Annotated in this window: 52 protein-coding genes, 1 tRNA gene and 1 pseudogene (1 of these 54 cut by a window edge); 28 read left to right on the forward strand and 26 right to left on the reverse strand. The window is 70.8% G+C overall.

Going from position 1 to position 56680, the window contains the following annotated elements; all coding sequences use genetic code 11:
- The first annotated feature begins 114 nt into the window (after positions 1 to 114).
- A complete protein-coding gene (locus ACWDA7_RS06540; protein WP_450603063.1) occupies positions 115 to 1071 on the forward strand; it encodes a RecB family exonuclease in 957 nt (318 codons plus the stop codon).
- 14 nt (positions 1072 to 1085) lie between these two features.
- Positions 1086 to 1757 carry a response regulator gene (locus tag ACWDA7_RS06545; RefSeq protein ID WP_220294710.1) on the forward strand — a complete coding sequence of 224 codons (672 nt, stop codon included), beginning with the start codon at positions 1086 to 1088 and terminating at the stop codon, positions 1755 to 1757.
- Between the two features lie 222 nt (positions 1758 to 1979).
- Here ACWDA7_RS06545 and ACWDA7_RS06550 read toward each other — a convergent pair whose 3' ends face one another.
- The 3 genes from ACWDA7_RS06550 to metH form a co-directional block, all read right to left on the reverse strand.
- The gene (locus tag ACWDA7_RS06550) at positions 1980 to 3584 is read right to left on the reverse strand and encodes an ABC transporter substrate-binding protein (RefSeq protein ID WP_450603064.1); all 1605 of its coding nucleotides are present in this window, start codon (positions 3582 to 3584) and stop codon (positions 1980 to 1982) included.
- A 421-nt stretch (positions 3585 to 4005) separates the two neighbouring features.
- Positions 4006 to 4707 (reverse strand): HAD-IA family hydrolase, encoded by a 702-nt coding sequence (locus ACWDA7_RS06555; protein ID WP_432925906.1) that lies wholly within the window; start codon positions 4705 to 4707, stop codon positions 4006 to 4008.
- A gap of 314 nt (positions 4708 to 5021) precedes the next feature.
- The gene (metH, locus tag ACWDA7_RS06560) at positions 5022 to 8546 is read right to left on the reverse strand and encodes a methionine synthase (RefSeq protein ID WP_450603065.1); all 3525 of its coding nucleotides are present in this window, start codon (positions 8544 to 8546) and stop codon (positions 5022 to 5024) included.
- A gap of 270 nt (positions 8547 to 8816) precedes the next feature.
- Here metH and ACWDA7_RS06565 point away from each other — a divergent pair, with 270 nt between their 5' ends.
- The 8 genes from ACWDA7_RS06565 (at position 8817) to ACWDA7_RS06600 (ending at position 18319) form a co-directional block, all read left to right on the forward strand.
- Positions 8817 to 9581, forward strand: a complete 765-nt coding sequence (locus ACWDA7_RS06565) for an IclR family transcriptional regulator (protein WP_450603066.1) — start codon at positions 8817 to 8819, stop codon at positions 9579 to 9581.
- A gap of 382 nt (positions 9582 to 9963) precedes the next feature.
- Entirely contained in the window at positions 9964 to 10752 is a 789-nt protein-coding gene (locus ACWDA7_RS06570; protein WP_432925910.1) for an MIP family channel protein, read from the forward strand.
- 96 nt (positions 10753 to 10848) lie between these two features.
- Complete coding sequence (glpK, locus tag ACWDA7_RS06575; RefSeq protein WP_450603067.1) at positions 10849 to 12387, forward strand: glycerol kinase GlpK; 1539 nt, start codon at positions 10849 to 10851, stop codon at positions 12385 to 12387.
- 6 nt (positions 12388 to 12393) lie between these two features.
- Positions 12394 to 14001 (forward strand): FAD-dependent oxidoreductase, encoded by a 1608-nt coding sequence (locus ACWDA7_RS06580; RefSeq protein ID WP_450603068.1) that lies wholly within the window; start codon positions 12394 to 12396, stop codon positions 13999 to 14001.
- 273 nt (positions 14002 to 14274) lie between these two features.
- Positions 14275 to 15036, forward strand: a complete 762-nt coding sequence (locus ACWDA7_RS06585; protein WP_450603069.1) for a nucleoside phosphorylase — start codon at positions 14275 to 14277, stop codon at positions 15034 to 15036.
- Positions 15033 to 16376, forward strand: coding sequence for an amidohydrolase (locus ACWDA7_RS06590; protein ID WP_450603070.1), 1344 nt, complete (start codon positions 15033 to 15035; stop codon positions 16374 to 16376). Before ACWDA7_RS06585 ends, ACWDA7_RS06590 begins: the two co-directional genes overlap by 4 nt.
- Before the next feature lie 121 nt (positions 16377 to 16497).
- Positions 16498 to 17169, forward strand: coding sequence for a FadR/GntR family transcriptional regulator (locus tag ACWDA7_RS06595; protein WP_359389596.1), 672 nt, complete (start codon positions 16498 to 16500; stop codon positions 17167 to 17169).
- A 178-nt stretch (positions 17170 to 17347) separates the two neighbouring features.
- Complete coding sequence (locus ACWDA7_RS06600) at positions 17348 to 18319, forward strand: PAC2 family protein (protein WP_450603071.1); 972 nt, start codon at positions 17348 to 17350, stop codon at positions 18317 to 18319.
- Between the two features lie 168 nt (positions 18320 to 18487).
- Here ACWDA7_RS06600 and mshC read toward each other — a convergent pair whose 3' ends face one another.
- From mshC to ACWDA7_RS06620, 4 genes are all read right to left on the reverse strand, one after another.
- Positions 18488 to 19717 carry a cysteine--1-D-myo-inosityl 2-amino-2-deoxy-alpha-D-glucopyranoside ligase gene (gene mshC / locus ACWDA7_RS06605; protein WP_450603072.1) on the reverse strand — a complete coding sequence of 410 codons (1230 nt, stop codon included), beginning with the start codon at positions 19715 to 19717 and terminating at the stop codon, positions 18488 to 18490.
- Between the two features lie 119 nt (positions 19718 to 19836).
- Positions 19837 to 20655: an SCO1664 family protein gene (locus ACWDA7_RS06610; RefSeq protein WP_450603073.1), complete on the reverse strand. Its 819-nt coding sequence runs from the start codon at positions 20653 to 20655 to the stop codon at positions 19837 to 19839.
- A complete protein-coding gene (locus ACWDA7_RS06615) occupies positions 20619 to 21209 on the reverse strand; it encodes a DUF3090 domain-containing protein (RefSeq protein ID WP_450603074.1) in 591 nt (196 codons plus the stop codon). Before ACWDA7_RS06615 ends, ACWDA7_RS06610 begins: the two co-directional genes overlap by 37 nt.
- A 109-nt stretch (positions 21210 to 21318) precedes the next feature.
- The gene (locus tag ACWDA7_RS06620; RefSeq protein WP_450603075.1) at positions 21319 to 22005 is read right to left on the reverse strand and encodes a histidine phosphatase family protein; all 687 of its coding nucleotides are present in this window, start codon (positions 22003 to 22005) and stop codon (positions 21319 to 21321) included.
- 167 nt (positions 22006 to 22172) lie between these two features.
- Between ACWDA7_RS06620 and corA the strand changes: the two genes are divergently transcribed.
- Positions 22173 to 23171, forward strand: a complete 999-nt coding sequence (corA, locus tag ACWDA7_RS06625) for a magnesium/cobalt transporter CorA (RefSeq protein ID WP_450603076.1) — start codon at positions 22173 to 22175, stop codon at positions 23169 to 23171.
- 34 nt (positions 23172 to 23205) lie between these two features.
- Here the strand turns inward: corA and ACWDA7_RS06630 are convergent, their stop codons facing one another.
- Both ACWDA7_RS06630 and ACWDA7_RS06635 read right to left on the reverse strand, forming a co-directional pair.
- A complete protein-coding gene (locus tag ACWDA7_RS06630; RefSeq protein ID WP_450603077.1) occupies positions 23206 to 23994 on the reverse strand; it encodes a ferritin-like domain-containing protein in 789 nt (262 codons plus the stop codon).
- Positions 23995 to 24207: 213 nt separating this feature from the next.
- The gene (locus ACWDA7_RS06635) at positions 24208 to 25263 is read right to left on the reverse strand and encodes an LLM class F420-dependent oxidoreductase (RefSeq protein WP_450603078.1); all 1056 of its coding nucleotides are present in this window, start codon (positions 25261 to 25263) and stop codon (positions 24208 to 24210) included.
- 160 nt (positions 25264 to 25423) lie between these two features.
- Between ACWDA7_RS06635 and ACWDA7_RS06640 the strand changes: the two genes are divergently transcribed.
- Both ACWDA7_RS06640 and ACWDA7_RS06645 read left to right on the forward strand, forming a co-directional pair.
- Positions 25424 to 26407: an aldo/keto reductase gene (locus tag ACWDA7_RS06640; protein WP_450603080.1), complete on the forward strand. Its 984-nt coding sequence runs from the start codon at positions 25424 to 25426 to the stop codon at positions 26405 to 26407.
- On the forward strand, positions 26404 to 28611 hold the full coding sequence (locus ACWDA7_RS06645) for a helix-hairpin-helix domain-containing protein (protein ID WP_450603081.1): 2208 nt from the start codon (positions 26404 to 26406) through the stop codon (positions 28609 to 28611). Before ACWDA7_RS06640 ends, ACWDA7_RS06645 begins: the two co-directional genes overlap by 4 nt.
- Positions 28612 to 29082: 471 nt before the next feature.
- Here the strand turns inward: ACWDA7_RS06645 and ACWDA7_RS06650 are convergent, their stop codons facing one another.
- Positions 29083 to 29772 (reverse strand): hypothetical protein, encoded by a 690-nt coding sequence (locus ACWDA7_RS06650; protein ID WP_450603083.1) that lies wholly within the window; start codon positions 29770 to 29772, stop codon positions 29083 to 29085.
- A gap of 47 nt (positions 29773 to 29819) precedes the next feature.
- Between ACWDA7_RS06650 and ACWDA7_RS06655 the strand changes: the two genes are divergently transcribed.
- Entirely contained in the window at positions 29820 to 30008 is a 189-nt protein-coding gene (locus ACWDA7_RS06655) for a DUF5703 family protein (protein WP_005485166.1), read from the forward strand.
- Positions 30009 to 30229: 221 nt separating this feature from the next.
- Here ACWDA7_RS06655 and ACWDA7_RS06660 read toward each other — a convergent pair whose 3' ends face one another.
- The 3 genes from ACWDA7_RS06660 to ACWDA7_RS06670 form a co-directional block, all read right to left on the reverse strand.
- Positions 30230 to 30973 carry a chaplin gene (locus ACWDA7_RS06660; RefSeq protein WP_450603084.1) on the reverse strand — a complete coding sequence of 248 codons (744 nt, stop codon included), beginning with the start codon at positions 30971 to 30973 and terminating at the stop codon, positions 30230 to 30232.
- 171 nt (positions 30974 to 31144) lie between these two features.
- Positions 31145 to 31378 carry a chaplin ChpH gene (chpH, locus tag ACWDA7_RS06665; RefSeq protein WP_450603085.1) on the reverse strand — a complete coding sequence of 78 codons (234 nt, stop codon included), beginning with the start codon at positions 31376 to 31378 and terminating at the stop codon, positions 31145 to 31147.
- 191 nt (positions 31379 to 31569) lie between these two features.
- Positions 31570 to 32937: a M20/M25/M40 family metallo-hydrolase gene (locus tag ACWDA7_RS06670; protein WP_450603086.1), complete on the reverse strand. Its 1368-nt coding sequence runs from the start codon at positions 32935 to 32937 to the stop codon at positions 31570 to 31572.
- 146 nt (positions 32938 to 33083) lie between these two features.
- Here ACWDA7_RS06670 and ACWDA7_RS06675 point away from each other — a divergent pair.
- From ACWDA7_RS06675 to ACWDA7_RS06685, 3 genes are all read left to right on the forward strand, one after another.
- Positions 33084 to 33168: transfer RNA gene (locus tag ACWDA7_RS06675), tRNA-Leu, on the forward strand.
- A gap of 92 nt (positions 33169 to 33260) precedes the next feature.
- A complete protein-coding gene (gene polX / locus ACWDA7_RS06680) occupies positions 33261 to 34988 on the forward strand; it encodes a DNA polymerase/3'-5' exonuclease PolX (protein WP_450603088.1) in 1728 nt (575 codons plus the stop codon).
- A 137-nt stretch (positions 34989 to 35125) separates the two neighbouring features.
- The gene (locus tag ACWDA7_RS06685; RefSeq protein WP_450603089.1) at positions 35126 to 35590 is read left to right on the forward strand and encodes a DUF5709 domain-containing protein; all 465 of its coding nucleotides are present in this window, start codon (positions 35126 to 35128) and stop codon (positions 35588 to 35590) included.
- A 12-nt stretch (positions 35591 to 35602) separates the two neighbouring features.
- Here the strand turns inward: ACWDA7_RS06685 and ACWDA7_RS06690 are convergent, their stop codons facing one another.
- The 3 genes from ACWDA7_RS06690 to ACWDA7_RS06700 form a co-directional block, all read right to left on the reverse strand.
- On the reverse strand, positions 35603 to 36733 hold the full coding sequence (locus ACWDA7_RS06690; protein ID WP_450603090.1) for a CapA family protein: 1131 nt from the start codon (positions 36731 to 36733) through the stop codon (positions 35603 to 35605).
- Positions 36734 to 36871: 138 nt separating this feature from the next.
- Positions 36872 to 38173 carry a phosphoribosyltransferase family protein gene (locus tag ACWDA7_RS06695; RefSeq protein ID WP_450603092.1) on the reverse strand — a complete coding sequence of 434 codons (1302 nt, stop codon included), beginning with the start codon at positions 38171 to 38173 and terminating at the stop codon, positions 36872 to 36874.
- 12 nt (positions 38174 to 38185) lie between these two features.
- Complete coding sequence (locus ACWDA7_RS06700; protein WP_450603093.1) at positions 38186 to 38497, reverse strand: dsRBD fold-containing protein; 312 nt, start codon at positions 38495 to 38497, stop codon at positions 38186 to 38188.
- 135 nt (positions 38498 to 38632) lie between these two features.
- On the opposite strand from ACWDA7_RS06700, the gene ACWDA7_RS06705 reads away from it, so the two are divergent.
- Positions 38633 to 39004, forward strand: coding sequence for a YchJ family protein (locus ACWDA7_RS06705; protein ID WP_450603094.1), 372 nt, complete (start codon positions 38633 to 38635; stop codon positions 39002 to 39004).
- Between the two features lie 19 nt (positions 39005 to 39023).
- On the opposite strand, the gene ACWDA7_RS06710 is transcribed toward ACWDA7_RS06705, so the two are convergent.
- On the reverse strand, positions 39024 to 39725 hold the full coding sequence (locus tag ACWDA7_RS06710; protein ID WP_450603095.1) for a FadR/GntR family transcriptional regulator: 702 nt from the start codon (positions 39723 to 39725) through the stop codon (positions 39024 to 39026).
- A 127-nt stretch (positions 39726 to 39852) separates the two neighbouring features.
- Here ACWDA7_RS06710 and ACWDA7_RS06715 point away from each other — a divergent pair, with 127 nt between their 5' ends.
- From ACWDA7_RS06715 to ACWDA7_RS06725, 3 genes and pseudogenes are all read left to right on the forward strand, one after another.
- Positions 39853 to 40377: a gluconokinase gene (locus ACWDA7_RS06715; protein WP_450603096.1), complete on the forward strand. Its 525-nt coding sequence runs from the start codon at positions 39853 to 39855 to the stop codon at positions 40375 to 40377.
- A 117-nt stretch (positions 40378 to 40494) separates the two neighbouring features.
- Positions 40495 to 41892, forward strand: coding sequence for a GntP family permease (locus ACWDA7_RS06720; RefSeq protein ID WP_359391743.1), 1398 nt, complete (start codon positions 40495 to 40497; stop codon positions 41890 to 41892).
- Positions 41893 to 41914: 22 nt separating this feature from the next.
- Positions 41915 to 42157: pseudogene (locus tag ACWDA7_RS06725) on the forward strand (SDR family NAD(P)-dependent oxidoreductase); the annotation flags it as partial.
- Between the two features lie 56 nt (positions 42158 to 42213).
- On the opposite strand, the gene ACWDA7_RS06730 reads toward ACWDA7_RS06725, so the two are convergent.
- From ACWDA7_RS06730 to ACWDA7_RS06760, 7 genes are all read right to left on the reverse strand, one after another.
- Positions 42214 to 42402, reverse strand: coding sequence for a hypothetical protein (locus tag ACWDA7_RS06730; protein WP_450603097.1), 189 nt, complete (start codon positions 42400 to 42402; stop codon positions 42214 to 42216).
- A 287-nt stretch (positions 42403 to 42689) separates the two neighbouring features.
- Entirely contained in the window at positions 42690 to 43484 is a 795-nt protein-coding gene (locus ACWDA7_RS06735; protein WP_450603098.1) for a COG4705 family protein, read from the reverse strand.
- Positions 43485 to 44085: 601 nt separating this feature from the next.
- Complete coding sequence (locus tag ACWDA7_RS06740; RefSeq protein WP_450603099.1) at positions 44086 to 44709, reverse strand: cytochrome b/b6 domain-containing protein; 624 nt, start codon at positions 44707 to 44709, stop codon at positions 44086 to 44088.
- Entirely contained in the window at positions 44693 to 45460 is a 768-nt protein-coding gene (locus ACWDA7_RS06745) for a molybdopterin-dependent oxidoreductase (RefSeq protein ID WP_450603100.1), read from the reverse strand. Before ACWDA7_RS06745 ends, ACWDA7_RS06740 begins: the two co-directional genes overlap by 17 nt.
- 106 nt (positions 45461 to 45566) lie before the next feature.
- A complete protein-coding gene (locus ACWDA7_RS06750; protein ID WP_450603101.1) occupies positions 45567 to 47114 on the reverse strand; it encodes an APC family permease in 1548 nt (515 codons plus the stop codon).
- A gap of 103 nt (positions 47115 to 47217) precedes the next feature.
- A complete protein-coding gene (locus ACWDA7_RS06755) occupies positions 47218 to 48177 on the reverse strand; it encodes a hypothetical protein (RefSeq protein WP_450603102.1) in 960 nt (319 codons plus the stop codon).
- Between the two features lie 250 nt (positions 48178 to 48427).
- Complete coding sequence (locus ACWDA7_RS06760; RefSeq protein WP_450603103.1) at positions 48428 to 50083, reverse strand: FAD-binding dehydrogenase; 1656 nt, start codon at positions 50081 to 50083, stop codon at positions 48428 to 48430.
- A gap of 241 nt (positions 50084 to 50324) precedes the next feature.
- Between ACWDA7_RS06760 and ACWDA7_RS06765 the strand changes: the two genes are divergently transcribed.
- From ACWDA7_RS06765 to ACWDA7_RS06795, 7 genes are all read left to right on the forward strand, one after another.
- Positions 50325 to 51218, forward strand: coding sequence for a DMT family transporter (locus tag ACWDA7_RS06765; RefSeq protein WP_359391736.1), 894 nt, complete (start codon positions 50325 to 50327; stop codon positions 51216 to 51218).
- Positions 51219 to 51290: 72 nt separating this feature from the next.
- Positions 51291 to 51809 (forward strand): NUDIX hydrolase, encoded by a 519-nt coding sequence (locus ACWDA7_RS06770; protein WP_450603104.1) that lies wholly within the window; start codon positions 51291 to 51293, stop codon positions 51807 to 51809.
- 70 nt (positions 51810 to 51879) lie between these two features.
- Positions 51880 to 52272, forward strand: coding sequence for a YidH family protein (locus tag ACWDA7_RS06775; protein ID WP_359391734.1), 393 nt, complete (start codon positions 51880 to 51882; stop codon positions 52270 to 52272).
- Entirely contained in the window at positions 52269 to 52592 is a 324-nt protein-coding gene (locus tag ACWDA7_RS06780) for a DUF202 domain-containing protein (RefSeq protein ID WP_450603106.1), read from the forward strand. The genes ACWDA7_RS06775 and ACWDA7_RS06780 overlap by 4 nt, the downstream gene beginning before the upstream one ends.
- Before the next feature lie 106 nt (positions 52593 to 52698).
- Positions 52699 to 52998: a hypothetical protein gene (locus tag ACWDA7_RS06785; protein WP_359391732.1), complete on the forward strand. Its 300-nt coding sequence runs from the start codon at positions 52699 to 52701 to the stop codon at positions 52996 to 52998.
- A gap of 269 nt (positions 52999 to 53267) precedes the next feature.
- Positions 53268 to 54290: a phosphotransferase family protein gene (locus tag ACWDA7_RS06790; protein ID WP_450603108.1), complete on the forward strand. Its 1023-nt coding sequence runs from the start codon at positions 53268 to 53270 to the stop codon at positions 54288 to 54290.
- A 6-nt stretch (positions 54291 to 54296) separates the two neighbouring features.
- On the forward strand, positions 54297 to 55511 hold the full coding sequence (locus ACWDA7_RS06795; protein WP_450603109.1) for an acyl-CoA dehydrogenase family protein: 1215 nt from the start codon (positions 54297 to 54299) through the stop codon (positions 55509 to 55511).
- A gap of 58 nt (positions 55512 to 55569) precedes the next feature.
- Here the strand turns inward: ACWDA7_RS06795 and ACWDA7_RS06800 are convergent, their stop codons facing one another.
- Entirely contained in the window at positions 55570 to 56163 is a 594-nt protein-coding gene (locus ACWDA7_RS06800) for a TetR/AcrR family transcriptional regulator (RefSeq protein ID WP_359391729.1), read from the reverse strand.
- Between the two features lie 26 nt (positions 56164 to 56189).
- Positions 56190 to 56680 carry the end of a class I adenylate-forming enzyme family protein gene (locus ACWDA7_RS06805; RefSeq protein ID WP_450603110.1) on the reverse strand. The gene runs 1168 nt beyond the window's last position, so the window shows 491 of its 1659 coding nt (coding positions 1169-1659); the start codon falls outside the window, past its right edge; it ends in the stop codon at positions 56190 to 56192.

Raw genomic sequence — 56680 nt, forward strand, 5'->3', positions numbered from 1 at the left:
GGTGGCGAAGTGGGTCCACCTGGACGCCCAGGGGAGCGCCACCGCACTGCGCTCCTCCACATCGGCCGGCACGGGCTGGGTCACTGTCGGTGGCGGGCCGTATGGTCTGGAGTCATGGAAACCAGCACCGACGGCGCCGCCGGGCCGTCCGCCGTGGCCGCCGTGCCCCCGGAGTCGCTGTCGCCGTCCCGTGCCAGTGATTTCATGCAGTGCCCACTGCTCTACCGGTTCCGGGTGATCGACAAGCTGCCCGAGAAACCGAGTGAGGCGGCCACCCGGGGAACGTTGGTGCACGCGGTGCTTGAGCGGCTGTTCGATGTGCCGGCCGCCGAGCGGACCGCCCCGCGCGCCAAGGCGCTGGTCCCCGGTCAGTGGGACCGGTTGCGGGAGAGCAGGCCGCAGCTCAAGGAGCTGTTCGTGGACGATCCGGACGGCGAGCGGCTGGCGCGCTGGCTCACGGAGGCCGAGCAGCTCGTGGACCGCTGGTTCGCGCTGGAGGACCCCACGCGGCTCGAGCCCGCCGAGCGCGAGCTGTTCGTGGAGGCGGAGCTGGAGTCGGGGCTGAAGCTGCGCGGGATCATCGACCGCGTCGATGTGGCGCCCACCGGTGAGGTGCGGATCGTCGACTACAAGACGGGCAAGGCGCCCCGGCCCGAGTATGCCGAGGGTGCGCTGTTCCAGATGAAGTTCTACGCCCTGGTGGTGTGGCGCCTGAAGCGGGTCGTCCCGCGCCGGCTTCAGCTCGTGTATCTGGGCAGCGGTGACGTGCTGACGTACGACCCGGTGCTCGCCGACCTCGAACGTGTGGAGCGCAAGCTGCTCGCGCTGTGGGAGGCGATCCGGCTCGCGACGGAGACGGGCGACTGGCGCCCGCGGCCGACCAAGTTGTGCGGCTGGTGCGACCACCAGGCCTTCTGCCCGGAGTTCGGTGGTACTCCCCCGCCCTATCCGCTGCCGGTTTCAGGGGCCGGCGAGCAGCCGGCCGGGGAGCCTGCCCTCGACGGGTCGCAGCCGCCGGTCAGGGTGGCCGAATCGGGCGAGACCGAGCAGGGCAGAATGGGGCCGGACTAGCGAAGGAGACTCACGTGGCCATCCGCGTCCTATTGGTCGACGACCAGCCGCTGCTGCGTACGGGCTTCCGGATGATCCTGGAGGCGGAGCAGGACATCGCGGTCGTCGGCGAGGCCGGAGACGGCCTCCAAGCGCTCGACCAGGTGCGTGCCCTGCAGCCCGATGTGGTTCTGATGGACATCCGGATGCCCCGGATGGACGGGGTGGAGGCGACCCGGCAGATCACCGGGCCGGGGCGGGACGGCCCGGCGAAGGTGCTGGTGCTGACCACTTTCGATCTGGACGAGTACGTGGTGGAGGCGCTGCGCGCCGGTGCCAGTGGATTCCTCCTCAAGGACGCTCCGGCCCATGAGCTGGTGCAGGCGATCCGGGTGGTGGCGGCGGGCGAGGCGATGCTGGCTCCGAGCATCACGCGCCGGCTGCTCGACAAGTACGCGGGGCATCTCCCGTCCGGCGACGAGCCGGTCCCGGACACGCTGCACACCCTCACCGAACGCGAGGTGGAGGTGCTGAAGCTGGTGGCGCGCGGGCTGTCCAATGCCGAGATCGCGGCCGATCTGTTCGTCAGCGAGACCACGGTCAAGACACACGTGGGTCATGTGCTGACCAAGCTGGGTCTGCGGGACCGGGTGCAGGCGGCGGTGTACGCGTACGAGAGCGGACTGGTGCGCCCCGGCGCGCAGTAGCCGCCCGGACTTCCCTGAGCGGCTGCGGACGTCCGGCGACAACTGCCGGACGTCGTGCGTCGGTTGCCGGGACTTCAGCTGCACACTGAGGGCGCCCCTTGCCGCGCAAGGGGCGCCCTCAGTGCTTCCCGTCCTCCTGTGGCGGCCTCCGGACACGGCGAGGGCCTCCGGACACAGCGAAGGCCCCCGGGCAGATGCCCGGGGGCCTTTCACATGAGCAGGTCAGCTGCCGGAGCCGCGGGAGAGCTCCCACAGCTGCAGGGTGGAGGAGGAGTTCATCGCGTACTCACTGCCCGAGATGTCGTCACGGGTGGCGACGTACTGCTTGCCCTGCCACAGCGGGAGGATCGGCACGTCGCCGGCGACGATGTCCTGGATCTCGGTGAAGCTCTTCGACGCGCTCAGCCGGTCGGCCTGGCGGCGGGACGCCGGGATCAGGTTGTTGCGGATCAAGCCGTTGTCGTAGGGCAGGTTGAGGAAGTTGTCCTTGTCGAGGAACGGCGCGAGGTAGTTGTCGGCGTCCGCGAAGTCGGGGAACCAGCCCATGCCCCAGACGTCGTAGGCGAGCTTGCGCTGGGCCGGCACGAAGTGCTCCCAGTCCGCGCCCTGGACGCTGACGTCGAACAGCCCGCTGGCGTTGAGCTGCTCCTTGAGCACCTCGAACTCCTTGGCGGTGGCCGGGCCGTAGTGGTCGGTCGTGTAATGCAGCGTCAGCTTCACCGGCGTGGTGATGTTCGCCTTGGTCAGCAGGGCGCGGGCCTTGGCCACGCTCGGGTCGCCGTACTTGTTGAAGAAGGCGTTGGAGTGGCCGGTGATGGTGGCCGGGACGAGCGAGTACAGGGGCTGCGCCTCGGTGCCGTACACCTTGGACACCAGCGCGCCGCGGTCGATGACCTGCGCCATGGCCTGGCGGACGGCCGTGCTCTTGACCGAGGGGGCGTTGGTGTTGAAGGCCAGGTAGCGGATTTCCAGGCCCGGCATCTCGACCAGGTTGACGTTGCCCGCCGTGTCGTTCTGCAGCTTGCGGATCTGGTCCGGCGCCATGGTGCGGGTCATGACGTCGATGTCGCCCTTGGCGAGGGCGTTGCCCATGCTGTCGGCGTCCTTGAACGTCTGCAGCACGACCTTGTCGTTCTTCGGGGTGAGAAGGCCCTTGTAGTTGGGGTTCTTGGTGAAGGTGGCCTTCACCATCTCGTTGTTCTGGACCTCGGACTGCAGCGTGTACGGGCCGGAGCCGTCGACGGAGAAGCCGTTGCGCAGCTTGTTCTTCTCGTAGTCCTTGGGGTTGACGATGCCCGCGACCGGCGTCGACAGCTTGAACGGGAAGGTGGCATCCGCGACCTTGAGGTGGAAGATGACGTCCCTGTCGCCCTGCGTCTCGACGGTGTCGATGGTGGACAGCAGCGCGAAGACGCCACTGTCGGCCTTGATGGCGCGGGCACGGTCGATGGAGAACTTCACATCGGCCGCGGTCACCGGGTCGCCGTTGGAGAACTTCAGGTCCTTGCGCAGCTTGCAGGCGTAGCGCTCGTTCCCGGTGTCGGTGAAGCCGCAGCTCTCGGCGGCCTCGGGCTCGGGCTCACCGTCGCCGCGGGGCTGCGCCATCAGCGTCTGCACGGTCTGCCGGAGAACGTTCCAGGTGCCCACGTCGTACGCGTACGCCGGGTCGATGGGCGCAGGGGCGTCGCTGGCGGCGGTGAACCGGTCGGTGGTACCGACGACGATGGCGTCACCGCTGTTGCCCCCGCTGCTGGACCCGCCGCAGGCGGCGAGGACAGGGGTGAGCAGACCAGCGACCGCCGGCAGCACCAAAGTCTTACGGTTCATGCTCGTGTTTCTCCAGAGCTGTCGAGTCCGTGTACCCGGCAAGCAAGGGTGGCGCTACGGATCACGGGGGTTGTGGCATGTTCTCGCGATGAGATTAGTCCGCACACGCACGAGCGCTGACAGCTACCGGAGTTGAGGTCCCATCACGCTGCGGAACCGGCTGTGGACGCACCGGAAAACCGGTCACGGAAGGATTAGTGCAGCGTCTCATCAATCGGGACACAAGGGTGCGCCGCAGGGGCGCGAATGGGATGGAACAGCATACGCCGGGCCCCCTGTCGACCCCCGCGCACGTGGTGAACGTCACACCTCCCGACTCGGGCGGTGTGCGGCGGAATTCGGGCGCGCGACCGGGTATTAATTCATTCTGCTGGACAGTCCCCGGTATTCCGTCCATTCGTAGTGCACGCTGGGTGAACGGTCAGCGCATTTCCGTCATCAAACCGCGCAGGAATGTCAGGTCGACCTCTTCGAGCGAGGTCACGACGGTGCGGCCTGCGGCGGGGGCGATGGGGGCGACCGACGGGACGGCGACGACCCGGCAGCCGGCGGCTTCGGCGGCCGCCACCCCGGTCGCCGTGTCCTCGATGACCGCGCAGCGCGCGGGCTCCGCCCCGAGGCCCTTGGCGGCCAGCAGATACGGGTCCGGGAACGGCTTGGTCCGCTCCACCTCGTCGCCCGCCACGGTCAGCGCGAAGTACTGGGGGCCGAGGGAGGCCAGGATGCGGTCGATGATGCGCCGGTGGGACGCGGAGACCAGGGCGGTGGGGATCTCGTGGGCCGCCAGTTCGGCCAGCAGCCGGGCGGCCCCGGGCATCAGCGGCAGCCTGTGGTCGATGCGGTTCTCGAACCCGTCGTTGAGCAGCACAGTGAGCTCGTCGAGGGTGATGTTCGCGCCCGTGGCCTCGATCAGGAAGCCCGCGCTGCGCGTCATGGGGCCGCCCACGACGACATGGCGCCATGCCTCGTCGAGCGTGTGTCCGAGGGTGGCGAAGACGTCGACCTCGACCTCCCACCAGAAACCCTCGGTGTCCACCAAGGTTCCGTCCATGTCGAGGAGCACGGCCTGCAGTGCGGAGCCTTCGGCCGTACGGGTTCCGAGGGCGGGGACCGTGGTGGTCATCCGGCGTACCTCCTTCAAGGGACGACCAGGCCGGTTCCCACGGAGGGAACCGGCCTGCGGTGGACCTGCCAGTGTACGACGGCCGTGAGAAAAGTGCCGATCGACGCGGAGCGCCCCGGTGTGTGGTCACACACACGGGCGAGGGGCGCGGCCCGCGCGTCCGTCGGAGCCGGGGGCCGCGGTCCCGTGCACGGGTGTACGGGACCGCGGGGCCTCGCGGTAGTCCCGGGGCGAGGGCGCAGGCCGCGTCGGTGTCGGCCCGGATGCCGCGGGGTACGAGGGCACGCCTTTCGGGCGCGGTTCCGGGCGGGTCGTCACCGCGCGTTGAAGTACTTCGCCTCCGGGTGGTGGATCACGATCGCGTCCGTGGACTGCTCCGGGTGGAGCTGGAACTCCTCGGAGAGCTGGACGCCGATCCGCTCCGGCTCGAGCAGCTCGGCGATCTTGGCGCGGTCCTCCAGGTCGGGACAGGCTCCGTAGCCCAGCGAGAAACGGGCACCGCGGTACTTGAGGGCGAACATGTCCTCCATCTCGTCCGGGTCCTCACCGGCGAAGCCCAGCTCGGAGCGGACCCGGGCGTGCCAGTACTCGGCGAGCGCCTCCGCCAACTGCACCGACAGGCCGTGCAGTTCGAGATAGTCGCGATAGGAGTTCGCCTCGAAGAGCCGCGCGGTCTCCTCGCCGATCCGGGAGCCGACGGTGACGACCTGGAGCCCGACGACGTCGGTCTCGCCCGACTCCTCCGGACGGAAGAAGTCGGCCAGGCACAGCCGCCGGCCGCGACGCTGGCGCGGGAAGGTGAACCGGGTGCGCTCATTGCCCTGTTCGTCGAGGATGATCAGGTCGTCGTCCTTGGACACGCAGGGGAAGTAGCCGTAGACGACGGCCGCTTCGAGGAGGTTGTCCGTCTGCAGCCGGTCGAGCAGGCCGCGCAGCCGGGGCCGGCCCTCGGTATCGACGAGTTCCTCGTAGGTCGGTCCCTCGCCGGTGCGGGCCTGCTTCAGGCCCCACTGGCCCTTGAACAGCGCGCCCTCGTCCAGCCAGGAGGAGTACTCCTTGAGCGGGATGCCCTTGATGACGCGGGTCCCCCAGAAGGGCGGCGCGGGGACGCGGTTGTCGGTCGCGACGTCGGAGCGCACGTGGCCTTCCTCGGGCCGCTCCTCGATCTCCACCGTGGCGGCCCGCACCCGGCGCTGCCTCAGCTCGGGCAGCTTCGCCCCCGGCACGCCCCGCTTGACCCCGATCAGCGCGTCCATCAGGCGCAGGCCCTCGAACGCGTCGCGGGCGTAGCGGACCTCGCCCTCGTACAGCTCGTACAGGTCCTGCTCGACGTACGCGCGGGTGAGCGCCGCGCCGCCGAGGATGACCGGGTAGGCGGCGGCGAGCCCGCGCTGGTTGAGCTCCTCCAGGTTCTCCTTCATGATCACCGTGGACTTGACCAGGAGCCCGGACATGCCGATGACGTCGGCCCGGTGTTCCTCGGCGGCCTCCAGGATCGCGGAGACCGGCTGCTTGATGCCGAGGTTGACGACGTTGTAGCCGTTGTTGGACAGGATGATGTCGACGAGGTTCTTGCCGATGTCGTGGACGTCGCCGCGCACGGTGGCCAGCACGATGGTGCCCTTGCCGGCCTCGTCGGTCTTCTCCATGTGGGGTTCGAGGTAGGCGACCGCGGACTTCATGACCTCCGCGGACTGGAGCACGAACGGCAGCTGCATCTGGCCGGAACCGAACAGCTCGCCCACGACCTTCATGCCGTCCAGGAGTGTCTCGTTGACGATGTCGAGGGCGGACCGGCCGGTCAGGGCCTCGTCCAGGTCGGCCTCCAGACCGTTCTTGTCGCCGTCGATGATCCGCCGCTTGAGGCGCTCCTCCAGCGGCAGCGCGGCCAGTTCCTCGGCCTTGCCGGCCTTGAGCGACTTGGCGGTGGCGCCCTCGAACAGCGCCATCAGCTTCTGCAGCGGGTCGTAGCCGTCGGCGCGGCGGTCGTAGATCAGGTCGAGGGCGGTGGTGACCTGCTCCTCGTCGAAGCGCGCGATGGGCAGGATCTTCGAGGCGTGCACGATGGCCGAGTCGAGCCCCGCCTTGACGCATTCGTCGAGGAAGACGGAGTTGAGCAGGATGCGCGCGGCCGGGTTGAGGCCGAAGGAGATGTTCGACAGACCGAGCGTGGTCTGCACGTCCGGGTGGCGCTTCTTCAGCTCGCGGATTGCCTCGATGGTGGCGATGCCGTCCTTGCGGGACTCCTCCTGGCCGGTGCAGATGGTGAAGGTCAGGGTGTCGACGAGGATGTCCTCCTCACGGATGCCCCAGTTCCCGGTGAGGTCGGCGATCAGCCGTTGGGCGATCTCGACCTTCTTCTCGGGGGTACGGGCCTGGCCCTCCTCGTCGATGGTCAGGGCGATGAGCGCGGCGCCGTGTTCCCGGGCGAGCCTGGTGACCTTCGCGAAGCGCGACTCAGGCCCGTCGCCGTCCTCGTAGTTGACCGAGTTGATGACGGCGCGGCCGCCGAGCTTCTCCAGACCCGCCTCGAGGACGTCCACTTCGGTGGAGTCGAGGACGATCGGCAGGGTGGAGGCGGTGGCGAAGCGGCCGGCCAGCTCCTCCATGTCGGCGACGCCGTCGCGGCCCACGTAGTCGACGCAGAGGTCGAGCATGTGGGCGCCCTCGCGGATCTGCTCGCGGGCCATCTCGACGCAGTCGTCCCAGCGGCCGTCCAGCATGGCCTCGCGGAACTTCTTGGAGCCGTTGGCGTTCGTCCGCTCGCCGATGGCCAGGTACGAGGTGTCCTGACGGAACGGCACGCTCTGGTAGAGGGAGGCGGCACCCGGCTCGGGCTGCGGAGCGCGCTCGACCGGGGCGAGGTCGCGTACGCGTTCGACGACCTGGCGCAGATGCTCGGGGGTGGTGCCGCAGCAGCCGCCGATCAGGGAGAGGCCGTAGTCGCGGACGAAGTTCTCCTGGGCGTCGGCCAGACCCTCGGGACCGAGCGGGAAGTGCGCGCCGTCCTTGGTGAGCACCGGCAGGCCGGCGTTCGGCATGCACAGCAGCGGAATGCGGGAGTGGCGCGTCAGATAGCGCAGGTGCTCGCTCATCTCGGCGGGACCGGTCGAGCAGTTCAGGCCGATCATGTCGATGCCGAGCGGCTCGAGCGCGGTCAGCGCGGCGCCGATCTCCGAACCCAGCAGCATGGTGCCAGTGGTCTCGAACGCCATGGAGCACAGCAGGGGCACCTCGATGCCAGTCGCCTCCATCGCGCGTCGGGCGCCCAGGACCGATGCCTTGGTCTGCAGCAGGTCCTGGGTGGTCTCGACGATGAGGGCGTCCGCGCCGCCGGCGAGCAGCCCCTCCGCGTTGGCCTGGAAGCCGTCGCGGAGGGTGGTGTAGGCGACGTGGCCGAGGGTGGGCAGCTTGGTGCCGGGACCGATCGAGCCGAGGACCCAGCGGGGGCGGCCGTCGTCGGCGGCGAAGCCGTCCGCGACCTCCCGGGCGATCCGGGCGCCCGCCTCGGACAGCTCGTACACGCGGTCGGCGATCTCGTACTCGGCCATGGCGGCGTGGTTGGCCCCGAAGGTGTTCGTCTCGACGCAGTCGACGCCCACCGCGAAGTACGCCTCGTGGACGGAGCGGACGATGTCGGGGCGGGTCAGGTTGAGGATCTCGTTGCAGCCCTCGAGACCCTGGAAGTCCTCCAGGGTGGGGTCCTGGGCCTGGAGCATCGTGCCCATCGCTCCGTCGGCCACCACCACACGGGTGGCGAGGGCTTCCCGGAGGGCTTCGGTTCGGGTCCGGCTGTCGGTGGAGGCGGACGAAAGGGACGGGTTCGGCAACGAGGCCATGGACGATGCTCCCTGGAATGCGACGGCTGTCGGCTTTGCGCTTCCCATGGGACGCGCACGCCGCCAGGGTAGCCCGCGGCACGCCATACGGTCAGGGGCGTCCAGCGGGCGGACGGGCGTGCTGGACGTGACCTGTGGGGGGATTGCGCCCGAACGGATGACGGCCGCCTATTAGCGAGAGGAAGACCTCGACCGGTAATGTTCGGCATTGCCGAACGGCGGTAAACGAATGACGGTCGGCGGTTGAAGGTGACGGAGGGCAGAACGGCGATGGCACGGAACATCCAGTCGCTCGAACGGGCGGCCGCGATGCTGCGGCTGCTCGCGGGCGGTGAACGGCGGCTCGGCCTGTCCGACATCGCCTCCTCGCTCGGCCTGGCCAAGGGCACGGCCCACGGCATACTCCGCACGCTCCAGCAGGAGGGTTTCGTCGAACAGGAAGCGGCCTCGGGCCGCTACCAGCTGGGGGCCGAGCTGCTGCGCCTCGGCACCACCTACCTCGACGTCCATGAACTGCGGGCGCGCGCCCTGGTGTGGACCGACGACCTGGCCCGCTCCAGCGGGGAGAGCGTCTATCTGGGGGTGCTGCACCAGCAGGGCGTGCTGATCGTGCACCACGTGTTCCGGCCCGACGACAGCCGGCAGGTCCTGGAGATCGGGGCCATGCAGCCGCTGCACTCCACGGCCCTCGGCAAGGTGCTGTCGGCGTACGACCCGGTCGCGCACACCGAGGCGGTGGAGGCGGACCGGAAGGCGTTCACCGACCGCACCGTGTGCGAGCTCGACGCATTCGAGCATGTCCTCGACCTCACACGGGCGCGCGGCTACGCGGCCGACGTGGAGGAGACATGGACCGGCGTCGCCTCGATCGCCGCACCCATCCACGACCGCAGGCGCATGCCCGTGGGCGCGGTCGGCATCACGGGCGCGGTCGAGCGTGTGTGCCCGGACGGGGAGGTGCGCCCCGAGCTGATCGCGGCGGTCCGTGACTGCAGCCGCGCGGTGTCGCGGGATCTGGGTGCCGGGAGGTTCTGAACCTCGTGTTCCCGGGCCGTCACGGCGACGCCGTGACGGCCCTTCGGCGTGCCCGCACACCGTGGGGCACCTCCCTGGCAAGGCCCCGCGGGGGTCGTGCGCGACCACTCCACGTGCCCGCGTGTCTGCGGTGCGCAGCCACGCCGGGACTGATCACTGCAGGCGATCAATAACGATCCTGTTTTCGATTACCGAACTCTTGACGCTCGGCGAACCGGAGACAAGACTCCCGTCCACCGGTCGGCATTGTCGAACACTAAACGGCAATACGCGCTAGAGTGTGACAACGCCAAGGGCCGGCATCGCTCTCACCCCGAGGGCGCGGACCACCGGAGGGACCCGGGGTTCGCCTTCCCCTGGACGAAGGACAAAGGAGTCGCGGGTGTCCAGCTCCGACATCTTCATCGGCGAGACCATCGGTACCGCCATACTCATCCTGCTCGGCGGTGGCGTCTGCGCCGCAGTGACGCTGAAGGCCTCCAAGGCCCGTAACGCCGGCTGGCTCGCCATCGCATTCGGGTGGGGCTTCGCCGTTCTGACGGCGGTCTACACCTCGGCACCGCTCTCGGGTGCCCACCTCAACCCGGCGGTGACGCTCGCGCTCGCCATCAAGGACGGCGACTGGAGCAACGTCCCGGTCTACTGGGCCGGCCAGCTGCTCGGCGCCATGATCGGTGCGACCCTGGTCTGGGTCGCCTACTACGGCCAGTTCCAGGTCCACCTGACCGACAGAGAGGTCGTCGGCGGCCCGGGGGCGCAGGACACCAAGGCGGTCGAGGCCCAGGAGGCCCAGGCGGGTCCGGTCCTCGGCGTCTTCTCCACCGGTCCCGAGATCCGTAACGCGGTGATGAACCTCGCCACGGAGATCATCGGCACGGTCGTGCTGGTCCTCGCCGTCCTCACGCAGGGCCTCAACGACAAGGGCAACGGCCTCGGCACCCTGGGCGCCCTGATCACCGCGCTGGTGGTCGTCTCCATCGGTCTCTCGCTCGGCGGCCCGACCGGCTACGCCATCAACCCGGCCCGCGACCTCGGTCCCCGCATCGTGCACGCTCTCCTCCCCCTGCCCAACAAGGGCGGCTCCGACTGGGGCTACGCCTGGATCCCGGTCGTCGGCCCGCTGGTCGGCGGCGCGATCGCCGCAGGCATATACAACGTCGCCTTTGCTTGAGAAAACTGAGCTTCTCCGCACGTGCCCCTCAGTACCGCTCTCAGCACCGCGCCGTAAAGACCGCCCCACCTATCCACGGAATTCCAGGAGCACACCGTGACCGACGCACACACCGCCGGCCCCTTCATCGCCGCCATCGACCAGGGCACCACGTCCTCGCGCTGCATCGTCTTCGACCGGGACGGCCGCATCGTCTCCGTCGACCAGAAGGAGCACGACCAGATCTTCCCGAAGCCGGGCTGGGTGGAGCACGACGCGACCGAGATCTGGACCAACGTCCAGGACGTCGTCGCCGGAGCCATCGAGAAGGCCGGGATCACCCGCGACGACATCAAGGCCATCGGCATCACCAACCAGCGCGAGACCACCGTGCTGTGGGACAAGAACACCGGTGAGCCCGTCCACAACGCCATCGTCTGGCAGGACACCCGTACCGACGCGCTCTGCAAGGAGCTCGGCCGCAACGTCGGCCAGGACCGCTTCCGCCGCGAGACCGGTCTGCCGCTGGCCTCCTACTTCGCCGGCCCGAAGGCCCGCTGGCTGCTCGACAACGTCGAGGGCCTGCGCGAGCGCGCCGAGGCGGGCGACATCCTCTTCGGCACCATGGACACCTGGGTCATCTGGAACCTGACCGGCGGTGTCGACGGCGGCTACCACGTCACCGACGTGACCAACGCCTCCCGCACCCTGCTGATGAACCTGCACACCATGCAGTGGGACGAGAAGATCGCCGAGTCCATCGGCGTCCCGCTGGCGATGCTGCCCGAGATCCGCTCCTCCGCCGAGGTGTACGGCGAGATCACCGGCGGGCGCCTCGGCGACCTGCTCGGCGGCATCCCCGTCGCCTCCGCGCTCGGCGACCAGCAGGCGGCCCTGTTCGGCCAGACCTGCTTCTCCGAGGGCGAGACCAAGTCCACCTATGGCACCGGCACCTTCATGGTGATGAACACCGGTGACAAGATCATCAACTCCTACTCGGGCCTGCTGACCACGGTCGGCTACCAGATCGGCGACCAGAAGCCGGTCTACGCCCTGGAGGGCTCCATCGCCGTCACCGGCTCCCTGGTGCAGTGGATGCGCGACCAGATGGGCCTGATCAAGACCGCCGCCGAGATCGAGACCCTCGCGCTGTCGGTCAAGGACAACGGCGGCGCCTACTTCGTGCCGGCCTTCTCCGGCCTGTTCGCGCCGTACTGGCGCTCCGACGCCCGCGGTGTGATCGCCGGCCTGACCCGCTACGTCACCAAGGCGCACCTCGCCCGCGCCGTCCTCGAGGCCACCGCCTGGCAGACCCGTGAGATCGCGGACGCCATGACCAAGGACTCGGGCGTGGAGCTGGCGACGCTGAAGGTCGACGGCGGCATGACCTCCAACAACCTGCTGATGCAGACGCTCTCGGACGTCCTGGACGCGCCGGTGGTACGCCCGATGGTCGCCGAGACCACCTGCCTCGGCGCCGCCTACGCCGCCGGTCTCGCCGTCGGCTTCTGGACCAACACCGACGACCTGCGCGCCAACTGGCGCCGGGCCGCCGAGTGGACGCCCCACATGGACGCGGAGACCCGCGACCGTGAGTACAAGAACTGGCTCAAGGCCGTCGAGCGGACCATGGGCTGGATCGAACACGAGGAGTAACAAGCGATGACCACCCTGCAGAGTGTCCCGGCTCTGGGGACTCACCCGGCCTACGGCTCGGGGCCGAGCCGCGCCGAAACTCGGGAGCAGTTGTCCAGGGCGACATTCGACCTCCTGGTGATCGGCGGCGGGATCCTGGGCATCTCCACGGCCTGGCATGCCGCGCAGTCGGGCCTGCGGGTGGCGCTGGTGGACGCCGGCGACTTCGCCGGCGCCACCTCCTCCGCCTCCTCCAAGCTGCTCCACGGCGGTCTGCGCTATCTGCAGACCGGCGCGGTGAAGCTGGTGGCGGAGAACCACTTCGAGCGCCGTGCGGTCTCCCGTCAGGTGGCCCCCCACCTGGCGAACCCGCTCACGTTCTACCTCCCCGTGTACAAGGGCGGGCCGCACGGCGCGGCGAAGCTCGGGGCGGGCGTCTTCGCCTACTCCGCGCTGTCGGCGTTCGGTGACGGCGTCGGTCACCTGCTCTCGCCGGCCAGGGCGCAGCAGGACGTGCCGGAGCTGCGCACCGAGAACCTCAAGGCCGTGGCCGTCTACGGCGACGACCAGATGAACGACGCCCGCATGGCGCTGATGACGGTCCGCGGCGCCGTCGACGCGGGCGCGGTCGTCCTCAACCACGCCGAGGTCACCGGACTGCGCTTCACCAGGGGCTGGGTCACCGGTGCCGAACTGAAGGACCGGCTCTCGGGCGACGAGTTCGGGGTGGACGCGCGGCTGGTGCTGAACGCCACCGGGCCGTGGGTCGACCACCTGCGCCGGCTGGAGGACCCGAAGGCGGCGCCCTCCATACGTCTGTCCAAGGGCGTGCACCTGGTGCTCAAGCGCACCTCACCCTGGCGGGCGGCGCTGGCGACGCCGATCGACAAGTACCGCATCACCTTCGCCCTCCCCTGGGAGGACATGCTGCTGCTCGGCACCACGGACGAGGAGTTCGAGGGCGACCCGGCCGAGGTCGGGGTCGCCGAGAAGGACATCGCCCAGATCCTCGACGAGGCGGCGTTCTCCGTCCGCGACCAGCAGCTGCGGCGTGAGCTGATCACCTACTCCTTCGCCGGTCTGCGGGTGCTGCCGGGCGGCCCCGGCGACACCGCCAAGGCCAAGCGCGAGACCGTCGTCACCGAGGGCAGGGGCGGCATGCTGTCCGTGGCGGGCGGCAAGTGGACCACGTTCCGGCACATCGGCCGTACGGTCATGAAGAAGCTGGAGTCGCTTCCGGGCCGCCCGCTCGGCGACGACTTCGAGCCGATCTCCACACTGCCGAAGCGGCTGCCGCTGCCCGGCATCGCCAACCCGCGCGCGGTGGCCCACCGGCTGGTGGTCGACGGCCCGGCGCCCGGGCCGCGCATGGCGCCCGACACCGCCAAGCACCTGGCGACCCACTACGGCTCGCTGGCTTTCGACATCGCGCGGCTGGCGAACGAGAACCCGGAACTGGCCGAGCGAGTCCACCCGGACGCCCCGGAGATCTGGGCGCAGGTCGTCTACGCCCGGGACCACGAGTGGGCCCAGACCGCTGACGACGTGCTGCGCCGCCGTACGACGCTGACGATCCGCGGTCTTGCCACCGACGAGGTGCGCAGCAAGGTGCAGGACCTGCTCAACAAGGAGTAGGACGTCGAACCGGTCCTGGGCACCGTGCGGGGCTCGATGACGCGGGGGCGGCTTCCGGCAGGGAGCCGCCCTTTCCGTCTGTGCTGCCGCACCGCCTGCCTACGTGCGCGACGTCGATCGCGCGCCGGGAAGCGCCGGGCACGTCGTGGGCCGCCCGGCGCTCGACCACGGGCGGTGATCCGGAGCGGGCTGCGGCTGCGTACGGTAGCCGGTGTGCCCTGCGCGTCCGCCGCGCGCCGCACTCCGGATTCGCCGGCCCACTGGAGTCGCCTCATGACGCAGGACCTGTCGCCCGTCACCCGCATCCCCCGCAGCGGGCTGCCTCCCCACGCCGTCGTGGTCGGCGACCCGGCCCGCGCCGCGACCGTCGCCGCGCTGCTCGACGGGGCTGAAGAGATCTCGTACCACCGCGAGTACCGGGTGTTCCGGGGGACCTGGAAGGGCCTGCCGGTGACGGTCGCCTCGCACGGGGTGGGCGCGCCGGGCGCGATCCTGCTGTTCCAGGAGCTCGCGGACGCGGGGGTCCGCACATTCCTGCGGTTCGGTACGGCGGGCGCGATGAAGCCGGAGATCGGCGACGGCGATCTGGTGATCGCCGAGGCCGCCGTGCGCGACGACGGGGTGACCCAGCAACTGCTGCCGCCCGAGTACCCCGCTGTCTGCGCGCCCGAGGCGGTGTTCGCGCTGCAACGGGCGGCCAGGGAGGCGGATGTGCCGCACCATCGGGGGATCGTGTGGACCCGGGCCGCCTTCCAGCCGGGGCTGATCCCTTTGAACGCGTACGACGGTGCGGGGCTCGCGGCGATCGAGATGGAGCTGTCCGCTCTGCTGGTGACCGCCTCACTGCGCGGACTGGTCGCGGGCGGTGTGCTCGTGGTGGACGGCGCCAACGCGGACGAACTGGTCGACAAGGACGCGGCTTTCTCGACGGGCGCCTACGACCCGCACCGAGAGGTCGTCGCCCGGGGAGTCGAACGCGGCGCGCTGGTCGCACTGGAGGCACTGCGCATGCTGGCCGAGGAGAACGCGGAATGAGTGAGCGCATCGATCTACTGGTGCACGGCGGCGAGGTGCTGACCGTCGACGACGCCGGGACCGTCGTACCCGGTGGGGCCGTCGCCGTGCGCGACGGTGCGATCGTCGCGGTGGGCGCGGCCGAGCAGTTGCGGAACCGGTTCACGGCAGACACCGCCATCGACGCCACGGGCTGTCTCGTACTGCCGGGTTTCGTCAACACCCATACGCACCTGGCGATGACGCTGCTGCGCGGCCGCGCCGACGATGTCACCCTCCAGGGATTCCTGGAGCGCGTCCTGCGCTGGGAGGCGGAGTTGCTGTCGCCGCGGAACGTGGCGTCGGCGGTCCGGGTCGCGATCGCCGAGAGCGTACGGGCCGGGGTGACCTCGGCGCTGGACATGTACTGGTACCACGAGGAGGCGGAGCGGGTCGCGCGGGAGACGGGCTGGCGGCTGTTCGCGGGGCCCACCTTCATGGACGTCCCGGACTCCCCCGACGGCCGGGCGTACGAGGACCGGATGGAGTGGGCGCGCCGGGACCTCGCGGCGCGGACCGCGCACCTGCCCGGGACACGGCCCGTGGTGTTCGCGCACTCGGCCTACACACTGGCCCCCGAACAGCTCGTCGAGATCGCCGCGCTGGCGCTGGAGTTCGGGGCGCTGCTGCACATCCACGCCGCGGAGAACGCGGCGGAGGTCGCCACCGTCGAGGAGCGCTACGGCAAGCGCCCGGTGGAGCTGCTCGACTCACTCGGGCTGCTCAGCCCCGATCTGCTGCTCGCCCACGCCGTCGAGCTGACCGGCCCGGAGGTGGCCGCACTGGCCCGTACCGGCACCTCGGTGGCGCACTGTCCGGTGTCCAACCTCAAGCTGGGCTGCGGGATCGCGCCGGTGCCGCAGCTGCTGGACGCGGGGGTGACGGTCGGGCTCGGCACGGACGGGGCGGTCAGTTCGAACACGCTCGATGTGCTGGGCGCGGTGCGGCAGGCGGCGCTGGTGCACAAGGCGGCCGGCGACCCCACCGCGGTCGGCGCCGAGCAGGCGGTGCGGATGGCGACCATCGAAGGTGCCCGTGCGCTCGGCCTCGGTGACCGGCTCGGCTCGCTGGAGGCGGGCAAGCGGGCCGACTTGATCGTGCTCGACCTGGACCGGCCGCATCTGCACCCCCGGCACGACGCGTGGGCGACGCTCGCCTACGCGGCGCAGTCCGCGGACGTACGGGACACCGTCGTCGACGGCCGGGTCCTGATGCGAGACCGGGTGCTGACGACGCTCGACGAGGCGGCGGCGCTGGCGGAGCTGGAAGCGCCGGCGCCTGGTGCCGCGGCGAGCCGGCCCCCGGGTGGTCCGGCGCAGTGAGCGGGCCGGGGTCCGGCGGCGGTTTCCCGAGGTGACATGGGGATTATCGTCCCCGTTCAGCCGACTGGGGCCCCATAATGAGCTGAGACATCGGATGTCTGAGCGAACAGGGAGGCCCGCCATGGCGGTCACCGACGAGGCGATCGAGAAGATCAAGGGAATGATCGTCTCCGGCGCGCTGCGGCCCGGCGACCGCCTGCCCAAGGAGAGCGAACTCGCCGCCGATCTCGGGCTGTCCCGCAACTCCCTGCGCGAGGCGGTGCGTGCCCTGTCGCTGATCCGGATCCTGGACGTGCGGCAGGGCGACGGCACCTATGTGACGAGTCTGGACCCCCAGTTGCTGCTGGAGGCGCTGAGCTTCGTCGTCGACTTCCACCGCGACGACACCGTGCTGGAGTTCCTCGCGGTGCGCCGCATACTGGAGCCGGCGGCGACGGCGATGGCGTCCGTACGCATCAGCGAGCAGCAACTGGACACTCTGACGGCTCAGTTGGACAAGCTGGGCTCGGACCCTTCGGTGGAGGAACTGGTCGCCTGCGACCTGGAGTTCCACCGGGGCATCGTGCAGAGCTCCGGCAACTCGGTGCTGTGCTCCCTGCTCGACGGGCTGTCCGGGCCCACCACCCGGGCCCGGATCTGGCGTGGTCTGACCCAGGAGGACGCGGTCAGCCGCACCTTGCACGAGCACCGCGCGATCCTCGGCGCCCTGCGCGACCGCGACGCGGAAGCGGCCCGCTCCTGGGCGACCGTGCACATCGCGTCCGTGGAGCAATGGCTGCGTTCGACGCTCTGATCCATCGGAGGTGTGAAACACCTCCCTTCACCTGGCCCGGAATCGGCGATCATGGTGTTCGACGGCCCCCGACGGGGCAGTCATCCGTTCACTCCCCCGTGCAAGGGGGCTGCGGGCGCCCCCGCCGAACGCCGTAAGGTTGGGACGTACGTGAGGAGACGTCGGAAGGAGGCACTGGGTGATCGAGCTCGAGGGGGTTCCCGAGCTGATCGACCCGGTCATGGTGGCCGCGTTCGAGGGCTGGAACGATGCCGGCGACGCCGCCTCCACCGCGGTCGCGCATCTGGACAGGGAATGGAAGGGCGATGTGTTCGCGGCGCTGGACGCCGAGGACTACTACGACTTCCAGGTGAACCGCCCCACAGTGTTCATGGAGGCCGGTGTTCGCAAGATCACCTGGCCCACGACCCGGCTCTCGGTGGTCCGTGTGGCCGGCGAGAAGCCCCGGGACCTGGTACTGGTCCGTGGCATCGAACCGTCGATGCGCTGGCGCTCGTTCTGCAGCGAGCTGCTGGGCTTCGCCCATGAGCTGGGCGTGGAGCTGGTGGTGATCCTGGGCGCGCTGCTGGGCGACACCCCGCACACGCGTCCGGTCCCGATCAGCGGGACCACCTCCGATTCGGACCTGGCCCGCCGGATGGATCTGGAGGAGACCAAGTACGAGGGGCCGACGGGCATCGTGGGCGTGCTGCAGGAAGCGTGCACGCACGCGGGCGTCCCGGCCGTCTCGCTGTGGGCGGCGGTCCCGCACTATGTGTCGCAGCCACCGAACCCGAAGGCCACGCTGGCCCTGCTCAACCGTCTGGAAGACCTGCTCGACCTGCGTATTCCGCTCGGCGAACTGCCGGAGGACGCCCGCGCCTGGCAGCTCGGCGTGGATCAGCTGGCCGCCGAGGACAGCGAGGTCGCCGAGTATGTGCAGACGCTCGAGGAGGCCCGGGACACGGCCGAGCTGCCGGAGGCGTCGGGTGAGGCGATCGCCCGCGAGTTCGAGCGGTATCTGCGCCGACGGGACGTCAGCCCGCCGGGCGGCCACGCCACGGACAGCGGCGAAACCGGTCCGTTCCGGCTGGACAACCCGGGCGGCCGGACGCGGCCGCCGAAGCCCCCGCGGCCGGATGGCGAGGACGAGGACACTCAGGAGGACTGACAGGGCGGTGCGCACCGGCGCACCGCCCTGGTCCGTTCCGCGTGACGGGCGGCTCGTCGCCGCCGGTCCTTGTGACGGGCATCCGCCAGTGAACCGACCGGACGGACGCCGAGCGGCGCCGGGCGGGTACGTCCCGTCCCGGCGCCGGTCTGCTGTTGCCTCAGGAGCTCAGAGGGCCACGCCGAGCAGCGCGTCCACGGCACGTGAGACGACACCGGGCGCACCCGTGTCCGTACCTCCGCTCTGCTCCTGGAGCGCCGCCCAGCGGTCGACCGCGGCGAGCGCGGCCGGTGCGTCCAGGTCGTTCGCGAGGGCCTCGCGGATCTCGTCCACGAGCGCGTCGGCGGGCGGGCCGTCGGGCCGGGAGACGGCGGCGCGCCAGCGCTCCAGCCGCGCCTCGGCGTCCCGCAGCACCTGGTCGGTCCACTCCCAGTCGGACCGGTAGTGGTGCGCGAGCAGCGCGAGCCGGATCGCGGCCGGGTCGACGCCGTCGCGTCGCAGCCGGGACACGAAGACCAGGTTGCCCTTGGACTTCGACATCTTCTCGCCGTCCAGCGCCACCATGCCGGCGTGGACGTACGCCTTGGCCATCGGGTATTCGCCGGTCAGCACCTGCGCGTGCGAGGCACCCATCTCGTGGTGCGGGAAGGCGAGGTCGGAGCCGCCGCCCTGCACATCGAAGCCCATGCCCAGGTGGTCGAGGGCGATGGCCACGCACTCGATGTGCCAGCCGGGCCTGCCGGGGCCCAGCGAGGCGCCGTCCCAGCTGGGCTCGCCCTCGCGCGCGGCCATCCAGAGCATCGGGTCGAGCGGGTTCTTCTTGCCCGGGCGGTCCGGGTCGCCGCCACGTTCCGCGGACAGCAGGCGCATCGCGGCGGCGTCCAGGTTGGACACCTTGCCGAAGTTGGGGTCGGACTCCACGGAGAAGTAGACGTCGCCTTCGAGTTCGTAGGCCGCTCCGGCGTCCCTGAGACGCTCGACGAGCGGCACGATCCCCGGTATCGCCTCCACGGCGCCTATGTAGTGCTTCGGGGAGAGCATGCGCAGGGCGGTCATGTCCTCGCGGAAGAGCGCCGTCTCCTGCTCGGCGAGGCCGACCCAGTCGACGCCGTCGCGCTGCGCCCGCTCGAGGAGGGGATCGTCGACATCGGTCACGTTCTGGACGTAATGGACCTGGCGCTTGGTGTCCAGCCACACGCGCTGCACGAGGTCGAACGCGTTGTAGGTCGCCGCGTGACCCATATGGGTCGCGTCGTACGGGGTGATGCCGCAGACGTAGATACGGGCGACGGGACCGGGGTCGAGGGTGACGAGGCCGCCGGTCGCGGTGTCGTGGATCCTCAGGTCGCGGCCCTGACCAGGCAGGGCGGGGACCTCGGGAGCGGGCCAGGCATGCATGTCATGAGCCTAACCGGCCCGAAGTTACGTATACGAACCGGACCGGGCCGGATGGCCGGGAAGGCGTCCTTGCGCGACACCCGAGGATGTGCAAGGCGGTGGTCCGCACCGCCCTCGGCTCACACCGGCGGCCACGGGATCGCCGGCCACTCCCCGTTCGGCTCGGGATGCCTGCCCGACTCCAGCAGCGCCGTCACCCGTGCGCGCGTCGCCTGCACCTCTGCCCCGGTGAGCAGTTCGGACAGCCTCACGGCCAGTGCCGCGCCCTCGTCGAGCGCGTCCTTCAGGCCCTTGAGCACCTCGACGGCCTCCCCCGTCAGCGGCTCCCCGGCCCAGCCCCACAACAGGGTGCGCAACTTGTTCTCGGTGTTGAATGTCACCCCGTGGTCGATGCCGTACAGACGCCCCTCGGCGGCCGGCAGCAGATGGCCGCCCTTGCGGTCGGCGTTGTTGATGACCGCGTCGAGCACGGCAAGGCGCCGCAATCGCTCGTCGTCGGCGTGCACCAGCAGGGCCGTCCTGCCGTCACCGGCGTCCGCCAGGCCGATGGCCTTCCAGCCGTCCTCCGGCTCCTCGCCGTCCATCAGGGCGAGCAACTCGGCACCCGGCTGCCCGTCGATCCACAGCTGGCACATGCCCTGGCCGTACGGCCCGTCACGGAGCACGGTGGGCGGCACGAGCCCCCAGCCGGTCGCCTCGGACACCACGTACGCGGCGACCTCGCGCTCTGCCAGCGTGCCGTCCGGGAAGTCCCACAGGGGCTGCTCGCCGGCGATCGGCTTGTAGATGCAGGCGGCTTCGCGGCCGTCGTAGGAGACCGTGCAGTACAGGGCCGCGTTGGACGCGTCGCGGATCTGGCCGACCACGGTCAGCTCGCCCTCGGCGAGAAGTTCGGGCGTGGTCACGCTCCGCGGCGGTATCCGTTCTGGCGCGGACATACGTGTCCTTCCGGGTCGAGCGGGAGGCTGCACAGCGGGCAGGGTGGCCGCCCCGCGTTGACGACATCGAGGGCGCGCTTGGCGAAGGCCCTGGCCTGCGCGCCGGTGAGCCGGACCCGGAGCATCGGCGGGCCGTTCTCCTCGTCCTGGAGCAGTCGCTCCTCGGCCTCGGCGAGGTCCTCCTCGGATTCGGCGTCCAGCTCGACCAGGGCCTGGGCCTCGACGATCATGCGCTGTTCCTCGCCGTCCCAGGCCAGGGCCATGGTGCCGACGCGGAACTCCTCCTCGATGGGGGTCTCCAGCGGTGCCGTGTCCGAGACCTCCGTGGGAGCCATGGCGGGTACGGCGGCGCTGCCGCCGCTGCGGCGCACGACCTCGTCGAGAAGCTCGTCCATGCGCTCGGCGAGCGCCGCGACCTGGGTCTTCTCCAGGGCCACGCTGGTCACCCGGGGTCCGGCCGAGGCCTGCAGGAAGAAGGTACGGCGCCCGGGCAGCCCGACCGTACCGGCCACGAAACGCTCCGGGGGGTCGTAGAGGAACACCTGACGGGACACGTCCTGTCTCCATTGGATCGGGATCGGGACCGGCTGACCGCGCCGGCCCGCTTCGTTTACTGACAACTACTGCGCTGGTGCGATCGCTTCACCCTACTGCGGCGGACGATCACGGTGCGCCCGCACCGCCTCCGACCGTGGCGTCCGACCCGGAGGCTTCCTCACGGGGCACGAGGGAGGTGAAATCGCCGGTGTCACCGAGGCGAACGAGAAATGGCCTCAGACGGGTGTAACGGATCGCGGTGATGGAACACGGTTCCACGGAGATCCGCTGGAAGAGGTCGAGATGAAGCCCGAGTGCGTCCGCGACAAGCGATTTGATGATGTCCCCGTGCGAGCACATGAGGTACACGGCGTCGGGGCCGTGATCGCGCTCCACGCGCGCGTTCCACTCCCGGACCGCCTCCGCGGCCCGGGCCTGCATGGCCCGCATCGACTCGCCGCCGGGGAACGCGGCCGCCGAGGGATGCGCCTGCACGACCTCCATCAGCGGCTCGTCCTTCAACTCGGCGAGCTTGCGGCCGGACCAGTCGCCGTAGTGGCACTCCCCGATCCGGTCGTCGGTGTGCGCGCGCAGTCCGGGGCGGGCGTCGAGCAGTGGCCGGACGGTCTCCTGGCAGCGCTGCAGGGGGCTCGTGACGACCTCCGCGACCGGAAGTTCGGCGAGCCGCCCGGGCAGGGCCGCGGCCTGCGCGGCGCCCCGCTCGTCCAGGGCGACGCCGGGTGTCCAGCCGGCGAGGAGTCCAGAGGTGTTGGCGGTGGAGCGTCCGTGCCGGACGAGGATCAACGTGGGCATGACGCCCAGCCTAAAGGGAGGCCTCACGAACCGGACCGGCCACGGTGCCGGCCCCGGGGTGCGAGGCAGGGGCGCGTCGGGGGCACGGCACCGCCGGGTTTCCCGAGCCGGGTGGGCCAAGGGACATCGGCATGCGGCGGCAACGACCGGACGGGAGAATACGCTCTGTGATCATCGACTGCGCCATCTACCGTGACGGACGGCGGATCGGGGGCCCCGAAGACCTCTCCGACGCCCTGGCCGAGGCGCGCGCCTGTACGGACGCCTTCTTGTGGATCGGTCTGTACGAACCGACAAAGAAAGAGTTCGACCTGGTCACCGAGGAGTTCGGGCTGCACCCGCTGGCGGTCGAGGACGCGTTGACGGCACACCAGCGGCCGAAGCTCGAGGTGTACGACGACTCGCTGTTCGTGGTGCTCAAACCGGTGGCGTACGAGCCCCATAGCGACACCGTCTCCACGGGTGAGCTGATGGTCTTCCTGGGCGACGCCTTCGTGGTGACCGTGCGCCACGGCGATCCCGTGCCGCTCGGCTCGGTGCGGCGGCACCTGGAGGAGCGGCCCGACATGCTGCGGCACGGACCGACGGGCGTCCTCTACTCGATCGCGGACTCGGTCGTCGACCACTACCTGGACGTCGCGACCGAACTGCAGACCGACCTGGAGGAGCTGGAGACTGGGGTGTTCTCACCGGTCGGCGGCGGGTCACGGCACACGGCCTCGCGGATCTACGCCTTCAAACGGCAGATCGTGGAGTTCCGGCGGGCGACGGTCCCGCTGGCGCCGCCGCTGGTCCGGCTGGCGGGGCAGAGCACCCATGGTGCGACGGTGCCGTTCGTGCAGGAGAAGTCGCGGCCCTTCTTCCGTGACGTCCTGGACCACTTGACGCGGGTGAACGAGTCGGTGGAGGCCCTTGACCGGCTCGTCTCCGACGTCCTCGCCGCGCATCTGGCGCAGATGAGCGTCCGGCAGAACGACGACATGCGGAAGATCTCGGCGTGGGCGGCGATGGCCGCGGTCCCCACCATGATCGCGGGGATCTACGGAATGAACTTCGAACACATGCCGGAACTGCACTGGATCTGGTCGTACCCGACGGTGATCCTGGCGATGGGAGGGTTCGAGGTCCTGCTGTACCGGCTGTTCAAACGGCGGGGCTGGATGTGACGCGGGCCCGCCGCACGCGCGCGCGGCGGGCCGCTCAGGCGAACTCGGGCGCGGGGGCGGCGGGCTCGCCGAGCGGGTCCCGTCGCTCGGGCATCCGAAGGCTCACCATGCGCCTCCAGCCGCCGAGCCGCTCGTAGGCGTACGACGCGTGGACGGCGGCCGTGAGCAGCGCCGACCTGGCTGGGGACCAGCCGAGGATGCGCCCCATGTGGGCCATGACCGCGAGGCTGACGTCCCGGTGGACACGGATCTCGGCGAGCGCGCACTCGCGCAGCGTCCGCCGGATGAAGGGGCCGTGTCCGGCGGCCTCGAAGCGCAGCAGTTCCTCGTGGGAGTACGCGAGATGGTTGTCCTCGTCGCGCGCGATCACGCGGACTGCTCTGCCGATGTCGGGGTCGTCCGAGAAGTGCCTGCGCAGCAACGCCATCTGTTCCGCGGCACGCTGCTCGGTGACCCTGCTGTGCGCCAGATAGGTGATGACGTCCGGGACGCCGAGCGGCTCGTCGGCCTTGAGCTTCTCGTGCGCTAGGCCGATACCCCGCCGTTCCAGCACCATCGTGTAGTCGGTCTCCGGGGGCACCGGCATGGGTGTCAGACCGCGCTTGCGCAGCAGCGCGCCGAAGATCCGCCCGTGCTTGTCCTCGTCCCTGCCGTGGCGGGCGATCTTGGGGGCGAGCCCCCGCTCGCTCGCCGGTACGAGTGCGGCGATGCGCCCGTTCTCCCAGCCGCCCTGTGCCTCTCCGCTGGCCGCGATGGAGCAGAACAGCCGGAAGGACTCGTCGTCGTCGAGGATCTCCTGGAACAGACTCTTTGCCGAAAGCATGGCGCGCACCTCTCTGCAGGACTCCGCAAAGAACGAGTCAAATGCGGTCGTGAGGGTGCTGCAACAGCTGTGCGGGGCGACTCGGCCGAACGGAGCACAGCCCCGCTAGAACCGGTGCCGTAACCGTGTGGGGCCCAGCGCGTTGTTCCGGGTGACGGCCGTGGCGGGGAAGACCCCCGAGCCCCCACCACGGCCGCTGAGACGTCCGCCCCGCTACGCGAGCCCGGCCCGCTCCAGGGCCTCGGACCCGGCCCGCAGCGAGGCGATCCGCTCCTCGAGGGCAAACCCCGCGGGCGCCAGGGTGAGGGTGGTGACGCCGGCTTCGGCGTAGGCCTTCATCCGCTCGGCGATGCGGCCCACGGAGCCCAGCAGGGTGGTCCGGTCGATCAGCTCGTGCGGGACCGCGGCCGCGGCACCCTGCTTGTCGCCGGACAGGTACTTGTCCTGGATCTCGGCGGCAGCCTGCTCGTAGCCCATGCGCTGGGCGAGCTGGTTGTAGAAGTTCTGCTTACGGCTGCCCATGCCCCCGACATACAGGGCGGTGTAGGGACGGAAGGTGTCGGCGAGCGCGTCCACGTCCTTGTCGTCGCCGACCGCGAGCGGGAGCGTGGGGCAGATGTCGAAGCCCTCGAGGGTCTTGCCGGCCTTCTCGCGCCCGGCGCGCAGGTGCTTGACCGCGGTCTCCTCGAGGTGGTCGGCCGAGGGGAAGATGAGGAGGGCCCCGTCGGCGATCTCGCCGGTCTGCTCCAGGTTCTTCGGGCCGATGGCGGCGATGTACAGCGGGATGTGCTCGCGCTGGGGGTGCACGGTCAGCTTGATCGGCTTGCCGGGGCCGCCGGGCAGCGGGAGGGTCCAGTGCTCGCCCTCGTACGACAGCCGCTCGCGCGTCATCGCCTTCCGTACGATCTCCACGTACTCCCGGGTGCGGGAGAGCGGCTTGTCGAACTTGACGCCGTACCAGCCCTCGGAGACCTGCGGTCCCGAGACGCCGAGGCCGAGGCGGAAGCGGCCGCCGGAGAGCGAGTCGAGGGTGGCGGCGGTCATCGCGGTCATCGCCGGCTGGCGGGCCGGGATCTGGAAGATCGCCGAACCGACGTCGATGCGCTCGGTCTGGGCGGCGACCCAGGTGAGCACGGTGGCCGCGTCCGAGCCGTAGGCCTCCGCGGCCCAGCACACCGCATAGCCGAGCCGGTCGGCCTCCTGGGCCACGGCGAGATTGTCGGCGTCCATTCCGGCGCCCCAGTAGCCGAGGTTGATCCCGAGCTGCATGCCCGATTCCCCTTACCGATCAGTAACGTCCCTTGGGGGCAGACCTTAGCGCGGTGTCCGCCCCGGAAGGCAGACCGACTCATCACTCGCCGGGAGGCAGGGGAAATCGGTTGTCCACGGGCCCCCCACGGGCCGAGTTCAGGCCGTAATCTCGGCGTTCATGGAGCAGAGGCATCTCGGCCGTACCGGGCTTCGTGTTTCCCGGATCGGACTCGGCACCCTGACGTGGGGACGCGACACGGACGAGCACGACGCCGCGGAGCAGTTGAAGGTGTTCTGGGATGCCGGCGGCACCCTCGTCGACACGGCGGACGTGTACGGCGACGGGGAGGCCGAGTATCTGCTCGGGCAACTCATGGACGGGCTCGTGCCACGCCGCGACCTGGTCATCTCCACCAAGGCGGGCAGCGTGCCGGACCCCGACCGCCGCTTCGACGGCTCGCGCGGCCATCTGCTCGCCTCGCTGGACGCCTCGCTCGCCCGTCTCGGCACGGACTACGTCGATCTGTGGCACATCCACGCCTTCGATCCCGACACCCCGCTGGAGGAGACGCTGCAGGCGCTCGACCTGGCGGTCAGCAGCGGACGCGCCCGGTACGCGGGCGTGTCCAACTTCTGCGGCTGGCAGCTGGCGAAGGCGGCGACATGGCAGCTCGCGGTGCCGGGCATACGCACCCGCATCGCCAGCACCCAGATGGAGTACTCCCTGCTGCAGCGCGGCGTGGAACGCGAGGTGCTGCCGGCCGCACTAAACCTCGGGGTCGGGCTGCTGCCGTCCTCTCCCCTGGGCCGGGGTGTACTCACCGGCAAGTACCGGCAGTCGACGCCGGCCGACTCACGCGGGGCCTCCGAGCACATGGCGCCGTTCGTCGCGCCTTACCTGGACGACACGGCGAGCAGCATCGTCGACGCGGTGCAGACGGCCGCCGACGGGCTGTCCGCGACGCCGCTCCAGGTGGCGCTGGCCTGGGTCCGCGACCGGCCGGGCGTCGTCGCGCCGATCGTGGGCGCGCGCAACGCACAGCAGCTCACGGCGGCGTTGTCAGTGGAGGCGCTTAGTCTTCCCGACGAGATCTGCCGGGCGCTGGACGACGTGTCGGCCCCGGTGCACCGCTATCCCGATCACGACTGGAGCACGCTGTGAGCACGGACCCGGAGACCACGGAGTCGGCCCCCCGGCCGCAGAAGCAGGAGGACGGGGCCGTGACCGGGGCGGACGGTGCCGAGGAGCCGACCGCGGCCGCCGGGCAGGGCGAGGACCGGGCCGAGGGGTCGTCCTCCGGCGCCGCGGATGACGCCGCCGCGACCGGGCGGTCGGAGGCCGGGGCGGAACTGGCCGCCCAGCGGATCGAGCGGGAGCGGATCGAGCGGCGCAAGGCGGAGAAGCAGGGCCCTGTCGAGGCCGGTGCAAAGCTCAGCGGGCAGGCCGCCGACCTGCTCGCGGCCGTGCGGGCGGTGGAGCGCGGAGAGCAGCCGCTGTCGAGCGCCTTCGCCGAGCCGGCCCCCTCCCCGCGCCGGTCCGCCCCCGAACCCGTGCGCCCCAGCCGGCCTCTCGCATCGCCGTCCTCCCCGGCGGCCCCCGCGACGGAGACCGTCGCGGCGGTCGGCGCCGTCCTGAGCGAGGGAGGCGCCCCCGGGACACTGGCACCCCAGGTCGCGGAGGCCCTCGGCGAGGGCGCGGACGCCCACCTGCGTGCGGACCCCTGGCAGTTGCTGCGGGTCGCCGGGGTGCGCCCCGAGCAGGCCGACGGCTTCGCCCGCGCGCTGCTCGGTGCCGAGTGCCGACCGGACGACGAGCGACGGACCCGCGCGGTCACGGTCTGGCTGCTGGAGCAGGCAGCCCTGGCCGGGCACACCGCACTGGAGGTCGCGGCCCTCGAGACCGCGCTCGCCCAGAGCTCGGTGCCGGACCCCGACGCGGCCGTGCAGAGCACGATCGCCGAGGGCGAGGCCCTTGTGTTCCAGGACGCCCTGGAGACGTCCGCGGCCGGCGGCCCGCAGGACGGGGAAGAGGAAGAGGACGCCGAACGCCCGGTCCGGGTGCTGATCGGCCTGGAGCGGTACGCGCTCGCGGAGGAGAGCCTGGCCGACGGCCTCGCCCGGCTGATCAACTCCGCGCCGAAGGAGGACGGTTCGGCCGAGGAATGGGAGCAGGCAGCCGGGTCCGCTCGCGGCTCCACGGGTGAGCTGATCCGCGCGGTGGCCGGTCACGGACTGGTGCTGCACACCGGCGGCACGGCCTCGCACATCGAGCCGGCCACGCTGCTGAGCGAGGCGCGCAGGCTCGGGGTGCGGGCCTGGGCCGCCACCCACAGCCCGGCCGGTCGCGATCAGTTCGCCGCTGTGCTCGCGCGGCTCGACCAGCGGGACGGCGGCGCGCCAGGGCCGGATCCGGCGCTCGCCACGGTGGCGGGTCTGCTGTCCGGCGCCGAGGGACCGGGCCGGGACGCGGACGGCGCGCTGGACCTCGATCTGCTCATCGTGCTGGACGCACCCCAGCTGGACGTCGAGACGGCCGCGCTGCTCACCGAGTCACTCCCCGACGGGGCCCGCCTGGTGCTGAGCGGTGACCCGGGAGTGTTGTGGTCGGCCGGTCCGGGCCGGGTGTTCGCCGATCTCCTGACGGCCCGGGTGTGCCCGCAGATCGCCTCGCGGACCCCCGACCCCGGCCCGCTCGGCGAGCTGGTGTCGGCGATCGGGATCGGCGAGCTCCCGCAGATCGACGCGCCCGGCAAGGAGGTCGTGATCGTGCCGGTGCGGGACGCCGGGGAGGCGGTGCACCGCACCGTTCAGCTGGTCGCGGACTCCGTGCCGCGGGCGATCGGCGTGCCGTCGGAGGAAACCCAGGTGATCACACCGGGCCACGGCGGGGCGGTGGGGACCCGCGCGCTCAACGCGGCACTCAAGGAGCGGTTCAATCCGGGCCCCGGTCGCTTCGGGGGCTTCGACCCCGGCGACCGGATCGCCTACTCCCCCGCACCGGGCCGTACGTTGCCAGGCCGCGTCGTGACGGCCGACGCCGAAGGACTGCACCTGGACTGCGAGGGCGTCCCCGTCGTCGTACCGAAGGAGCGGGTGGAGCAGGCGGTACGGCACGGCTGGGCACTGACCGCGCACCAGGCGGTGGGGCTGCGGTGGCCCGCGGTGGTCGTGGTGCTGCCCAAGGACGCCGTACAGGCACTCAGCCGGCCCTGGGTGTACACGGCGTTCGGCCGGGCTGTCCGCCATCTGTCCGTCGTCCACGGGGCGGAGCAGGCGCTTCCCCGAGCCGTCGCCGAGGTCCCGGCCAAGCCGCGCACAACCCGCCTGACCCCACTGCTCCGGGCCCAGATCCCGACGGCGGGCTGAGCGCGGGCGCTGAGGCGACGAGCTGGGCAGGGCTGCTGCCGCGGCGGGCTGAGTCCGGGCGCGCGGCGACGGGCTGACCGCGGCTGCTCCCGCAGTGGACCCAGGGCGGCCGTCGCGGCGTTCCCTCGCGGACCGGCGGGTGTGCTCCGCGGCTTGGCGCACGACGGGGAGGGATCACGGCGGTCGGAGGCCGACGTGTGCCGTGCCGGCGTTCGGTTCTACGTGGCACGGCTGGCCGACGTCACACCTCCCGGTGACCTGTCACCGCCGACCGGCACAGGTCGGCCGACGACCGACGTGACACGGCTGCCCGACGCCGCACCTCCGGACGACGTGGCACCGCCGGACGACGTGCCCCCGCCGGACGACACCGCGCCCCGGCCGACAAGGTGCTCCACCGACCGGCGCCGCCCCTCCGGCCCGCAAGCGCCCCCACGGGCCGCGAAGTCCCGCGGCCCGGTCGAGTCCGCACTAGCGCTCCGCGTCCAGCGGTTCCAGGTCCTCGTCGTCGTCCAGCTCGCGGTCGAGTTCGAGCTCCTCCTCAAGGTCGTCGTCCGACTCCTCGTCGAAGACCGAGCTGACGTCGAAGCGGCATACGACCCGCTGCGGATCGACCTGCTCGAAGGGGGTCTCCAGCCACTCCCCCGCCTCCGCGGGTTCGTCGGCGGCCAGCACCCACAGCGTGGAGTCGCCCTCCTCCAGGCCGAACTCCTTGTGCCGTGAGGCGATCTCGTCCGGTTCGTACTCGCCGAACAGGACGCCGAGGGCGCCATGGACGGTGCGGGCGGAGGATTCGGGCCCGCTCGCCGCGTCCGCGTCCTCCACGCGCTGTGCCTGGGCCAGCAGCCGCTGCGGTTCCGCCACCGCGTAGTCCCGGCGGATCAGCACGCTCAGCGCGTTCGGCTCCTCGGGGCCCGTGTACGGGGGCAGCGCATCCTCCGCACCGGGGATCTCGAATGGCGTGACCTCGTCATAACGGTCATACAGCAGTTCGTCGTACTCCTCGGCCGCCGCGGCCAGCTCGTTGAACGCCTCGTAGACGGCCGGGTCGTCCTCACCCGTCCTGCGTTCGACCGCGGCCAGGTGGCGATCGAGCGCGGTCTTGACCGCCTCGGCGGCGGCGCGTACCTCGGCAGCGGTGGGCTGCGCAGCATCAGACATAGTGCAGACGCTATCCGTACGGGGCCCCAGCCCGCACAATAGATGCGATGCCGGAATACGAATTTGTCGACGTGTACGTACCGCGCGGGGTCTCGCGCAAGGATGCCACGCGTCTGCTGACGGACCATGCCGAGTACGGGCACTGGGAATTGGACCGCCTGAGCCTGCTGCGCGACGGCAGCCGCAGGGTAAGGCTGCGTCGGCGGATCATCCGCCAGGTGCGGGCCACGTGGTGAGCGGAGGCAGCTGAAACGGAGCGGGCCCCGCGGATGCGGGGCCCGCTCCGTTTCACGGACCGCCGGGGAGGATGGGTGCGATCCGTGGTGTGCGGCTTCGGCGGGCCGTGGCCTGCCCACGCGGCGCGCCCGGTGTCGATCGCCCGGACCGCGCCGTGCGACGGCATCGCGCGGGCGTGCCCAGCACACTCGGCACGCCCGCGATTCGCGTGGCGCCGCTCTTACATGCCGGCGCGCGCCCGGCGGTAGAGCAGCGCGCCGCCGAGCAGCGCGCCCGCGCCGAGGGGAGCCAGCACGCCGAGCGGGAGGTCGCTACCGGTGTGGGCGAGCTGCGCCGTACCGCCGGTCTGCGTACCGGGGTGGCTGACGTGCCTGCCGCCGCCCGGCTGCTGCGGTGTGCCGGGCTGGGTCGGCTGGGTGGGCGGGGCGGGAGGGGTGGTGGTGCCGCCGCCCGGAGGCGTCGTACCGCCGCCGGGAGGAGTCGTCCCCTCACAGCCGCAGGGCGGCGGCGTGCCGTGGCCGGGGGGGGTGTCCCTGTGACCGCCGCCCGTGTGGGCGCAGCCGTTCCCGGCGGCTGGGTTGCCGAGCCCGCCCACGTTCACGGTGTTGCCGCAGACGTTCACCGGGACGTCCACCGGGGCCTGCACCGTGTTGCCGGAGCCGACACCGGGCGAGCCGCTGGTGCGCCCGCTCGCGTGGGAGCCACCGGTGTGGCCGCTGCCGCCCGTGTTGGCGCAGGCGTTGCCCGCCGCCGGGTTGAGGAGCCCGATCACGTTCACGGTGTTGCCGCAGACGTTGACCGGAATGTGCACCGGCGCCTGCACGGTGTTGCCCGACAGCAGGCCGGGCGAGTCGCTGGCCGATCCGTGCGCACCCGAGTCGGCGTGCGCGTAACCGCCGGTGACGGCGAGGAGGCCGGTCGCCGCGGCCACGGTCATCAGGCCCTTGCGGGTGACCTGTCGCATTGCTGATTCCCTGTCTTCGACCTAGTCATGGACCTTGTGGAACGCGGCCGCGCGACTGAAGGGCGCGGACGCGGAGGAACCGGCCGGCCCCGGAGCGCATGGCAGGCACTCCGGGGCTGACGGGCTCAGCCCCTCATGGGGTGAGACCCCTCATGGGGTGGGGGCACAACGTCACTTGTTGACGCAGGTGTTGCCGAAGGCGGGGTTCAGCAGCCCGATCACCGAGATCGTGTTGCCGCAGACGTTCACCGGGACGTGCACCGGGACCTGGACGACATTGCCCGACAGAACGCCCGGGGAGTGCACGGCGGCACCCTGGGCACCCGAGTCGGCGACGGCCAGACCCGCACCCGCGAGAACCAGACCACCGGTGGCAGCCGCAGCAGCGACGACCTTCTTGATCATTATTCCTCCTTGTTGGCAAATGCGATCCAAGCCCTCGGACCACACCACGAGTAACGAGGAGGGAGTAATGGAGCTACGAGCTTATGGTCGCATTCACCCGTCCCGGTCGGCGTCCGTACGCACGGGCGAATAGTGCAGTCTCGTTTCAGCACGCAAACCGGGACGGAATCAAGGCAGTTGGGCAGTCTCCTTCAGGACGCGTCGATGAATCGGTCGAGGACCCGCACACCGAACTTCAGCGCGTCCACCGGGACCCGCTCGTCGACGCCGTGGAACATGCCCGCGAAGTCCAGCTCGGGCGGCAGCTTCAGCGGCGCGAAGCCGAAACAGCGAATGCCGAGGTCGGCGAAGGACTTGGCGTCGGTGCCGGCCGAGAGCATGTACGGCACGGCGCGGGCGATCGGGTCCTCGGCCGACAGCGCGGTCTGCATGGCGTCGACCAGCGCGCCGTCGAACGTGGTCTCCAGCGCCTTGTCCGTGTGCACGTCCTCGCGCCTGACCCGCGGGCCGAGGATGCGGTCGAGGTCGGCGAGGAACTCCTCCTCGTAGCCCGGCAGATAACGCCCGTCGACATGCGCGGTGGCCTGGCCGGGGATCACGTTGACCTTGTAGCCGGCGCCCAGCTGGGTCGGGTTGGCGGTGTTCTGCAGCGAGGCGCCGATCAGCTTGGCGATCCCACCGAGCTTGGCGAGCGTGTCGTCCATGTTCTCGGGGTCGAGGTCGGTGCCGAGCGCGTCGCCGAGTTCGTCGAGGAAGTGCCGCAGCGTCTTGGTCACGCGCACCGGGAACGAGTATCGGCCGAGGCGCCCGACGGCCTCGGACAGCTCCGTGATGGCGTTGTCCTTATGGATCATCGAACCGTGGCCGGCGGTGCCGTCCACGGTGAGCTTCATCCAGTGCATCCCCTTCTGCGCGGTCTCCACGAGGTACAGCCGCAGCTTCTCGTTGACCGTGAAGGAGAACCCGCCGACCTCGCCGATCGCCTCGGTGACGCCCTCGAAGAGACCGGGGTGCTTGTCCACGAGGTACCGGGCGCCATAGGTCCCGCCGGCCTCCTCGTCGGCGAGGAATGCGAGGACGATGTCCCGCGGCGGCTTGCGCCCGCTGCGCAGCCGGTCGCGCACGACCGCCAGCGTCATGGCGTCCATGTCCTTCATGTCGACCGCGCCGCGTCCCCATACGCACCCGTCGGCGATCTCGCCGGAGAACGGATCGTGCGTCCAGTCCACCGCGTTGGCCGGTACCACGTCGGTGTGGCCGTGGATCAGCAGCGCGGGCCGCGAGCGGTCCTCTCCCTCGATGCGGGCCACCGTGGACGCGCGGCCCGGGTGTGACTCGAAGATCTGCGGTTCAAGGCCCACCTCGGCGAGCTTCTCGGCCACGTACTCCGCCGCCCTGCGCTCGCCGGGGCCGTCGTGGTCGCCGTAGTTGCTGGTGTCGATCCGGATCAGCTCACGGCAGAGGTCCACGACCTCGTCCTCGCCTGTGACGTTCCTGGCCGTGTCCGTGTCGGTCACGCTGCTTCCTCCCACTTCACAGCTGCTGGTGGTCCCCCACATCCTCTCTCCGACCCCCGCCGCACCCCAAGGCGGCGGGAGGTCCGTCACACCCCGTTCACGACGGAACGGGGTGTGATCGAACGCCCCCGAAAGCCTGGTAATGTTTCCTTCGTCGCCGCGGGCGGGGCCCGCACGACAGACACCTAGTCCGGGTGGCGGAATGGCAGACGCGCTAGCTTGAGGTGCTAGTGCCCTTTATCGGGCGTGGGGGTTCAAGTCCCCCCTCGGACACACTTGCCACACATGCCGAAGGGCGTCGACCTGTCTCAGGTCGGCGCCCTTCGCGTTTGGCCGGCGCCCGGCCGGTTCCTAGACTCTGAAGTGTGGCCCGGCCCAACGAGGAGGTCGAGGCGCTCCTTCAGGAGTACGCGGACCTCATCTCGATCACGGGAGGCGACGCCTTCAAGGTGCGCGCCTACGAGAAGGCCGCGCGGGCGATCGGCGGCCACCCCGCGGACATCTCCCGGCTGGACCCCGACGCACTGCGGGACATTCCGAACGTGGGCCGGTCGATCGCCGAGAAGGTGGCCGAATACCTGCGCACGGGCACCATGGCGGTGGTCGAGGAGCGCCGGGCGCGGATCCCCGCCGGGGTGCGGGAGCTGATCACCATCCCCACGCTGGGCCCGAAGAAGGCGCTGAGACTCTACGAGGACCTGCACATCTCCTCGGTGAACGAGCTGGCCGCCGCGATCGACGCGGACGCACTGCGCGACCTCAAGGGCTTCGGCGAGAAGACGCAGGAGAACATCCTGCACGGCATCTCCCTGATGCAGCAGGCGGGCGGCCGCATCCCGCTGCATCTGGCCCTGGAGACGGCCGAGGAGATCGTCGCGGAGCTCTCCGCGGTGACCGGCTGCAAGCGCTGCGCGTACGCGGGGTCCCTGCGCCGTATGAAGGAGACCATCGGCGACATCGACGTCCTCGTCGCGGCCGGGCGGTCCGCGCCGTTCATGGACGCGCTCGCCGGGCTGCCGTCCACCGCCGAGGTGATCGCGCACGGCTCGAAGAAGACATCGGTCCGCACCACCAAGGGCGTCCAGGTGGACCTGCGGGTGCTGCCGCCGGACTCGTGGGGCGCCGGGCAGCAGTACTTCACCGGGTCCAAGGCGCACAACATCCGCACCCGGACCATCGCCGTGCGCCAGGGTCTGAAGCTCTCCGAATACGGCCTGTTCGAGGTGGACAGCGGGCGGTCGGTCGCCTCCCGCTCCGAGGAGGAGGTGTACGCCCGGCTGGGCCTGCCCTGGATACCGCCCACGCTTCGTGAGGACCGGGGCGAGATCGAGGCGGCCCTGCGCGGCGAGTTGCCGGACCTCGTGACCGAGCGGACCATCCGCGGCGATCTGCACACCCACACCGATCTCACCGACGGTCTCGCGCCGCTGGAGGAGATGGTGGCGGCAGCCGCCGAACGCGGTTACGCGTACTACGCGATCACCGACCACGCGCCCAATCTGTACATGCAGCGGATGACGGACGAGAAGATGCTCGCCCAGCGGGAGCAGGTGCGGGCACTGGACGGCACCCGCCGCCGGATGCGGCTGCTGCACGGAACCGAGCTCAACATCGGCCCCGAGGGAGATCTGGACTGGCCCGACGAGTTCCTCGCCGGCTTCGACGTCTGCGTCGCCTCCCTGCACTCCCACTTCGACCTGGGCCGCAAGGAGATGACCCGCAGGCTGGTACGGGCCTGCGAGAACCCGTACGTCAACGTCCTCGGCCACCCGACCACCCGGCTGATCGGCAAACGGTCCGGGGTGGACGCCGACTGGGACGAGGTGTTCGCCGTCTGCGCCCGCACCGGAACCGCGCTGGAGATCAACGCGCAGCCGGACCGCCTGGACCTGTGCGACGAGGACATCCTGCGCGCGCGGGAACTGGGCGCGAAGTTCGCCGTGAACTCCGACGCCCACTCCGTTCTGCACCTCGGCCTCCTGCGCTACGGCATCGGCACCGCGCAGCGCGGCTGGCTCACGCCCGACGACGTGATCAACACCTGGCCGCTGCGCAGCCTTCGCCGGTTCCTGCGCAAGGGCAGGGCGAGTTGACGGCGGGACCGGGCGGCGACCGCCGAGGCCGGAGGCACAGGTGCGCGTTTGCTGTATGGCAGACCGGAGACCCGACAGGGGTCGCGGTACTCGTGGGACGCAATGTGTGAGGCGGTGTGGAAGTGACGGAGTACAGCATGGGTGACGAGGTCTACCAGCCGCAGGACGACGAGGACGTGGTGGCGGACAGCGGCCTGCTCGACTCCGCGGACACCCTGGACGACCGCGGTGTGGAGCCCATGGAGGAGGGCCTCTCGCCGCCCGAGAAGCCTCTGGCGGTGAACCAGCGGGGTATCACGGCCGCCGAGCAGCGGCGGAACGAGACGCTGGACGAGCGGCTGGCCCGGGAAGTACCCGATGCGCCGGGTCAACAGGGCGACGGGGTCGAGGACATGGCCGACGGTGCGGGGGAACCGTGGGGGGCCGGCGGCCGGGATGCCGGGCGGCTCGTCGCGCCGGACGAGGGTGCCCGTTCCGGCTCCGGTGCGGGTCTCGTCGGGGAGGACGCGGGAATCGACGGCGGTGCCCGGACGGCGGAGGAGGCCGCCGTGCACATCGTCGACGAGGACGACGTGCCGGGGGGCGACGCGGCACAGCTGTAACGGCGGTCACCGTCACCCGGGCCGCTCCGCGGGTGGGAGACGGAGTGCCAGCGTGCCGTCGTGGTCACGGTCGACGTGAGTGCCGAACTCCCGGCCGCACCGGTCGAGGACGGCGCGCAGCCACTCGGAGTCCTCGGCCGAGGCGTGTTCCAGCCGCATTCTGCGGGCCTGGAGCGGCACCATCCGGACACCGTCCAGCCGACCGGTGTCCGGCTCCACCGACACCAGGTACAGCAGCCGGAGGTCGTCACGGTACCGCTCGTAGCCGCCGATGCCCTCGTAGTCGTCCACGAGGTCGCCGCAGCCGTACAGGACGAGTCGGCCCCGGTACACCTCAAGTGGCCGCGGATGGTGGGAGGAGTGCCCGTGCACGATGTCCACGCCCGCGTCGACGAGCGTATGGGCGAAGCGCACCTCGGTGCGGGAGACGCCGTATCCCCAGTTGGAGCCCCAGTGGATGGAGGCGACCGCGATGTCGCCCGGGCGCTTCAGCTGCCGCAGACGGTCGGCGAGCGCGGCGGCGACCGCGACCGAGGGGCCCTCGGCGAACTCCACACCGGACCGGTCGCCGGTAGCGGCCCAGTCGTACGGGACGCCGCTGGACGCCATCCCGAGGGAGATCACGAGCACGCGCCCGCCGGTGCCCAGGGGGACGACCGCCGGCCGCCCGGCCGCGGCCGCGTCCCGGCCGGCTCCCGCCGTGCGCAGGCCCGCCCCAGCCAGGGAGTCGAGCGTCTCGTCCAGGCCGCGCCTGCCGAAGTCGAGCACATGGTTGTTGGCCAGCACGCAGACGTCCGGGCGAGCTGTCGCAAGACACGGCAGGTTGGCCGGGTTCATGCGGTAGTGGACGCCCTTGCCGGGCGCGAACTCCCCGTCCTGGGTCACCGAGGTCTCCAGGTTCAGCACCCGCACGGCGGGCGCGGCCGTCTCCAGGACCGGCAGCGCCTCGCCCCAGGGCCAGGCGAACCCGACCGGCTGCGGGATCGGCCCGTTGGCCGCCTCGGCCAGCTCGACGTAGGCCCGGGCGTCATGGATGTACGACTCCCGCAGCGCCGGGTCCCCGGGGTGCGGGAGGATCTGGTCGACGCCCCGGCCGAGCATCACGTCACCGGCGAGGAACAGGGTGACCGGGCCCTCGTGCACGCTCCCACGCTATGGCGCTCACGGTCACCGTGCGAGGGACCGGCTCGCCATGTGATCGGCCGGCGGGGAGAGTGACCAGGCCCACGTGCCTCCCCGCCATGGCGCTCACGGTCGCCCTGCGAGAGACCGTGCTCCCCGCTACACGTGCGCAGGTGCCATGTGGTCGGTGAACCAGTCGCGGGCCAGGTCGGTCACCGCCTCCAGCGCGCCAGGCTCCTCGAACAGGTGCGTGGCACCGGGAACCACCGCGAGCCGGTTCTCGCAGTGCAACCGGGCCTGCGCCTGCCGGTTGAGCTCCAGCACCGTCGGGTCGGCACCCCCGACGACCAGCAAGGTGGCGGCCGACACCTCGGGCAGCCGCGGCCCGGCGAGATCGGGTCGGCCGCCTCGGGAGACGACCGCCGCGATGCGCGCACCGGGCTCGGCGGCGGCCCACAGCGCGGCGGCCGCACCGGTGCTGGCGCCGAAGTAGCCGATGGCGAGCCCCTCGGCCGGGGGCCGGCCGCGCAGCCAGGTGGTGGTGTCGGCCAGCCGGCCGGCGAGCAGGCCGGTGTCGAACACATTGACCCGGTCCTGCTCCTCCTCCTCGGTGAGCAGGTCGAACAGCAGCGTGCCGAGCCCGGCCCGGTTCAGTCCGGCGGCGACGAACCGGTTGCGGGGGCTGTGCCGGCTGCTGCCGCTGCCGTGCGCGAAGACCACGATCCCGGTCGCGTCCTCGGGTACGGTCAGCCGGCCCCGCAGCCGGACGGCTCCGGCCTCGGCCTCGACCTCCTGGTCGAAGGGCCCGGCACCGTGCGTCTGGGGCCGGCTCTGGGTCCGCTCGAGGCAGGCGGCGACCTCCTCGTCCTCGACCTGGGCGAAGTCGACGTAGAACTGGCCGACCGCGAAGAAGTCCCGCGGTGTCTCCAGGGCGACCAGTTCGTCGGCCTCACCGCCCAGCCGCTCGATCCAGTCCTGCGGCGCGACGGGCACCGCCAGTACGATCCGGCCGGCTCCGCGGGCGCGGGCGATCCGGCAGGCGGCCCGCGCGGTCGAGCCGGTGGCCACGCCGTCGTCGATCACGACGACCGTCCGGCCCTCGATGCCGACGGGTGCACGCCCACCCCGGTAGCGGCTCCCCCGCCGTTCCAGCACCTCGCGTTCGTCCTCCTCGACCTCCGCCAGTTCCGCGCGCGTCACACGCGCCTCCCGTACCACCGCGTCGTTGATCACCCGCACTCCGTCCTCGCCGATCGCGCCCATCCCCAGTTCGGGCTGGAAGGGCACACCCAGCTTCCGGACCAGGCAGACGTCGAGCGGTGCGCCCAGTGCCTCGGCGACCACGGCGGCAACGGGCACTCCGCCCCTGGGCAGTCCCAGGACCACCGTGTCCTCGCCTCTGAGGTGCCGCAGGCGTTCGCCCAGCCGCCGGCCGGCTTCGAGACGATCCATGAAGACCACGATGCAGCCTCCTCACTCCCGTGGGCTCCAGAGCGGAGCGGGTGGGGCCTCGTCCGGCGCCCCGGCCGCGGTGATGTCACCCGCGGCGGCACGGAGCAGTTGCCGGCCCAGCGAGATCAGGGCCCGCCCGGCGGCGAGTTCGTCGCCGATCTCGGGCACGGCCGAGTCGAAAGGGTTCCGGTGGGCTTCGGCATGGCTTTCCAGCAGGCTGTCACCGGTGTCCAGGACGATCCTGGCCGTGGTGGCGGGGTCGTGTTCGGACAGGTAGAGGTGCAGCCTCCACTCCTTGGCGGACGGTGGCCGGATGCCGGCGGCTCGTGTCATCTTCCGTCCTCCTCACGCGGTGCGAGGCGACGCGGCAGGGGTGCGCGGCTCTCTTCCCCTCCACTGTGACTCCGATGGACGCCTGCCGCATGGTGCCCGCGGGGGCATCTTTCGGGGGCGGGCACAATGGCGGGCATGACCACGCGTTCCTGCCCGTGCGGGCTGCCCGAGACGTACGAGAAGTGCTGCGGCCGGTTCCACACGGGTGCCGCCGCGCCGACCGCGGAGGCGCTCATGCGGTCGCGGTACAGCGCCTTCGTACAGCGTGACGCCGGCTATCTGCTGCGGACCTGGCATCCGCGCACCCGTCCGACGCGGCTCGACCTCGATCCCGGGATGCGCTGGACCGGGCTCGAGGTCCTGGAGACGACGGACGGCACCGCTTTCCACTCCGCGGGGACCGTGACCTTCCGCGCCTCCTACCGGGGCGGCACTCTGCACGAGCGCAGCAGGTTCGAGCGGGTCGACGGCGCCTGGGCGTACGTCGACGGGGACTTCCTCGACTGACGCCGACGAGGTCCTGCCACTAGGGCGCCAGGATGTCCAGTTCGTGCAGCGCGCCGACCGTGATCTCGCGGGTCAGCTGCTCCGCGCGGTCGGCGTCGCCCTCCCGCACCGCCTCGGCGAGCTGGACGTGCAGGGTGACCGCGGCCGGGTCCGGGTCTTCGAACATCACGTCGTGGTGGGTGCGCCCGGACAGGACCTCGGCGACGACATCGCCGAGGCGGGCGAACATCTCGTTGCCCGACGCGCCCAGGATCACGCGGTGGAAGGCCACGTCGTGGAACAGGTAGGCCTTCAGCCGGTGGCCACGTGAGTTGGCGACCATGCCCAGGGCGCACTCGGTGAGTTCGGCGCACTGCTCGGCGGTGGCGTTGCGCGCGGCCAGACCCGCGGCGACCGGCTCGATCGCCGACCGAAGCACCGTCAGGGAGCGGAGCTGCCGCGGACGGTCGGCGCCGGCCAGCCGCCACCGGATGACCTGGGGATCGTAGACGTTCCACTCGGACTCGGGACGGACCGTGACGCCCACCCGGCGGCGGGACTCCACCAGGTGCATCGACTCCAGGACGCGCACCGCTTCGCGCATCACCGAGCGTGACACCTCGAAGTGCTGGGCGAGTTCGTCGGTGCGCAGGACACTGCCCGCACGGTACTCACCCGCGGTGATCGCGGGGCCGAGGGTGTCGAGTACGCGGCCGTGGAGCCCCCGGCCCGGTGTGGTCATGAAGTCAGAGTACGAGGCGGGTCCGGCGGAGAAAAAGTCAGACTTATATGTCACAGACTCTTGAATTAGTCGTACCTAATGGGTTTCAGTGACGTCGACACCAGTCGACGAAGACAGCGAGGAAGCGATGAGTACCCCCCACGTCGTCGTGGTCATGGGCGTCGCGGGCACGGGCAAGACCACGATCGGCCCCCTGCTCGCGGCCCGGCTCGGCGTTCCGTACGCCGAGGGCGACGACTTCCACCCCCCGGCCAACATCGCCAAGATGTCGGCCGGAATCCCGCTCGATGACGCCGACCGCTGGCCCTGGCTGGACGCCATCGGTGCCTGGGCGCACGAGCGGGCGGGGTTCGGCGGGGTGGTCAGCAGCTCGGCGCTGAAGCGGGCGTACCGCGATCGGCTGCGGGCCGCGGCTCCCGGCGTCGTCTTCGTGCACCTCACGGGCGACCGCTCGCTCATCGAGGACCGGATGGCGCACCGGCAGGGGCACTTCATGCCCACCGCACTGCTGGACTCCCAGTTCGCCACGCTCCAGCCGTTGGAGTCGGACGAGGCAGGGGTCGCGGTGAGCGTCTCGGGAAGCCCCGAGGAGATCACCGACCGCGCCATGAACGCCCTGCTGGAACTCGAGCGGTCCTCCGCCGCTCAGTAGTCCCGCCCTCGCAGTACCCCCGGCCCCGCAGCCGGCCGGCCCTCCCAGGACGGCCCGCGGTGCCGAGGCCCCCTCACCCGAAACCGAGAGTTCCTCTCCTCACCCAAGGGACCCCCCGTGACCAGACTCAGCGTCGAGATGCTGGCAGCGGACACCGTCGAGCCGATCACGTCGGCGGGCCACGCTCAACTGGGCATCGCGGCGGCGGCGGGCATCGCCGTCATCGTCCTGCTCATCACCCAGTTCAAACTCCACGCCTTCCTTGCCCTGACCATCGGCTCGCTCGCGCTCGGCGCGTTCGCCGGGGCGCCGCTCGACAAGGCGATCACCAGCTTCACCACCGGCCTCGGCTCGACCGTCGCAGGCGTGGGCGTCCTCATCGCCCTGGGCGCGATCCTCGGCAAGCTGCTCGCCGACTCGGGCGGCGCGGACCAGATCGTCGACACGATCCTCGCCAAGGCGAAGGGGCGTGCCATGCCGTGGGCGATGGTGCTGATCGCCTCGGTGATCGGTCTGCCGCTGTTCTTCGAGGTCGGCATCGTGCTGCTGATCCCGGTCGTGCTGATGGTCGCCAAGCGCGGCAACTACTCGCTGATGCGCATCGGTATCCCGGCGCTCGCCGGTCTGTCCGTGATGCACGGTCTGATCCCGCCGCACCCCGGCCCGCTGGTCGCCATCGACGCCGTCAAGGCCAACCTCGGCGTGACGCTGGCGCTCGGTGTGCTGGTGGCCATCCCCACGGTGATCATCGCGGGCCCGCTGTTCTCGAAGGTCGCCGCCCGCTGGGTGGACGTCCCGGTCCCGGAGCGCATGATCCAGCCGCGTCCCTCCGAGGAACTGGAGACGCGCCCGGGCTTCGGCGCCACGCTGGCCACGGTGCTGCTGCCGGTCGTCCTGATGCTGTCCAAGGCACTGGTCGACATCGTCGTCGACGACCCGGCGAAGATGGTGCAGCGCGTCTTCGACGTGATCGGCTCTCCGCTGATCGCCCTGCTCGCGGCGGTCGTCGTCGGCATCTTCACGCTGGGCCGCCCGGCCGGGTTCAGCAAGGAGCGGATCTCGCACACCGTCGAGAAGGGGCTCATGCCCATCGCGGGCATCCTGCTCATCGTCGGTGCCGGCGGCGGCTTCAAGCAGACGCTGATCGACTGCGGCGTGGGCCAGATGATCCTGGACATATCGAAGGACTGGTCGATCCCCGCGCTGCTGCTGGCCTGGCTGATCGCGGTGGCGATCCGTCTGGCGACGGGTTCGGCGACGGTGGCGACCGTGTCCGCCGCCGGTCTGGTCGCGCCGCTCGCGGCCGATATGTCGACCACCCACGCCGCCCTGCTGGTGCTGGCGATCGGCGCCGGCTCCCTCTTCTTCAGCCATGTCAACGACGCCGGTTTCTGGCTGGTGAAGGAGTACTTCGGGCTGAGCGTCGGACAGACCATCAAGACCTGGTCCGTCATGGAGACGATCATCTCGGTGGTCGCGGGCGCCCTGGTCCTGCTGTTGTCCCTGGTGATCTAGGAGTACGGCGACGACGGCTCACCTGCTCTTCGACATCAGCGGCCGCACGGCCCTGGTCACCGGCTCCAGCCGGGGCATCGGACCGGCACTCGCCCGCGGTCTGCCGGAGGCCGGCTGCACGGTGGTCCTCAACGGAGGCGACGCCGACCGCCTCACATCGGCGGCGGCGGAGCTCTCCGGGGACGTGCACACCGCCGCGTTCGATGTGACCGACGGCCCCTCGGTCGCCGCCGGGGTCGCGGACGTCGAGGAGCGGGTGGGCCCGCCGCCCGCGTGGTGCGGCGGTGGTGCGCACCCTCGTCATCACCGCTTTGGCGGCACCTACCGCTTCTGCGCCCTGTAGCGCTTCATCAATGCAGTGATCCGTGCGTGGTCCGCCCGACCGTTCAGTTCGGCCACCAGATCGTCAGGGCACAACTCGTAGAGATCCCCCCACCATCGACGTCCTCGGTTGTCCCAGATCCGGTAACCACCCGGCACGCCCCGAGCAACGTAGCGTCTCCTGCTCACAGCCCCCCTGTTCCCGACGCCCTTCGTGCCGTGTTCCGGCGAGTCGTCCCGACGCGTGACGGTACGCGGGCTGCGCCCAACCGGCGAGGCCGTATGCGGTTGCCGGCCCGCACGCTTACCGAGTCTGTTGGTGAGGGGAGGGGTGCGCCCACGGTCGTTCATCTGCGCTCATGGGTGGGTGCATGAGTGCCGGGGCGGTCTCTGCCGATGAACCTGCCTGTACGGCAGCGGACGCAGCTGAGTGCCGTTGAGGGTCGTACTGGCTGCGGTGAGTGCTTTGAGAGCCGCTATTCGACACTGACGGTTGCTGAGGTTGCCGTACCTCGCTGCTGTACAGCCGTGGTTGTCCTAGTGAGTTGCTGGTAGCCCACGAGCACTACGAGCACAGCGAGCAGAGCTCCTGACGTAATAGTCGTTCCTACTCCCATTCCCCCCTGTGCGACAGGCTTTTCGACGGCGTTCTCCGCGACAGCTCCAAGGGGGCGGGTCAGCACATAGGCCGACCAGAACAGCACTGTGCCGGAGATCGGGGTGCAGTAATGCGCGGCGAGGATCAGCAACATCGTCCCAGACAGCAGGAGAGCGCTGTCACGGAAGCCGATGCCCAGACCATCCGAGAGAAAGTCACCGCTGGAAGTGCCCAGCGTGTTGGACACCAAGGTCGCGGTCCAATACAGGACCTCGCCCTTGGTTGTGGCGATCCGTTCCACGTCCATGGTTTGCCCGGTCGCTCGCCACCCGATCAGCACGACCACCAGCAGGGTGGTCAGCACGGCTGCGCCGCCGGCGTAGCCCAGCCCGGCAGTGCGGTTCATGAAGTCCGACATGGCGGTGCCCACGATGCTGGTCGTCAGGATCACCGACCAGAACACCGCTGGCTGGAACCGGTCGCTCTTCAACTGCATTGCCAGGGTGAGCGCGAAGGCCACCAGGAAGATGAGTGCGCTGGTGGCGTAGCCGAGATTCAGAGGCGTCATCGACACAAAGTTCGATACCGACTCCCCCAGCGTGGTTGCCACGATCTTGATCGTCCAGAAGAGCACGCCGACCATCGGCAACTTGCTTACAGGGACCTTGCTCACCGAGGCTCCTATCCACAGCCGGCTTCACGTGCTGATCATGCGGATCCCACGGCGACCGGAGACAGATACATCGGGGTGTGCCGGGCGGCGGACGGCCTGGCACACCCCCACGCAGAAAGAGGCGTGAGCCAAGGCTCGCTCGCTGCACGCACCTCGGCCAGGCGGTCGGGGCCAAAGGGAGCATCCCTGGTTCCACTACAGCCGATCACCGCCACGATGCCCCGGAGTGGGCACGCACCCTCTGGACGCCGGAGTACGGCGGCCCCGGCGAGCCGGGGGCGGCCACGTCGACCAGCGGTTTTGTTCACCGCTGATCCAATGGACAGCCCGCCAACTGGACGGCCCTGACCTGGAAGCCGACGCGCTTCAGTGAGGCGCCTGCATGTCGATCGATGCGAGTTGAGATCCGGTTCGAGGGGTGTGCCGACGCAAGTCTGCCTGGGTGTCTTCCGCTCGGACACTGGTGAGCTCGATGAACACGCAGACGTGCCGCCCAAGAACCAAGTCGGCAGGTCCATACCCCTGACGCGGATGGCGCACGGCCCGACGTCGAGGCCCGGTCGGCGGGCACGGTCAGGACGGCCCGCGCGTCTCTTGGCGGCTACGGCCGCCACAGCGGATGTTCCTCTTCCGCCCACTGGCGGCTGACCCGTCCCGTCCGCAGGCCCCGGCGCGCCTCCGAGTCGCCGAGGGCCATGCCGATGTGGCCGGCCAGGACCACGCCGATGGTCAGGGCGAGCCAGTCGTGGACGAAGGTCGCCGAGGTGCGCCACACCAGCGGGGCGAGGTGGGTGAACCACATCAGCAGTCCCGTGCCGAGCATCACCAAAGTGGCGCCCGCGATCCATGCGGCGTACGTCTTCTGCCCGGCGTTGAACTTGCCTGCGGGCCGGAAGGCTCGGCGGTGGTCACGGCGCAGAGCCGAGCGCAGCCAGACCCGGTCGTGCGGCCCCCAGCGGTTGAGGTGGCCGAGGTCCGCGCGGAAGGCCCGGGAGGCGAGGCCCGCCAGCACTGGGACCGGGAGCAGAAGTCCCGCCCACTCGTGGATCCTCACCACCAGTTCACGGCGGCCCACCAGCTCCGCGAACGTCGGGATGTACAGGCAGGCGGCCGTCGCCACGCACAGGCCCATCAGCACGGCCGTGCCGCGGTGCACCCACTTCTCACCCCGGCTGAAGCGACGCACGTGCGTGGACCGGGTCGGGGCCTCAACTGGTGGGTGCATCGTCCCGCCCGTTCGACTTGCCGACCCATGCGTCCACGTCGTACCCGCGCTCCTCCCAGTACCCAGGGCGTACGCCTTGGGTGACGGTGATGCCGGAGAGCCACTTCGCCGACTTGTAGAAGTACATGGGCGCGACATAGAGGCGGACCGGGCCGCCGTGGTCGTAGCTCACCGGCTTGTCCTGCATCTTCAGGGCGACGAGCACGTCGCTGCGGCGCGCCTGGTCGAGGGTGAGGCTCTCGGTGTAGGCCCCGTCGAAACACGTGAAGCGGACCGCGCCGGCCGAGGAGCGCACCCCCGCGGCGTCCAGCAGCGTGGCGAGCCGTACCCCCTCGAACGGCGTCTTCGGCACCCGCCACCCGGTGACGCACTGGACGTCGTGCACGAGCCGGGTCTGCGGCAGCGCGCGCAGGTCGGCCAGCGAGTACGACTTCGGGTGGTCCACCGCGCCGTTCACGGTGAGGCGGTAGTCCTTCTCGCCCAGGTGCGGAACGGACGCCGTCACCGAGTAGTAGCGGAAGCCGCCGCCGTTGGGCAGCAGGCCGGTCAGGCCCGTCGGGTCCTTGCCGGAGACACTGCCCAGGAAGCCCTCGAGGCCGCGCTGGAGCGTGGGAGCGGCGACGACGCCGAGAGCGCCGAGTCCGAGGGTGCCCAGCAGGACCCGGCGGCCGATCGGGGTGCCGGTGGCCTCCGGCGTCTCGCGGTCGGCGGGCTGCGGTGCGTCCCGCTCCTCGGGTCGTTCAGGGTTCACACCACGATTCGAGCACCCGACACCCCTTCGAGGCCAGGGGTGCCGCATGCTCGTCAGAATTCCGTAACCACTTCTCACCGGGTTCTCAGGAAGTGGATCACGGGGTTCACGACGCCGATTCGGCCACCTTCTCCAGTTGGAACGCCTCGTTGCCGAGGCCGATGCGGGCATGCGCCTGGGGATTGCGGGAGCGCATCAGCAGCCCCTGGACCAGGCCGAGCAGCAGGGCCACACCGATGATCGCCGGGAGCAGCCAGGCGAGCGCGGAGTCCGGGCCGGTGCCGACGAGGACGTCGAAGTCCTTGACCGTGTAGCCGACGATCACCAGCAGCGCGAGACCGGCCACCGCGGAGGTGACGAGCCGCCAGGCCTGCGCACGGGCGGAGCCGCGGCGGGCGAAGAAGACGATCACCGAGGCGGAGGCCCCCACCATCAGCAGGGTGACACCGAGCGCGCCGACGCTGCCGAACCAGGTGAACAGGTGCAGTACGGGCGCGGTCGGGTCGCCGGTCGGCTTGTCGTCGGCCACGGCGAAGACGATCACGATCACCGCGGACACCGCGCTCTGCAGCAGCGAGCCCGTGCCGGGGGCGCCGTTGGTACCCGTCGTACGGCCGAAGGCGGCGGGCAGCAGTCCCTCGCGGCCCATGGCGAAGGCGTAGCGGGCGACGACGTTGTGGAAGCTGAGCAGCGCGGCGAACATGCCGGTCACGAACAGCACCTGCATCACGTTGCTGAAGGGGTGGCCGAGGATGGACTCGGTCAGCCAGAACAGCAGACCCGCGCTCTGCTTCTGCGCGGCCGGGACGATGGCGGAGGGCCCCGCGGCGATCGTCAGCGTCCAGGAGCTGATGGCGAAGAAGACGGAGACGAAACCGATCGCCAGGAACATCACGCGCGGCACCAGGACGTGCGGGCGGCTGGTCTCCTCGGCGTAGACGGGCGCCTGTTCGAAGCCGGTGAAGGCGGCGATGCAGAAGCACAGCGCGGTGCCGACGCCCGCCCCGGTGAGCGTGTCCGGGTTGAAGGCGTGCAGCGACAGGCCTTCCTTGGCGGGGTTGCCCACCGCCGCGACATCGAAGATGACGACGAGCGCGACCTCGATCAGCAGCAGCACGCCGAGCAGGCGCGCGTTGACGTCGATCTTCAGCCAGCCGAGCGCCCCGACGATGGCCACGGCCACCAGCGCCGGTATCCACCAGGCGACCTGGAGGTCCAGGTGGGTGGCGCACAGGGTGGAGACCTCGAAGCCGAAGATGCCGTAGATCCCGAACTGCAGCGCGCTGTACGCGACGAGGGCGACCACGGCCGCGCCCGCTCCCGCCGTGCCGCCGAGGCCGCGGGAGATGTACGCGTAGAACGCGCCCGCGTTGTGGACGTGACGGCTCATCTCCGCGTACCCGACGGAGAACAGGGCCAGTACGCACCCGAGGATGACGAAGAGCAACGGCTGGCCGACGATGCCCATCACCGCGAATGCAGTGGGCATGACACCCGCGACCACCATGAGCGGGGCGGTCGCGGCGAGCACGGACAGCAGCAGTCCGGCCGTGCCCAGGCGGTTGGCGCGGAGCGCGCGCTCCTGTCCTTTGAAGGTGCTGATGGCGCCGCCGTCGGCGGCGGGTCTGCTCGTGCTCGAACTGCCGGTCGTCATCGCGCGGTTGTCCTTTCGGGACGGGTGAACGGGGACTGTGCGGACGGGACTTTCTGGACGAGGACTTTCTGGACGAGGTCTTCCGGATCTTTGCGGCGAGCCGTCACGTCGTACCTAGGGCCCTTTCGCGCGCGGCGTGGAAGGCCTCGTACGGGTCGCGGTCCGGGTACGACCACGGCGCCGGGGTCACATGCGGTCCGATGCGCAGGAACAGGGCGGCGGCCTCGGCGTCCCGGCCCCCGCAGTGCTTGGCGTGGGCCAGGAAGTTGAGGTCGACATGACGGCGCGGATGATCGTCGCGCTCCCATTCCAGCCACCAGTCGAACGCGGCCTTCATCACCTGGCGGGCCCGTCGGCCGACCCAGTGCCCGGAGGTGACAGGGTCGGGGGACTCGGTTCCGGCGGTGGCCAGCACGCGGTAGCGCTCGGCGTGCGCGACGACGGGGAGGATGGCGAGCGGTGAGTCGGCGGGCGCCTGCTCGGCGGCCCAGTTGGCGAAGTCGTAGACCTCGTGCAGCGGGTCCTGGCCGGCGTCGGCGCGGCGCTCGGCGAGCCTGGCGATCACCAGGTGGTGCGCATGGTGATGGTCCGGGTAGCGGGCGCGGACCTCGTCGAACAGCCGGACCACGTCCTCCTCGGTGCCGAGCGAACGCTCCAGGATCAGCAGGCCCAGCCAGGGCGTCGGGTCCTCGGGGGCCTGCGCGGCTGCCGCCCGGCAGGCCTCGCGGGCCGCCTCCGGGCGTTCCTTGCCCTGCAGAGCGCGGTGGACGATGGCATGGGCGACGAGGACGGAGGCGCAGGGGGAGTCCGGTTCGGCGAGCAGCCAGTCCTGCGCCCAGACGAGGGCGGCGGTCTCCTGCGCGAGAACGGTGACACGGTGCCCTCGGCGATCCCAGTCGTCGGCGTCGGACGCGAGCAGGGACCGGACGGCGGTCCATCGCCCCCGGGCGAGTGAGGCCCGTGCGGCGACGAGTTCGGCGTCGTCCAGCGCGGCGTCGAAGCCCTGGGCAGCACGTTTGCGGCCGCGGCCGAAGGACGGCGGGGGTGGGGGTGGGGGTGGCACCGCGGGGCTTCCTTACAGAACGCGGCTCGTCAAGTTTTGGTCACGCACAGCAAACCCCGCACCAACGGTTTGAGTCAAGGGCGGACGAGCACCACGACACGTGTCAACTGCCTTTGGTTCCATGCTGGTTGGGCCTGGGGCAGTCTTGCACGGCCGGCCCTCCTCGGCCGCCCCGAACCGGCCGACGGGCGGCGCCGCGCGTGCCGCCGCCCTTGGGACCTCCCCGGACGGGACCTGCCCGCGCGCCCGGCTATCCGACCGCCTTCGCCGCCGCCCGTCCCGCGGCACGGCCCGAGAACAGGCAGCCCCCGAGGAAGGTGCCCTCCAGGGAGCGGTAGCCGTGCACACCGCCGCCGCCGAAGCCCGCCGCCTCCCCGGCCGCGTACACCCCCGCGAGCGGGTCGCCGCCCTCGGTCAGCACCCGCGAGGACAGGTCGGTCTCCAGACCGCCGAGCGACTTGCGGGTCAGGATGTTCAGGCGCACCGCGATCAGCGGGCCCGCCTTGGGGTCGAGGACGCGGTGCGGGGCGGCGGTCCGGATCAGCCGGTCCCCGAGGTAGCGACGGGCACCGCGTATCGCCGTCACCTGGAGGTCCTTGGTGAAGGGGTTCGGGATCTCCCGGTCGCGCGCGACGATCTCGCGGCGCAGGTCGGCCTCGTCGATCAGCGGCTCCTTGGTGAGCGCGTTCATGCCGCGCACCAGCGCGCCCAAGTCCTTCTCGACGACGAAGTCGACGCCGTGGTCCATGAACGCCTTGACCGGTCCCGGCACGTCCGCGCGGGCCCGCCCGATCACGTCCCTGACCGACTTGCCGGTGAGGTCCGGGTTCTGCTCGGAGCCGGAGAGCGCGAACTCCTTGCCGATGATCTTCTGGTCGAGCACGAACCACGTGTAGTCGTACCCGGTCCTCATGATGTGCTCGAGCGTGCCGAGGGTGTCGAAGCCGGGGAAGAGTGGCACGGGCAGCCGCCGGCCACGGGCGTCCAGCCACAGGGAGGAGGGGCCCGGCAGGATGCGGATGCCGTGGTTGTCCCAGATGGGGTCCCAGTTGTGCAGGCCCTCGGTGTAGTGCCACATGCGGTCGCCGTTGATCAGCCGGGCGCCCGCGCCCTCGGCGATGCCCAGCATCCTGCCGTCGACGTGCGCCGGCACACCGGAGACCATCCGCTCGGGTGGGGTGCCGAGACGTTCCGGCCAGTTGGCCCGCACCAGTTCGTGGTTGCCGCCGATACCGCCGCTGGTGACGATCACCGCCTGTGCCCTGAACTCGAAGGCGCCGGCGACCACACGGCTGCTGGCCTTGCCCCGCTGCACGTCCGACGGCTCCAGGACCTCACCGGTGACGGTGTCGACGTCGCCCGCGCTGCGCGAGAGACCCGTGACGCGATGACGGAACTTCAGCTGGACGAGACCACGCGCCACCCCGGCCTGCACCCGCCGCACGAACGGGGCGATCACTCCCGGGCCGGTGCCCCAGGTGATGTGGAAGCGGGGCACCGAGTTGCCGTGCCCGGTGGCGTCGTAGCCGCCGCGCTCGGCCCAGCCGACGACCGGGAAGAAGCGCATGCCCTGCCGGTGCAGCCAGGCGCGCTTCTCGCCGGCCGCGAAGTCGACGTAGGCCTCGGCCCACTGGCGCGGCCAGTGGTCCTCGGGGCGGTCGAAGGCGGCCGTGCCCATCCAGTCCTGGAGGGCGAGGCCGTGACTGTCCTTGATGCGCAGCCGGCGCTGCTCCGGAGAGTCGACGAAGAAGAGACCGCCGAAGGACCAGAACGCCTGGCCGCCCATCGACTGCTCCGGCTCCTGGTCGAGGAGGATCACCTTCCGGCCGGCCTCGACCAGTTCCGCGGTCGCCGTGAGCCCGGCGAGGCCTGCCCCGATCACGATGACATCAGCGTCGTAGGCCATGCGCCCGTCCTCTCACGGTGACTACCGGTCGGCCCGCCTTGTTACCGACCGGTCAGATCCTTGGGCAGAAGAGTGACCGAGTCAACCGCCTGTCAGCGGGTACCCGATACCGTCGGGAGACTTCCGTTCGGCGGGGCGAGGCCCTGCCGGGAAGCGCTCAAGGGCGGGCGGGCCACAGCGGCTGGCGCTACAGTCGGCGTGATACGCATCCCGTGACTCCGCTGAATCATCGAGGTACAGCGTGTCAGTACTGGTTCTGGCTCTCGCCGTGAGCGCGGCCTTCTGTCTGGGCACCGGGTTCGTGCTGCAGCAGAACGCCGCCCAGCAGGCGCCGCTGAGCGACTTCCTCTCCCCGCGGCTGCTGCTGGACCTGGTCAAGATGCCGCGCTGGCTCGGCGGCCTCGGCCTGATGGTCGCCGGCATGATCCTCAGTGCGATCGCGCTGGCCCACGGGGAGATCTCCCTGGTCGAGCCGCTGGTCGCCACGAACCTGCTGTTCGCGCTGGCCGAGTCCCGCCGGCAGACCAAACAGCCCCTGGGCCGCCAGGGGTGGGGCGGCCTCCTCCTGCTCGCCGGCGGCGTCAGCGCGTTCATCGTGGCGGGTCAGCCCAAAGGGGGCAACGCGGTCACCGATCCCGTTCGGCACTGGCTGATCATCGGCGTGGTGGTCGGCCTGGCGCTGCTGCTGACGACGTATGCCAAGAAGTCCCGGCTGATCATCGGTCCGGTACTGCTGGGGCTCGCCGCAGGGCTGCTGTACGGGGTGCAGGACGCGCTCACCCGGGTCAGCGGGCAGCGGCTGACGGCGGGCGGCTGGACGGAGTTCATCACGGGCTGGCAGCCGTACGGCGTGCTGGTCCTCGGGGTGACGGGGCTGATCCTGGTGCAGAGCGCCTTCGAGACGGCACCGCTGCGGATGTCCCTGCCCGCGCTGACCGCGGCCCAGCCGTTGGCCGGGATCCTCTGCGGGGTCGGGTTCCTCGGCGACCAGCTGCGCACCGACACCGGCGCGCTGGCATGGCAGGCCGCCGGGCTGGCGGCGATCGTCTTCGGCATCGTGCTCCTCGGGCTTCACCCGGCCATGCCACGGGGGCTGGGCGAGCCGGAGCGGGAGAGGGATCTGCAGCCGCGGTGACGGACCGCGGGACGCTGCCGCGCCTCCGGCGCCACCGATGGCCCAAGGGGCCCGCACTGCTTGGATGGTTCCATGAGTGCCGCTGACGAACTCCTCGACATCGTGGACGAGAACGACAGGGTCATCGGGCAGTCGCCTCGCGGTGAGGCGTACGCGCGGGGGCTGCGCCACCGGTGCGTCTTCATCCAGGCGCGGGACGCCGAGGGCCGGGTCTTCGTCCACCGCCGCACCCCCGCCAAGCTGGTCTTCCCCTCCCTGTACGACATGTTCGTCGGCGGCGTGGTCGGTGCGGGCGAGACGTACGACGACGCCGCCCTGCGCGAGGCCGAGGAGGAACTCGGTGTCAGCGGGCTCCCCCGGCCCGAGCCGCTGTTCAAGTTCCTGTACGACGACGGCGCCGGGCAGAGCTGGTGGTCGTCCGTCTACCGGGTCCGCTGCGACCTGCCCGTCAGCCCCCAGGCCGAGGAGGTCGCCTGGCACGACTTCCTGCCGGAGGAGGAGGTGGAACGCCGGCTGTCCGACTGGGCCTGGGTCCCGGACGGACTCGCCGCCTACGAACGGCTCAAGGCCCACCTCCGCTCCACCGGCTGACCGCCTGTCTCCACCCTCTCCAGGAGCCCGGCCCCGGTCTCTGCCCCCGGGGCCCGGTAGGGTCCTGCACGTGATCGAATTCGTACGGAACGTCCGGCTGTGGTTCGCGCCCCAGGACATCCGGGAGGAAGGCCGTACGCCCGACTATCGCTTCTCGCTGGCCAACGAGCGGACCTTTCTGGCCTGGCTGCGTACCGCGCTGGCGCTGATCGGCGGCGGCTTCGCCGTGGACCAGTTCCTGCCGGACCTGCGCTGGGCCTGGCGCGTCGGGCTCGCCCTCGGGCTGCTCGCCGCCGGGGTCCTGTGCTCGCTGCGCGCCATCAACCACTGGGTACGCTGCGAACGCGCGATGCGGCGGGGCGACGACCTGCCCGCTTCCCGGTTCCCGGCCCTGCTGAGCATCGTCGTCGCCGTGGTGGCCATCGCCATGGTCGTGGTCGTGATCACCGGCTGGGAAGGATGAGCGCCCCGGCCTCCGGGCGCGACCCGGGGCTGCAACCGGAGCGCACCCGGCTCGCCTGGCGGCGTACGACCCTGTCGGGCACCGTCGCCGCGGTGCTCGCCGCGAAGTCGGCGCTGCACAGCGGCACGGCGGCCGGCTTGGGTGTCGCCTCCGTGTGCTGTCTGCTCTGGCTCGCCTTCCTGGCCCTCGCCCATGGGCGTATCCGGGCCCTCGCCATGGCGGAACCCGGCCGGCCGCCTCGCCTCACCCCCCGCTACGCCGCCGCCGCGGCCCTGTGCACGATCGCCCTTGCCGTGTGCGCCGTGGCGCTGGTGTTCTGAACACGGTCGGGGCATCCGGACGGCGCGCATCCCGGATGACGGCGAAAGAGGCGTTTTGTCTGGTTAGCCTGAACCGTCACTGCACGCACCTTCGAAGGTGAGCGCCATGAGCACCGTCCACCGGGAACACACCGCGCACGACCACAGCCACGGCCCGGCCTGCGGCCACGACGCGGTACCCCACGGGGACCACGTCGACTACGCGCACGACGGCCATCTGCACCGCGAGCACGAAGACCACTGGGACGAGTGCGAGGCCGGCGGCCATGTCAGCCATGAGGGAGGCCACGAGCACCGGCACGGCGAGGGGTGCGGCCACCGCCAGGTCCAGCACGGCGACCACATCGACTATCTGCACGACGGCCATCGCCACGCCGCGCACGAAGACCACTGGGACGACCACTGACGCACGCGGCATCGGCCGCGGGCGGGCCGGGCGACGACCGCTGACGGACGCGGCGCCGACCACACCCGAAACTCCTGACGCCGGACGCGCACCGCGCGCGGCGGCCGGCCCCGTATGAGCGCTCGGCGGTGCCATGCCGCCGTGACAGCCCCTGCCGTCGGCGCCACCATGACACCGTGGCGCCGATCACGTTCGCTCCGCGCTCTGGACTGCATACCGACCGGTCGGCATCATGATGCAGGTCCTGTCACCGCGCTGGAGGAGCAACGATGAGCCCAGACCACCCGCCAGGTCTCGATCTCGACCGGCTGCGCGGCCTGCTCGACACCGAGCGGCCCGGCCTGGTCACCGGACCCCTGACCGGACGGCTGATCGAGGGCGGGCGGTCGAACCTCACCTACGCGGTCTCGGACGGGACATCGGACTGGGTCGTACGGCGCCCCCCGCTCGGGCATGTGCTCGCCACCGCACATGACATGAAGCGCGAGCACCGGGTGATCAGCGCGCTGTATCCGACATCCGTCCCGGTCCCGCGCCCGGTACTGCTGTGCGAGGACGACTCCGTCCTCGGGGCCCCCTTCTACGTGATGGACTTCGTCCAGGGCACGCCGTACCGCACCGCCGAACAGCTGGCCCCGCTCGGCCCGCAGCGTACGCGTGACGCGGTCCTCGGCCTGGTGGACACCCTGGTCGAGCTGCACGCGGTGGACCCGGCCGCGGTGGGCCTCGACGACTTCGGCCGCCCCGAGGGATTCCTGGACCGCCAGCTGCGCCGCTGGGGCAAGCAACTGGACGCCTCGCGCAACCGCGATCTGCCCGGCATAGACGAGCTGCACGCCGCACTGGGCCGGGCACTGCCCGTCTCGCCCGCTCCGACCGTGATCCACGGCGACTACCGCCTGGACAACGTGCTGCTGGGCGACGACGACCGCATAACCGCCGTCCTCGACTGGGAGATGTCCACCCTCGGCGACCCGCTCACTGACGTGGGCCTGCTGGTGATGTACAGCGTGCCCCTCGGCACGCCCGACTCCCCCGTCTCCACCACCGCCCAGGCACCCGGGCACCCGGATCCGGCGGAGCTGATCGAGCGGTACGCCGCCCGCTCGGGCCGTGACCTCGCCGCCGTCTCCTGGTACACGGCGTTCGCCTGGTTCAAGCTCGCGGTGATCCTCGAGGGCATCCACTACCGCTACACGCTCGGCCAGACGGTCGGACCGGGCTTCGACCGCATCGGCGGGCTGGTGCCCGTCTTCATCGAGCACGGCCTGACCACTCTTCAGGAGGGCTGATCCGCCATGGACTTCGCATTCGACGCGCGCACCGAGGAGCTGCGCGCCAAGCTGCTCGCCTTCATGGACGAGTTCGTCTACCCGGCGGAAGCCGTCGCGGACGAGCAGCGCAAGCGGCTCGCCTCGCCCTGGGACACCCCCGCGATCGTCGAGGACCTGAAGGCCGAGGCCCGCAGGCAGGGCCTGTGGAACCTCTTCCTGCCGGACTCCGAGTACGGCGCCGGGCTCACCAACCTTCAATACGCGCCGCTCGCCGAGATCACCGGCCGCTCCCCGCAGCTGGCGCCCACCGCGCTGAACTGCGCGGCACCGGACACGGGCAACATGGAGGTGCTGGCGCAGTTCGGTGACGACCAGCAGAAGAAGCAGTGGCTGGAGCCACTGCTCGCCGGGGAGATCCGCTCGGCGTTCGCGATGACCGAGCCCGAGGTGGCCTCCTCGGACGCGACGAACATCACCACGCGCATCGAACGCGACGGCGGTGACTACGTCATCACGGGCCGCAAGTGGTACATCTCCGGGGCGATGAACCCGGACTGCAAGATCTTCATCGTGATGGGCAAGACGGACCCGGACGGGTCCGACATCCGCCGTCAGCAGTCCATGGTGCTGGTCCCGCGCGACACGCCCGGCGTTCACGTCAAGCGCGCGATGCAGGTCTACGGCTACGAGGACCACTACCACGGCGGCCACGCCGAGGTGGTCTTCGACCACGCGCGCGTACCGGTGGCGAACCTGATCGGCGAGGAGGGCGGCGGCTTCGCCATCGCCCAGGCCCGGCTCGGTCCCGGCCGTATCCACCACTGCATGAGGCTGATCGGCATGGCGGAGCGGGCGATCGAGCTGATGTGCAGGCGGGCGGTGGAACGGACGGCGTTCGGCAAGGCGCTGGCCCAGCAGGGCGTCGTGCACAACTGGATCGCCGATGCGCGCGTTGCGGTCGAACAGCTGCGGCTGCTGGTCCTCAAGACCGCGTGGATGATGGACACGGTCGGCAACAAGGGCGCCCACACCGAGATCCAGGCGATCAAGATCGCCACCCCGCGCACGGTCGTCGACATCATCGACAAGGCGGTCCAGCTGCACGGCGCGGGCGGCGTGAGCCAGGACTTCCCGCTGGCCGAGCTGTGGGCGGCCGCGCGGACCCTGCGGCTCGCGGACGGCCCGGACGAGGTGCACCAGCGGTCGCTGGCGCGACGTGAGCTGAAGAAGTACGTGTGACACAGGGCTGAGGGGCGGACGCGTGTGCGTCCGCCCCTCACCCCTGCGCACGGGTCGGTTACGGGCGCAGCGCCCGCAGCAGCAGGTCCGCCAGGTGGTCGGCGACCTGCTGGGGGCTGAGCGGGCCGTTGGGCCGGTACCACGTCGACAGGTGGTGCACCGAGCCGAAGTGGTAGTCCACGACCAGGTCGGCGGGCGTGGCGGTGGAGAACACGCCCTCCTTCTGGCCCTCCTCGATCAGGGCGCGGAACCGCTCGTGGTAGCGGCGCCGCTCGGCGCGGACCTGCTTGTTCTTCTCCGGGCTCAGATGGTGCATGGACCGGAAGAAGATCATCGCGTCGTCGAGGTTCTCGATCGTGGTGACGACGACGTCCGCTGCCGCGGCCCGCAGCCGCTTCTCCACCGGCTCGTCGGCGTCAGCGAAGGCGTCCAGACGCTCCTGCTGGACCCGCAGCACGCGCGCGTACACCTCGTGCAGCAGATCGTCCTTGGACCCGAAGTAGTGGTACAGCGCCCCCTTCGTGACGCCGGCCGCCTCGACGATCTCCTGCACGGACGTGCGGTCGTAGCCCTGGTCCGCGAAGAGCCGGGTGGCGGCGGCCAGCAGCCGCTGCGGGACGGGTGCGCCGTCCCCGTCCGTCGTTCTGGGCACTGCCGCCACCTGCCTTTCCGTCATGTCTACTGGGTCGCCTGCGGACGGGAACGCAGTTCCCGACGGAGGATCTTCCCACTCGCCGTCTTCGGCAGGTCGGGGAGGATCTCCACCTGACGCGGGTATTTGTAAGCGGCCAGTCTCTCCTTGCAGTAGGCCGTCAGCGCGTCCGGGTCCGCCACGGCGCCCGGACGCAGGCTGATGTACGCCTTCACGGTCTCCCCGCGGTATCCGTCCGGCACGCCGACGACGGCCGCCTCACGGACCGCGGGATGCGTGTACAGGACGTCCTCGACCTCGCGCGGCCACACCTTGAAGCCGGACGCGTTGATCATGTCCTTCTTCCGGTCGACGACGTACAGCCAGCCCTGCTCGTCCATGAAGCCGATGTCGCCGGTGCGCAGCTCGCCGTCCGGGAAGGTCTCGGCGGTGGCCTCGGGACGCCGCCAGTAGCCGGGCACCACCTGCGGGCCCCGTACGACGATCTCACCCTGCCGGCCGAACGGCACCTCCTCGC

This window comes from Streptomyces sp. NPDC001156 (assembly GCF_053598275.1).

What these genes read in the sequence shown, in the direction of transcription:
- ACWDA7_RS06550 (WP_450603064.1), bottom strand. Translation starts at nt 3,584, where the DNA reads ATGAACCGTAAGACTTTGGTGCTGCCGGCGGTCGCTGGTCTGCTCACC.
- ACWDA7_RS06760 (WP_450603103.1), bottom strand. Translation starts at nt 50,083, where the DNA reads ATGGCCTACGACGCTGATGTCATCGTGATCGGGGCAGGCCTCGCCGGG.
- ACWDA7_RS06770 (WP_450603104.1), top strand. Translation starts at nt 51,291, where the DNA reads ATGAGTGCCGCTGACGAACTCCTCGACATCGTGGACGAGAACGACAGG.
- ACWDA7_RS06700 (WP_450603093.1), bottom strand. Translation starts at nt 38,497, where the DNA reads ATGACACGAGCCGCCGGCATCCGGCCACCGTCCGCCAAGGAGTGGAGG.
- ACWDA7_RS06650 (WP_450603083.1), bottom strand. Translation starts at nt 29,772, where the DNA reads ATGTCTGATGCTGCGCAGCCCACCGCTGCCGAGGTACGCGCCGCCGCC.
- ACWDA7_RS06715 (WP_450603096.1), top strand. Translation starts at nt 39,853, where the DNA reads ATGAGTACCCCCCACGTCGTCGTGGTCATGGGCGTCGCGGGCACGGGC.
- metH (WP_450603065.1), bottom strand. Translation starts at nt 8,546, where the DNA reads ATGGCCTCGTTGCCGAACCCGTCCCTTTCGTCCGCCTCCACCGACAGC.
- ACWDA7_RS06595 (WP_359389596.1), top strand. Translation starts at nt 16,498, where the DNA reads ATGGCGGTCACCGACGAGGCGATCGAGAAGATCAAGGGAATGATCGTC.
- ACWDA7_RS06610 (WP_450603073.1), bottom strand. Translation starts at nt 20,655, where the DNA reads ATGTCCGCGCCAGAACGGATACCGCCGCGGAGCGTGACCACGCCCGAA.
- ACWDA7_RS06790 (WP_450603108.1), top strand. Translation starts at nt 53,268, where the DNA reads ATGAGCCCAGACCACCCGCCAGGTCTCGATCTCGACCGGCTGCGCGGC.
- ACWDA7_RS06660 (WP_450603084.1), bottom strand. Translation starts at nt 30,973, where the DNA reads ATGCGACAGGTCACCCGCAAGGGCCTGATGACCGTGGCCGCGGCGACC.
- ACWDA7_RS06580 (WP_450603068.1), top strand. Translation starts at nt 12,394, where the DNA reads ATGACCACCCTGCAGAGTGTCCCGGCTCTGGGGACTCACCCGGCCTAC.
- mshC (WP_450603072.1), bottom strand. Translation starts at nt 19,717, where the DNA reads ATGCATGCCTGGCCCGCTCCCGAGGTCCCCGCCCTGCCTGGTCAGGGC.
- ACWDA7_RS06705 (WP_450603094.1), top strand. Translation starts at nt 38,633, where the DNA reads ATGACCACGCGTTCCTGCCCGTGCGGGCTGCCCGAGACGTACGAGAAG.
- chpH (WP_450603085.1), bottom strand. Translation starts at nt 31,378, where the DNA reads ATGATCAAGAAGGTCGTCGCTGCTGCGGCTGCCACCGGTGGTCTGGTT.
- ACWDA7_RS06565 (WP_450603066.1), top strand. Translation starts at nt 8,817, where the DNA reads ATGGCACGGAACATCCAGTCGCTCGAACGGGCGGCCGCGATGCTGCGG.
- ACWDA7_RS06780 (WP_450603106.1), top strand. Translation starts at nt 52,269, where the DNA reads ATGAGCGCCCCGGCCTCCGGGCGCGACCCGGGGCTGCAACCGGAGCGC.
- ACWDA7_RS06635 (WP_450603078.1), bottom strand. Translation starts at nt 25,263, where the DNA reads ATGCAGCTCGGGATCAACCTCGGCTACTGGGGCGCCGGAATGGACGCC.
- ACWDA7_RS06685 (WP_450603089.1), top strand. Translation starts at nt 35,126, where the DNA reads ATGGGTGACGAGGTCTACCAGCCGCAGGACGACGAGGACGTGGTGGCG.
- ACWDA7_RS06540 (WP_450603063.1), top strand. Translation starts at nt 115, where the DNA reads ATGGAAACCAGCACCGACGGCGCCGCCGGGCCGTCCGCCGTGGCCGCC.
- ACWDA7_RS06750 (WP_450603101.1), bottom strand. Translation starts at nt 47,114, where the DNA reads ATGACGACCGGCAGTTCGAGCACGAGCAGACCCGCCGCCGACGGCGGC.
- ACWDA7_RS06585 (WP_450603069.1), top strand. Translation starts at nt 14,275, where the DNA reads ATGACGCAGGACCTGTCGCCCGTCACCCGCATCCCCCGCAGCGGGCTG.
- ACWDA7_RS06640 (WP_450603080.1), top strand. Translation starts at nt 25,424, where the DNA reads ATGGAGCAGAGGCATCTCGGCCGTACCGGGCTTCGTGTTTCCCGGATC.
- ACWDA7_RS06655 (WP_005485166.1), top strand. Translation starts at nt 29,820, where the DNA reads ATGCCGGAATACGAATTTGTCGACGTGTACGTACCGCGCGGGGTCTCG.
- ACWDA7_RS06620 (WP_450603075.1), bottom strand. Translation starts at nt 22,005, where the DNA reads ATGCCCACGTTGATCCTCGTCCGGCACGGACGCTCCACCGCCAACACC.
- ACWDA7_RS06785 (WP_359391732.1), top strand. Translation starts at nt 52,699, where the DNA reads ATGAGCACCGTCCACCGGGAACACACCGCGCACGACCACAGCCACGGC.
- ACWDA7_RS06555 (WP_432925906.1), bottom strand. Translation starts at nt 4,707, where the DNA reads ATGACCACCACGGTCCCCGCCCTCGGAACCCGTACGGCCGAAGGCTCC.
- ACWDA7_RS06670 (WP_450603086.1), bottom strand. Translation starts at nt 32,937, where the DNA reads ATGTGGGGGACCACCAGCAGCTGTGAAGTGGGAGGAAGCAGCGTGACC.
- ACWDA7_RS06590 (WP_450603070.1), top strand. Translation starts at nt 15,033, where the DNA reads ATGAGTGAGCGCATCGATCTACTGGTGCACGGCGGCGAGGTGCTGACC.
- ACWDA7_RS06710 (WP_450603095.1), bottom strand. Translation starts at nt 39,725, where the DNA reads ATGACCACACCGGGCCGGGGGCTCCACGGCCGCGTACTCGACACCCTC.
- ACWDA7_RS06740 (WP_450603099.1), bottom strand. Translation starts at nt 44,709, where the DNA reads ATGCACCCACCAGTTGAGGCCCCGACCCGGTCCACGCACGTGCGTCGC.
- ACWDA7_RS06795 (WP_450603109.1), top strand. Translation starts at nt 54,297, where the DNA reads ATGGACTTCGCATTCGACGCGCGCACCGAGGAGCTGCGCGCCAAGCTG.
- ACWDA7_RS06630 (WP_450603077.1), bottom strand. Translation starts at nt 23,994, where the DNA reads ATGCTTTCGGCAAAGAGTCTGTTCCAGGAGATCCTCGACGACGACGAG.